The following is a 54,133-nucleotide window of genomic DNA, read 5'->3' as shown; positions in this document are numbered from 1 at the left end:
AGACGACCAGGATGTGGTCGTCGAACTCAATAACCGTTTTGGCCCTGACGCCTTCACCGCCCAGGCCACACGCACCGGCATGCCTGTGCTGTGGGTGGCGCGTGCCAAGCTTGTCGAAGTCCTGACCTTCCTGCGCAACCTGCCCAAGCCGTACGTCATGCTCTATGACCTGCACGGTGTGGATGAGCGTCTGCGCACCAAGCGCCAGGGGCTGCCGAGCGGCGCCGATTTCACCGTGTTCTACCACCTGCTGTCGATCGAACGTAACAGCGACGTGATGATCAAGGTCGCCCTGTCCGAGAGCGACCTGAGCGTGCCGACCGTGACCGGTATCTGGCCGAACGCCAGTTGGTACGAACGCGAAGTCTGGGACATGTTCGGCATCGACTTCCCGGGCCACCCGCACCTGACGCGCATCATGATGCCGCCGACCTGGGAAGGTCACCCGCTACGCAAGGACTTCCCTGCGCGCGCCACCGAATTCGACCCGTTCAGCCTCAACCTCGCCAAGCAACAGCTTGAAGAGGAGGCTGCACGCTTCCGTCCGGAAGACTGGGGCATGAAGCGCTCCGGCACCAACGAGGACTACATGTTCCTCAACCTGGGCCCGAACCACCCTTCGGCCCACGGCGCCTTCCGTATCATCCTGCAACTGGACGGCGAAGAAATCGTCGACTGCGTGCCGGACATCGGCTACCACCACCGTGGTGCCGAGAAAATGGCCGAGCGCCAGTCGTGGCACAGTTTCATCCCGTACACCGACCGTATCGATTACCTCGGCGGCGTGATGAACAACCTGCCGTACGTGCTCTCGGTCGAGAAACTGGCCGGTATCAAGGTACCGGACCGCGTCGACACCATCCGCATCATGATGGCCGAGTTCTTCCGGATCACCAGCCACCTGCTGTTCCTGGGGACCTATATCCAGGACGTCGGCGCCATGACCCCGGTGTTCTTCACCTTCACCGACCGTCAGCGCGCCTACAAGGTCATCGAAGCCATCACCGGTTTCCGCCTGCACCCGGCCTGGTACCGCATCGGCGGCGTGGCCCACGACCTGCCGAACGGCTGGGAACGCCTGGTCAAGGAATTCATCGACTGGATGCCCAAGCGCCTGGACGAGTACCAAAAGGCCGCGCTGGATAACAGCATCCTCAAGGGGCGTACCATCGGCGTCGCGCAGTACAACACCAAGGAAGCCCTGGAATGGGGCGTCACCGGTGCCGGCCTGCGTTCCACCGGCTGCGATTTCGACCTGCGTAAAGCACGTCCGTACTCCGGTTATGAGAATTTCGAATTCGAAGTCCCGCTGGCGGCCAATGGCGATGCCTACGACCGTTGCATCGTGCGCGTCGAAGAAATGCGCCAGAGCCTGAAGATCATCGAGCAGTGCATGCGCAACATGCCGGCCGGCCCGTACAAGGCGGATCACCCGCTGACCACGCCGCCGCCGAAAGAGCGCACGCTGCAGCACATCGAAACCCTGATCACGCACTTCCTGCAGGTTTCGTGGGGCCCGGTCATGCCGGCCAACGAGTCCTTCCAGATGATCGAAGCGACCAAGGGTATCAACAGTTATTACCTGACGAGCGATGGCGGCACCATGAGCTACCGCACCCGGATCCGTACCCCGAGCTTCGCCCACTTGCAGCAGATCCCTTCGGTGATCAAAGGCGAGATGGTCGCGGACTTGATTGCGTACCTGGGTAGTATCGATTTCGTTATGGCCGACGTGGACCGCTAAGCATGAACAGCACGCTTATCCAGACAGACCGTTTCACCTTGAGTGAAACCGAGCGCTCGGCCATCGAGCACGAGCTGCATCACTACGAAGACCCGCGCGCGGCGTCGATCGAAGCCTTGAAGATCGTCCAGAAGGAACGAGGCTGGGTGCCGGACGGCGCCCTCTACGCCATCGGCGAAATCCTCGGCATCCCTGCCAGCGACGTCGAAGGGGTGGCCACGTTCTACAGCCAGATCTTCCGTCAGCCGGTGGGCCGCCACATCATTCGCGTGTGCGACAGCATGGTCTGCTACATCGGCGGCCACGAATCGGTGGTCAGCGAGATCCAGAACAAGCTGGGCATCGGCCTCGGCCAGACCACCCCGGACGGCCGCTTCACGCTGCTGCCGGTGTGCTGCCTGGGCAACTGCGACAAGGCGCCGGCGTTGATGATCGACGACGACACATTCGGTGACGTGCAGCCCGCTGGCGTGACCCAATTGCTCGAGGGCTACCCATGACCCTGACTTCTTTCGGCCCGGCCAACCTGATCAAGCGTTCGCCCGAGACCCACCCGCTGACCTGGCGCCTGCGTGACGATGCCGAACCGGTATGGTTCGACGAGTACCAGGCCAAGAACGGCTACGCGGCTGCGCGCAAAGCCTTCGCGGACATGGCCCAGGACGATATCGTCCAGACCGTGAAAGACGCTGGCCTCAAAGGCCGCGGCGGTGCAGGCTTCCCCACGGGCGTGAAGTGGGGCCTGATGCCCAAGGACGAATCCATCAACATCCGCTACCTGCTGTGCAACGCGGATGAAATGGAGCCGAACACCTGGAAAGACCGCATGCTGATGGAGCAACTGCCCCATCTGCTCATCGAAGGCATGCTGATCAGCGCCCGCGCGCTGAAAACCTACCGGGGCTACATCTTCCTGCGTGGCGAGTACACCACCGCCGCCAAGCACCTCAACCGTGCCGTGGAAGAAGCCAAGGCCGCCGGCCTGTTGGGCAAGAACATCTTGGGTTCGGGTTTTGACTTCGAACTGTTCGTGCACACCGGCGCCGGGCGCTACATCTGCGGTGAAGAAACCGCACTGATCAACTCCCTCGAAGGTCGCCGCGCCAACCCGCGCTCCAAGCCGCCCTTCCCTGCCGCCGTGGGCGTGTGGGGCAAGCCGACCTGCGTGAACAACGTCGAGACCCTGTGCAACGTGCCGGCGATCATCGCCGACGGCGTGGACTGGTACAAATCGTTGGCCCGCGAAGGCAGCGAGGACATGGGCACCAAGCTCATGGGCTTCTCCGGCAAGGTCAAGAACCCTGGCCTGTGGGAGCTGCCGTTCGGCGTGACCGCACGCGAGCTGTTCGAGGACTACGCCGGCGGCATGCGCGACGGCTACACCCTGAAAGCCTGGCAGCCAGGCGGCGCCGGTACCGGTTTCCTGTTGCCCGAGCACCTCGACGCACAAATGTATGCCGGCGGCATCGGCAAGGTGGGCACCCGGATGGGTACCGGCCTGGCGATGGCGGTCGACAACACCGTGAACATGGTGTCCTTGCTGCGCAACATGGAGCAGTTCTTTGCCCGCGAGTCCTGCGGCTTCTGCACCCCATGCCGCGACGGTCTGCCATGGAGCGTGAAGCTGCTGATGGCGCTGGAAAACGGCGAAGGCCGCGAGGGTGATATCGAGACCCTGCTGGGCCTGGTCGGTTTCCTCGGCCCGGGCAAGACCTTCTGTGCTCACGCACCGGGCGCCGTGGAGCCATTGGGCAGCGCAATCAAATACTTCCGCTCGGAGTTCGAAGCCGGCATCGCGCCTACCAGCGCTGCCGTCCCGCCTCTGGCAAGGCCGATCGTAGTCGGCGCGTAACGCTTTAAAAGGCGAAGGGTCCGTGCCCTTCGCTTTCTCATGGGCTGACGCCGTAGAGGCTGTGTTGAGGCCCATGAATAACAAGATTCCATTAGCCACGCCCGCTGACAACGGGCCAACGAAGAACTTTGAACCATGGCCACTATCCACGTAGACGGCAAAGCGCTCGAAGTCGATGGGGCAGACAACCTGTTACAGGCCTGTCTGTCGCTCGGTCTCGATATCCCGTATTTCTGCTGGCACCCCGCGCTTGGTAGCGTCGGGGCCTGCCGCCAGTGTGCGGTCAAGCAGTACACCGACGAGAACGACACCCGTGGTCGTATCGTCATGTCCTGCATGACCCCAGCCACCGACAACACCTGGATCTCCATCGACGATGAAGAATCCAAGGCGTTCCGCGCCAGCGTCGTCGAATGGCTGATGACCAACCACCCCCACGACTGCCCGGTCTGTGAGGAAGGCGGTCACTGCCACCTGCAAGACATGACCGTGATGACCGGCCACAACGAGCGCCGTTATCGCTTCACCAAGCGTACCCACCAGAACCAGGACCTCGGCCCGTTCATTTCCCACGAAATGAACCGTTGCATCGCCTGCTATCGCTGCGTGCGCTTCTATAAGGACTACGCCGGCGGCACCGACCTCGGCGTATTCGGCGCCCACGACAACGTGTACTTCGGTCGTGTTGAAGACGGCGTGCTCGAAAGCGAGTTCTCCGGCAACCTCACCGAGGTATGCCCGACCGGTGTGTTCACCGACAAGACGCACTCCGAGCGCTACAACCGCAAGTGGGACATGCAGTTCGCCCCGAGCATCTGCCATGGCTGCTCCAGCGGTTGCAACATTTCCCCGGGCGAGCGCTACGGCGAATTGCGTCGCATCGAAAACCGCTTCAACGGTTCGGTCAACCAGTACTTCCTGTGCGACCGTGGCCGTTTCGGCTATGGCTACGTCAACCGCGAAGACCGCCCTCGCCAACCACTGCTGGCCGACGGCGCCAAGCTGAGCCTGGACGACGCGCTGGATAAAGCTGCCGACCTGCTGCGCGGCCGCAACATCGTCGGTATCGGTTCGCCCCGCGCCAGCCTCGAAAGCAACTTCGCCTTGCGCGAGCTGGTCGGCGCCGAGCACTTCTACAGCGGTATCGAAGCCGGTGAACTGGAGCGCATCCGCCTGGTCCTGCAGGTGCTGAACGACAGCCCGCTGCCCGTACCGAACATGCGCGACATCGAAGACCACGACGCGATCTTCGTGCTCGGTGAAGACCTGACCCAGACCGCCGCCCGCATCGCCCTGTCGCTGCGCCAGTCGGTCAAGGGCAAGGCCGAAGACATGGCCGACGCCATGCGCGTACAGCCGTGGCTCGACGCCGCAGTGAAGAACATCGGCCAGCACGCGCTGAACCCGCTGTTTATTGCGAGCATTGCTGAAACCAAGCTCGACGACATCGCTGAAGAATGTGTGCACGCAGCACCGGACGACCTGGCCCGCCTCGGTTTCGCCGTGGCCCACGCCCTGGACGCCAGCGCGCCTGCCGTCGAAGGCCTGGACACCGAAGCCGGAGAACTGGCCCAGCGCATCGCCGACGCCCTGCTGGCGGCCAAGCGCCCATTGATCATTGCTGGCACCTCGTTGGGTTCCAAGGCGCTGATCGAAGCCGCTGCCAACATCGCCAAGGCCCTGAAGCTGCGCGACAAGAACGGTTCCATCAGCCTGGTGGTGCCGGAAGCCAACAGCCTCGGCCTGGCCATGCTCGGTGGCGAGTCCCTGGACGCAGCCCTGCAAGCGGTGACCGACGGCAGCGCCGACGCCATCGTGGTACTGGAAAACGACTTGTACACCCGCACCGATGCGGCCAAGGTCGACGCGGCACTGAACGCGGCCAAAGTGCTGATCGTTGCCGATCACCAGAAGACCGCCACCAGCGACCGCGCCCACCTGGTACTGCCGGCCGCCGCCTTCGCCGAAGGCGACGGCACCCTGGTCAGCCAGGAAGGCCGTGCCCAGCGCTTCTTCCAGGTGTTCGATCCGAAGTACATGGACGCCAGCATCCTGGTTCACGAAGGCTGGCGCTGGCTGCATGCCTTGCGCGCCACCCTGCTGAACCAGCCGATCGACTGGACCCAGCTCGACCACGTCACCGCAGCCACCGCTGCCAGCACCCCGCAACTGGCGCGGATTGTCGATGCGGCACCGTCCGCTTCGTTCCGCATCAAGGGCTTGAAACTGGCCCGTGAACCGCTGCGTTATTCCGGTCGTACCGCGATGCGCGCCGACATCAGCGTGCACGAACCGCGTACCCCGCAAGACAACGACACCGCGTTCGCCTTCTCCATGGAAGGCTACTCGGGTTCGGTCGAGCCGCGTCAGCAGGTGCCATTCGCCTGGTCGCCGGGCTGGAACTCGCCGCAGGCCTGGAACAAGTTCCAGGACGAAGTCGGTGGTCACATCCGCGCTGGCGACCCGGGCACCCGCCTGATCGAAAGCACCGGTGACGCACTGAACTGGTTCGCCGCCGTACCGCGTCCGTTCAACCCGGCCCAGGGCACCTGGCAGGTTGTGCCGTTCTTCCACCTGTTCGGCAGCGAAGAGAACTCTTCCAAGGCCGCGCCGGTGCAAAGCCGCATCCCTGAAGCCTACGTATCCCTGGCCAAGTCCGAAGCCGACCGCCTGGGCGTCAACGACGGTGCCCTGCTCAGCCTGAACGTGGCCGGCCAGACCCTGCGTCTGCCGCTGCGCATCAACGATGAGTTGGGTGCAGGCCTGGTTGCACTGCCAAAAGGCCTCGCCGGTATTCCGCCTGCGATCTTTGGCAAAACCGTTGACGGTCTGCAGGAGGCAGCGCAATGACCTGGTTCACCCCTGAAGTGATCGACGTGATCATCTCGGTCGTCAAGGCCATCGTGATCCTGTTGGCCGTGGTCGTCGCGGGCGCCCTGCTCAGCTTCGTCGAACGTCGCCTGCTGGGCTGGTGGCAGGACCGCTACGGTCCGAACCGCGTTGGCCCGTTCGGCATGTTCCAGATCGCCGCCGACATGTTGAAAATGTTCTTCAAGGAAGACTGGACCCCGCCGTTTGCCGACAAGGTGATCTTCACCCTGGCACCGGTCGTGGCCATGAGCGCCTTGCTGATCGCCTTCGCGATCATCCCGATCACCCCGACCTGGGGCGTGGCGGACCTGAACATCGGCTTGCTGTTCTTCTTCGCCATGGCCGGCCTGTCGGTCTACGCAGTACTGTTCGCCGGCTGGTCGAGCAACAACAAGTTCGCCCTGCTGGGCAGCTTGCGGGCCTCGGCCCAGACCGTGTCCTACGAAGTGTTCATGGGCCTGGCGCTGATGGGCATCGTGGTGCAGGTCGGCTCGTTCAACATGCGCGACATCGTCGAGTACCAGGCACAGAACCTGTGGTTCATCATTCCGCAGTTCTTCGGCTTCTGTACCTTCTTCATCGCTGGCGTCGCCGTGACTCACCGTCACCCGTTCGACCAGCCGGAAGCGGAACAGGAACTGGCCGACGGTTACCACATCGAATACGCCGGCATGAAGTGGGGCATGTTCTTCGTCGGTGAATACATCGGCATCATCCTGATCTCGGCCCTGCTGGTCACGCTGTTCTTCGGCGGCTGGCACGGACCGTTCGGCATCCTGCCGCAGTTGGCGTTCTTCTGGTTCTTCCTGAAGACCGCGTTCTTCATCATGTTGTTTATCCTGCTGCGCGCTTCCATTCCGCGTCCACGATATGACCAGGTGATGGATTTCAGCTGGCGCTTCTGCCTGCCGCTGACCCTGATCAATTTGCTGGTGACTGCTGCCGTGGTGCTGATGCACACGCCAGCGGCTGCGGTTCAGTGAGGATTTGACCCATGTTCAAATATATTGGCGACATCGTTAAGGGTACCGGTACCCAGTTGCGAAGCCTGGTGATGGTGTTCGGTCACGGCTTTCGCAAACGCGACACCCTGCAATACCCGGAAGAAGCGGTATACCTGCCGCCGCGCTACCGCGGCCGCATCGTACTGACCCGCGACCCCGATGGCGAAGAGCGTTGCGTAGCCTGCAACCTGTGCGCCGTGGCGTGCCCGGTGGGTTGCATCTCCCTGCAGAAAGCTGAAACCGAAGACGGTCGCTGGTACCCGGACTTCTTCCGCATCAACTTCTCGCGCTGCATTTTCTGCGGCCTCTGCGAGGAAGCTTGCCCGACCACCGCGATCCAGCTCACACCGGATTTCGAGATGGCCGAGTTCAAACGTCAGGACCTGGTGTACGAGAAAGAAGATCTGTTGATCTCTGGTCCCGGTAAAAACCCTGATTACAACTTCTATCGTGTTGCAGGTATGGCCGTTGCCGGTAAGCCGAAAGGCGCCGCACAAAACGAAGCCGAGCCGATCAACGTGAAGAGCTTGCTGCCTTAAGGAAGAAAGATGGAATTCGCTTTCTATTTCGCATCGGGTATCGCGGTTGTGTCCACGCTTCGCGTGATCACCAACACCAACCCCGTGCACGCCCTGCTCTACCTGATCATTTCGCTGATCGCCGTGGCCATGACCTTCTTCAGCCTCGGCGCGCCGTTCGCCGGTGTGCTGGAAGTGATCGCCTATGCCGGCGCCATCATGGTGCTGTTCGTGTTTGTGGTGATGATGCTCAACCTGGGGCCGGCTTCGGTCGCCCAGGAACGCGTCTGGCTCAAGCCCGGCATCTGGCTCGGTCCGGTTGTCCTGGCAGCGCTGCTGCTGGGTGAACTGCTGTATGTGCTGTTCGCTCACCAGAGCGGCCAGGCCATCGGCCACACCACCGTGGATGCAAAAGCCGTGGGCATCAGCCTGTTCGGCCCGTACCTGCTGGTGGTCGAACTGGCGTCGATGCTGCTGCTCGCTGCAGCCGTCACCGCCTTCCACTTGGGCCGCAACGAAGCCAAGGAGCAATGACGATGCCTGCTATCCCTTTGGAGCATGGTCTGGCGGTCGCCGGCATCCTGTTCTGCCTTGGCCTGGTCGGCCTGATGGTCCGCCGTAACATTCTGTTCGTGTTGATGAGCCTGGAAATCATGATGAACGCCGCGGCACTGGCGTTCATCGTTGCGGGTGCACGTTGGGGCCAGCCGGATGGACAAGTCATGTTCATCCTGGTGATCAGCCTGGCAGCCGCCGAGGCCAGCATTGGCCTGGCGATCCTGCTGCAACTGTATCGTCGCTTCCACACGCTTGATATCGACGCTGCCAGTGAGATGCGCGGATGAACATGATCTTTCTGACTTTCGTATTTCCCCTGATCGGTTTCCTGCTGCTGTCGTTCTCCCGTGGACGCTGGTCGGAAAATCTGTCTGCCCTGGTGGGCGTGGGTTCCATTGGCCTGTCGGCGATCGTTGCCGCCTACGTCATCTGGCAATTCAACGTGGCACCGCCGGAAGGCGGTCACTACACCCTGGTGCTGTGGCAGTGGATGTCGGTGGAGGGCTTCAAGCCCAACTTCGCCCTCTACGTCGACGGCCTGTCGATCACCATGCTCGGCGTGGTGGTCGGCGTGGGCTTCCTGATCCACCTGTTCGCGTCCTGGTACATGCGCGGTGAAGCCGGTTACTCGCGCTTCTTCTCGTACACCAACCTGTTTATCGCCAGCATGCTGTTCCTGGTGCTCGGCGATAACCTGTTGTTCCTGTACTTCGGCTGGGAAGGCGTGGGCCTGTGCTCGTACCTGTTGATCGGTTTCTACTACAGCAACCGCAACAACGGTAACGCAGCACTCAAGGCCTTTATCGTCACCCGCATCGGCGACGTGTTCATGGCCATCGGCCTGTTCATCCTGTTCCAGCAAGTGGGCACGCTGAACATCCAGGAACTGCTGGTGCTGGCACCGCAGAAATTCCAGGTTGGCGACTTCTGGATCACCCTGGCCACCCTGATGCTGCTCGGCGGCGCCGTGGGTAAATCCGCGCAACTGCCACTGCAAACCTGGCTGGCGGACGCGATGGCCGGCCCTACTCCGGTTTCCGCACTGATCCACGCTGCCACCATGGTAACCGCCGGTGTCTACCTGATCGCCCGTACCCACGGCCTGTTCACCCTGGCGCCGGACATCCTGCACCTGGTCGGCATCGTTGGTGGCGTGACCCTGGTCCTGGCTGGCTTTGCTGCCCTGGTACAGACCGACATCAAGCGCATCCTTGCCTACTCGACCATGAGCCAGATCGGCTACATGTTCCTGGCCCTGGGCGTTGGCGCCTGGGACGCGGCGATCTTCCACCTGATGACCCACGCCTTCTTCAAGGCCTTGCTGTTCCTCGCTTCCGGTGCGGTGATCGTGGCCTGCCACCACGAGCAGAACATCTTCAAGATGGGCGGCCTGTGGAAGAAACTGCCACTGGCCTATGCCAGCTTCATCGTCGGTGGTGCCGCCCTGGCCGCCCTGCCGCTGGTGACCGCCGGTTTCTACTCGAAGGATGAAATCCTCTGGGAAGCCTTCGCCAGCGGCAACCAGAACCTGCTGTACGCAGGCCTGGTGGGTGCGTTCATGACCTCGCTGTACACCTTCCGCCTGATCTTCATCACCTTCCACGGTGAAGCCAAGACCGAAGCTCACGCAGGCCACGGCATCTCGCACTGGTTGCCGTTGTCGGTACTGATCATCCTGTCGACCTTCGTCGGCGCCATGATCACCCCGCCTCTGCACGGTGTACTGCCGCAAAGCGTCGGCCATGCCGGTGGCGAAGCCCAGCACAGCCTGGAAATCGCCTCGGGCGCCATCGCCATTGCCGGTATCCTGCTGGCGGCCCTGCTGTTCCTCGGCAAGCGTCGCTTCGTGACGGCCGTCGCCAACAGTGGCATCGGCCGCTTCCTGTCGGCCTGGTGGTTCGCCGCCTGGGGCTTCGACTGGATCTACGACAAACTGTTCGTCAAGCCTTACCTCGCCATCAGCCACATTCTGCGCAAGGACCCGCTCGACCAGACCATCGGTCTGATCCCGCGTGCCGCCAAGGCCGGTCACACCGCCCTGAGCCGCAGCGAGACTGGCCAACTGCGCTGGTATGCAGCCTCCATGGCGGCCGGTGCCGTGCTGGTAATCGGCGCCATCGTCGTGGTAGCGATATGACTATGAACATTGCGATCTTTGCGAACTTGCGAAAGGAAACGAGCCTGTCATGATTCTGCCCTGGCTAATCCTGATCCCCTTCATCGGCGGCCTGCTCTGCTGGATGGGTGAACGCTTCGGCGCCACCCTCCCCCGCTGGATTGCGTTGCTGACCATGTCCCTGGAACTCGCGCTCGGCCTCTGGCTGTGGGCCCATGGCGACTATTCATTTGCTCCGGCACCGGGTGTCGATCCGACCTTCGCGCTTGAATTCAAGCACGTGTGGATCCAGCGCTTCGGCATCAACGTGCACCTGGCCCTCGACGGCCTGTCGCTGTTGATGATCCTGCTGACCGGCCTGCTGGGTATCCTCTCGGTACTCTGCTCCTGGAAAGAGATCCAGCGTCACGTGGGTTTCTTCCACCTGAACCTGATGTGGATCCTGGGCGGTGTCGTCGGCGTGTTCCTCGCCCTCGACCTGTTCATGTTCTTCTTCTTCTGGGAAATGATGCTGGTGCCGATGTACTTCCTCATCGCGCTCTGGGGTCACAGTTCTTCGGACGGCAAGAAAACCCGGATCTACGCGGCGACCAAGTTCTTCATCTTCACCCAGGCTTCCGGCCTGATCATGTTGGTGGCGATCCTGGGCCTGGTACTGGTCAACTTCAATAACACCGGCGTGATTACCTTCAACTACGCCGACCTGTTGAAGACCAAGATGTCCCTGACCACCGAGTACATCCTGATGCTGGGCTTCTTCATCGCCTTCGCGGTGAAGCTGCCGGTGGTGCCGTTCCACTCCTGGCTGCCTGATGCGCACGCCCAGGCGCCGACTGCCGGTTCCGTGGACCTGGCCGGTATCCTGCTGAAGACTGCGGCCTACGGCCTGCTGCGTTTCGCCCTGCCGCTGTTCCCGAATGCCTCGGCCGAGTTCGCGCCGATCGCCATGACCCTGGGTCTGATCGGGATCTTCTACGGTGCGTTCCTGGCGTTCGCGCAAACCGACATCAAGCGTCTGATTGCCTTCTCGTCCGTTTCCCACATGGGCTTCGTACTGATCGGTATCTACTCCGGCAGCCAACTGGCGCTGCAGGGCGCGGTGATCCAGATGCTGGCCCACGGTGTCTCGGCCGCTGCCCTGTTTATCCTGAGTGGCCAGCTGTACGAGCGCCTGCACACCCGTGACATGCGTGAAATGGGTGGCGTGTGGTCGCGCATCGCCTACCTGCCGGCGATCAGCCTGTTCTTCGCCGCCGCGTCCCTGGGCTTGCCGGGCACCGGTAACTTCATCGGCGAGTTCCTGATCCTGATGGGTGCCTTCGTGCAAACGCCGTGGATCAGTGCGATTGCTACCTCCGGCCTGGTGTTCGGTTCGGTCTACTCGCTGATCATGATCCACCGCGCCTACTTCGGCCCGGCCAAGTCCGACACCGTCCTGCAAGGGATGGATGCTCGCGAACTGATCATGGTGCTCGGCCTTGCGGTACTGCTGATCTATATCGGCGTGTATCCGCAACCGTTCCTGGACACTTCTGCCGCAACGATGCATGGCGTGCAGCAGTGGTTCGGCACCGCCTTCTCTCAACTCGCTTCGGCCCGGTAAGAGCGCTATGGAATTCACGATCCAACACTTTATCGCGCTTGCGCCGCTGCTGATCACCAGCCTCACCATCGTGGTGGTGATGCTGGCAATCGCCTGGCGCCGCAATCACTCGCAAACGTTCCTGCTGTCCTGTGCCGGTCTGAACCTGGCCCTGCTGTCGATCATCCCGGCCCTCAAGGTCGCGCCATTGGCGGTCACGCCTTTGATGATGGTGGATGACTTCGCCCTGCTGTATATCGCGCTGATCCTGGTCGCGACCCTGGCCTGCGTCACCCTCGCCCACGCCTACATGGGCGAAGGCGGCACCGGTTACCCAGGCAACAAGGAAGAGCTGTACCTGCTGATCCTGCTGGCCGCGGCCGGTGGCATCGTGCTGGTCAGCGCACAGCACCTGGCCGGCCTGTTCATCGGCCTGGAACTGCTGTCGATCCCGACCTACGGCCTGGTGGCCTACGCGTTCTTCAACAAGCGCTCCCTGGAAGCCGGCATCAAGTACATGGTGCTGTCCGCCGCCGGTTCCGCGTTCCTGTTGTTCGGCATGGCCCTGCTCTACGCCGAAGCCGGCAGCCTGAGCTTCACCGGTATCGGCCACGCCCTGGCCACCACCAGCCTGCCTGCGCCGATTGCCCAACTGGGCCTGGCCATGATGCTGATCGGCCTGGCGTTCAAGCTGTCGCTGGTGCCGTTCCACCTGTGGACCCCGGACGTGTACGAAGGCGCCCCGGCGCCGGTGGCCGCTTTCCTGGCGACCGCGTCGAAGGTTGCGGTGTTTGCGGTGATGGTGCGTCTGTTCCAGATCTCGCCTGCTGCCAACACTGGCGTGCTGAGTAACGTGCTGACCGTGATCGCCATCGCGTCGATCCTGTTCGGTAACCTGCTGGCCCTGACCCAGAACAACCTCAAGCGTCTGCTGGGTTACTCGTCCATCGCTCACTTCGGCTACCTGCTGATCGCCCTGGTGGCGAGCAAAGGCCTGGCCGTGGAAGCCATGGGTGTGTACCTGGTCACCTACGTGATCACCAGCCTCGGCGCGTTCGGCGTAATCACCCTGATGTCCTCGCCGTTCAAAGGCCGTGACGCCGACGCCCTGTACGAGTACCGCGGCCTGTTCTGGCGCCGTCCGTACCTGACCGCCGTACTGACCGTGATGATGCTGTCCCTGGCTGGTATTCCGCTCACGGCGGGCTTCATCGGCAAGTTCTACATCGTCGCCACCGGCGTCGAAGCGCACGAGTGGTGGTTGGTTGCCTCCCTGGTACTGGGCAGCGCCATCGGCGTGTTCTACTACCTGCGCGTGATGGTCACCCTGTACCTGATCGAGCCAAACCTGCGCCGTGTGGATGCCGAACTGCACTGGGAACAGAAGGCAGGCGGTGTAATGCTGCTGGCCATTGCCCTGCTCGCGTTCTTCCTGGGCGTGTACCCACAACCGCTGCTCACCCTGGTGCAGCACGCGGTGTTGGGCGTTTGATCGCTTAGCGGTATGCAGTCAACAAAACGGCGCCTTCGGGCGCCGTTTTGCATTCTGGGCAATGGGGTTCAAACACCCTTTTCAACTCACGGAAATTTCCTCTTCCACTCGCCTACTCATCTGGCATATGCACGCCGAAGCCCGCCGTATGGTGTTTGAGTTTTAGGAAAGTTCCCACAGCCAGGTCACTTGACCATAAGCAGGTGGGCCACCAAACTCTACGCAGTCTACGTACAGAACATGGATGCTCTATTTATCGAACTGCCGCCCTTCGAGCGGCATCGCAAGGACTATCTGAGTGACGAGCTTTTCCAGGGTTTTCAACAAGAGTTGATGAAGAACCCGGAAGCAGGAGATGTGATCGAGGGAACAGGCGGACTGCGCAAGGTTCGCTTCATCGACGAGCGACGCAACAAAGGCAAGCGCGGTGGCCTGCGGGTCATTTACTACTGGTGGTCGGGCGGCACGCAATTCTGGCTGTTCACCCTGTACGGCAAGCACGAACAGGATGACCTGACACCACAGCACAAAAAAGCCCTAAAACACATGCTGGACAGGGAAATCAAAGCGAGAACACATCATGAAACGTGAAATCTTTTCCGAACTGGTCGAAGGCTTCGACGCCCTGGCAAACGAACGCCAGGGCAAAGTCACCCTGCGAACCCATAAGGTTCATCTCAATCAACTGGAGCCGCTTACCGCCGAGGAGGTGGTGGCCGTGCGTCAACAACTCAACCTCTCCCGGTCGGTGTTCGCCATGTACCTGCGCACCAACACCCGCACCCTGGAAAACTGGGAACAAGGTCGGGCCAAGCCAAATGCCCAGGCCGCCACCCTGATTCGCCTGGTGGCACGTTTCCCGGAAACCGTAGCGCAACTCGCTGCATTGGGTTGATCAACAAAGCCCCGACAGGTTCGGGGCTTTTTCATTCAGCACTATGGGCCGCCGAGCATGTTATGCGCAGCCACTCCCAGTCCTGGCGGTCCACTAGCGTTCGCGCAGGTGATACAGGGTGCGGTTCTGCGAGCGGATGGGAGTGGCCACGCCCAACGCGCCGAGGTGAAAATTGCCCAGGCCAGGGTCTGGTAGGCGATGCGGGGCATGGCCACCCTCTCTTCTCAGGATATGGAAAGCAGGTTCCACACTAAGGCAGCGACGCGACTGCGTTGAGGGTTTTGGCGGACACAAAGGGGGGCTGGCGGGGACAGTTGAACGTGGGCGTTGGCCGCCCACGTCCGGGCGATGCACTTAGAACGCGATACCGACCTTGAACCCGTACTCATCTCGCTTGAGTTTGGTGTTGTCAGCCACTTCGGAGTTACCGTCGAGTTTGTACTCGGTGCGGGTGTAGTACAAGCCCGCGACCACCGGCAGGTCACCCTTCTGATTCATCAACAGGCTGACTTCGGCGTAGGGGTTGGTGCGGTCCTTGAGGTCCACGGTGTCGCTGCCGAAATCTTCCACCTTGAGCTTGGTACGACCGTCGATGGTGCGACGGGCGCCAGCTTCAAGACGCAGGGTCATGTCATCGAACTGGTGGTTATAGCCCAGGGCCGCCTTGGCGAACGGCGATTTGTTGGTGAGCTTCACGTCGAGGTCGTTGATCTCTGGCTCGTAGCGGGTCCAGCTGTAGCCACCGCCAACGATCACGTCGACAAAGTTGCGCGCATCCAGCGCGGCGCGCCAGCCGAGATCCAGGTCTGCCTGGCCTTCCTTGAGTTTGTTATCGCTCTTTTCGCCGTATTTGGCTTCGATACCGGCCTGGTAGATAAAGCCGGATTCGGCGGTGAGCTTGTTGCCGAAGTTGTAGAACAGGCCCGCCTCAGGCATGTGGCTCTTGTCGCTCTGGCTGCCGCCTTCGAATTTGAAGTCGTTGTAGCTGCCCAGGATCCCGAAGGTGGAGATCGGGTCGGTGGACGGTGCGGCGAACACCACGGCAGGCGCAGCGACCAGCGCCAGCAGCGAGGAACCCTTGAAGAGTTTTCCGAATAGCTTGGACATCGTTTTACATCTCCTTGTCTGGTGAGCAAATTATTCAGGAAACGGTTCGAACCCCGGCATGCGCCAAAGGTTCGAATTAATTTGCGTGGATTTGGAGGTAAAACGGTTCAGCGAGGCTCTAGCTCACTATTCCCGGGAGGCAGCCAGGACCAGGCCATCCAGGGTTTGCCGAAGTGTTGCCGTGTCCGGCACGCGAATCCTGAAGGTTTCAGTCAGCATCTGCACCACCTCATCGGCACTGCCAAGCGTGCGTTTTTCGCTCGGCCGGTCCAGGGAGTGGATCGCATAGTGGGTGTTGTTCAGGGTATGGCGCTTGCCCGGTGCCAGGCGTGCGACTTTCAGTTGGCCCACAAATACCGAATCCGGGTGGGTGGAGACGTACCAGTTGCCGATTTCGTAATCGATATCCGCCTGTACTTGCAGGTCGAACACATACAGGCCACGCCACTCCTCGGCCACTTGTGCCCACAAGGTGTAACTGCCCTGCCCGTCGAAAGTCAGGCGATACGGTTCATGGGCCGTGGCCTGCACCGCTTCGGTGTCCAGTTGCAACGGGCTGCTGGGCACCATGCCGCCAAAGCCGACATCGGTGATGTAGCGCACGCCGTCCAGGGTCACCAGGCTCAAACGATGGGTACGCGCCGTGCGTGCATCCGGCGCCCCGCCCATCACCACCCGGCCGGTGATGCCACGCGCCTCGAAGCCGAGTTCCTGCAGCAAGGCCAGGAACATCTGGTTCAGCTCATAGCAATAGCCGCCCCGCCCGTCCAACAGCACTTTTTGTTCGACACTGGGCAGGTCGATCGGCACCGGCAGGCGTATCAGGCTCGACAGGTTCTCGAAGGCAAAGCTGCACACGTGGCGCAGTTGCAGGGCCTGCAAGGTGTGCAGGGTGGGCGCCGGCGGCGTGTCATAACCCAGGCGTTGCAGGTAGAGACGGCTATGGGTCAGCAGAGACATGGCGCGATCCTTGGGCGCAGGAAGAAGGCATCACTATGCCGCGCCAACCTGCAGATTGTCATTTTGAATGAACCTTTTTGAACGCCGCCCTATCCATCTATAACAACACAGGGAGGCAACATGAGTACCGCAAAAATCTACACGATCAATTATCAGCTGCACGGTCAACCGAAAACCTTTGTGGTGCGTGCTGAAGTGATGAACAACGCCGAGGCCTGGCACTGGGCGGCGGTGGATGCCGATATTGCCCATGTGAGTCGCGTGGGGCGCGTGGGGCATGAGCAGGTCAAGAAAACCACCCGGCCCTGGGCGGAGAAGTTTGGGATTACGGATGTCACGTGGATCGCACCCAAGTAAGTGCATAGCCCCATCGTACAAGGTGGGGCTTTTAACACCCTCTGCAGTTGACCATTTGCCCATCATGAACAGGGCTAACGCTTCAGTGAAATCAATTCAATTTCACTCGACCCATGCGCTGCCTAAACTACATCCTAATTATTGATTCTAGAAATCAATCTGGCACCTGAACAACCCATCAGGTGTATTCCGGAAATCAGGATGTCAGGCCACAATGAACAGCGAGTTTGCCTTTACCCTCAAAACCCTGCGTTTCGACGAACATTATCAGCCCTCGAAAAACACGCGCATCACCACCAACTTTGCCAACTTGGCCAGGGGTAAAAGTCGCCAGGAGAATCTGCGCAACACATTGAGGATGATCAACAATCGTTTCAATGCATTGGCGCAGTGGGATAACCCCAAGGGTGATCGCTACAGAGTGGAACTTGATATCGTCTCGGTTGAAATGGACATTGCCCCTGAACAGCGTGGCAATGCGATCCCGCTGATTGAAATATTGAAAACGACGATAGTCGATCAACACACCCATGAACGCAGTGAGGGTATTGTCGGCAACAACTTTTCCTCCTACGTTCGCGATTACGATTTCAGCGTTGCCTTGTCAGCGCACAACAAGAATCAGACCGAGTTCAGCACACCCGAGAACTTTGGCGACTTGCATGGAAAACTGTTCAAGCACTTCGTCAACTCAAACACGTACAAAGAAAACTTCAAGAAGCCGCCGGTGATCTGCCTGAGCGTTTCGAACACCAGGACCTATCATCGGACAGAAAACCAGCATCCTGTACTGGGCTTTGAATACCAACAGGACGCCTACTCCTTGACGGATGAGTACTTCAGTAAAATGGGCTTGAAGGTTCGCTACTTCATGCCTTCAAACAGTGTTGCGCCGCTGGCCTTTTATTTTTCCGGTGACTTGCTGGCGGATTACAGCAATCTTGAACTCATCAGCACCATCAGCACCATGGACACTTTCCAGAAGATTTACCGGCCCGAGATTTACAATGCCAATTCTGCCGCCGGCAAATTCTACCGACCCAGCTTGAAGCACCAGGATTACTCACTGACGTTGATTGTCTACGATCGAGAAGAACGCAGCCGCCTGGCGATTGAACAGGGAAAATTTGTTGAAGAGCACTTTATCAAACCCTACCAGGCTGTTCTTCAACAGTGGTCCGCCCACTGCGCGCTTTGACGCATTAATACTACAAGGTCATCCCTGATGAAAAAGTTGTTACCTACTTCGACCGCCGGCAGTTTGCCTAAACCTTCCTGGCTGGCTCAACCTGAAACACTGTGGTCGCCCTGGAAACTGCAGGATGAGGCATTGACCGAGGGCAAACACGACGCCTTGCGCCTGTCCCTGCAGGAACAACAGCACGCGGGCATTGATATCGTCAGTGATGGTGAACAGACGCGCCAACACTTTGTGACGACGTTTATTGAACACCTCAGCGGTGTTGATTTCGAGAAACGCGAGACCGTGCGAATCCGTGATCGTTATGACGCAAGCGTGCCAACGGTCGTAGGGGCTGTTTCCCGCCAGAAACCCGTGTTTGTCGAAGACGCCAAGTTCTTGCGCCAGCAAACCAGTCAACCCATCAAGTGGGCGCTGCCTGGCCCCATGACGATGATCGACACGCTGTATGACAACCATTACAAGAGTCGTGAAAAGCTCGCCTGGGAATTCGCCAAAATCCTCAACCAGGAAGCCCTTGAATTAGAAGCCGCCGGGGTGGATATCATCCAATTCGACGAGCCCGCCTTCAACGTGTTCTTTGATGAGGTGAACGACTGGGGCGTGGCCACCCTGGAAAGGGCCATTGAAGGCCTCAAATGCGAAACCGCCGTGCATATTTGCTACGGCTACGGCATCAAAGCCAATACTGACTGGAAAAAGACGCTGGGATCAGAGTGGCGTCAATATGAAGAAGCCTTCCCCAAGCTGCAGCAATCCAGTATCGATATCGTCTCGCTGGAGTGTCACAACTCCCATGTGCCCATGGAGCTGATTGAACTTATCCGCGGCAAAAAAGTGATGGTCGGCGCCATCGACGTGGCCAGCCACACCATTGAAACACCCGAGGAAGTCGCCAACACCTTGAGAAAAGCACTGCAGTTTGTCGATGCCGACAAGCTCTACCCTTGCACGAACTGTGGCATGGCGCCGCTGCCTCGTCACATCGCCAGGGGCAAGCTGAATGCGTTGAGTGCCGGCGCAGCGATTGTCCGAAGCGAACTCTCGAACCCGTACTGAGAATGCGCAAGGCCTGACGATGTCAGGCCTTGCCTGGCGCATTCGCACGTCACCCCATTCAGGACCGCCCATGTCACCTCCCATCGAGCCCTCGCGCTTTCGAGAAGCCCTCGGGCACTACGCGTCCGGTATCACAGTGATTACCTCCCACGTTGACGGCGAGCCGATCGGCTTCACTTGCCAGTCGTTCTACAGCGTGTCGATGAGCCCGCCGCTGGTGTCATTCAGCGTCATGTCCAATTCAGCCAGCTATCCGAGGATGCGCCAGGTCGGCCGGTTTGCCGTCAATATCCTGTCCGGCGAGCAGGTCAGGATTTCCAACCAGTTCGCTCGGCGAGGCACAGACAAGTGGCACGGCGTGGAGTGGCAGGGATCACCACTGGGCAATCCGCTCATTGCCGGCAGCCTGTACTGGCTGGATTGCGAAATTCACGCCGAACACGCCGCGGGTGATCACCTGATCGTGATCGGCGAAGTGAAAGCCATGAACCTGCCTGAAGCGACTGCTTCGCAGCCATTGCTGTACTTCAAAGGACAGTATCGCGACCTCGCCACGCACGATGCGTGTCGGCAAGACTGAGCGGCAAGGACTGTGTCCGGATCAAGTCTTCAAATCTCCCAGCGGATCGTAGGGTGGTTTCCGCTCGTCCTTGTCGGTGTTTTTCTTATCCAACGGCGCGATAGCCGGGCCAATGGGGTCTACCTGCGGATCCGATACATCCGGTGAATCCGGATCAAACCCCAGTTCATCCTGAACACTGGAATGCTCGCCCGAAGCCGGGCCTTTCGATGTGTCACTCACGGCGTTCTCCTCATTTAAAGTGGGCGAGCCTTGTCATGGAGGCTTTCAAGGTCTTCCTCGACGCGCTCCACGTCGTCTTCCTGGCGCTCCGCCGGGTCGTTGGGGCGCAACGCATCGTTGTCGCGCTCTTCCTCTCCGGGTGTGCGGTCAGGGTTCGGGGTACCGGGCGGTGGTTGCTTGTATTCGGGCATGATGGCTCACCTCAAAGGGTCTACATCAATTTAGAGAAACCGCCGTGCAGCATCGTTCAACTTGTTTGCCCAAGCGTGAGATGATGCCGGCCCCTTCTGGAGAAATGCCCCGGATGTTCGAGCTCAAACCCTGCGACCCTGTCACCTTCCGTCAACAGACCCGGCGCAGCACGCTGATCGTGGCCGTGTTGTTCGTCGCCCTGGCGATGCTGCTGTCGAGCCTGGCGGTGATGCTGTTTGGTGAGCCCGGCGGTGACAATTTCCGCTTCAATGTCGGCGGTGTGTTCGCCGGGGTGCTGATTACCATGGCCCTGATCCGTGGCCCGTTCTGGACCCAGGGGTGGCTCGCGCCGGCGGTGTATGGCTGGCAGCTCAAGCGCAGCCTGATGAGCGTGACCAATGTGATGCACAAGGTCATCGAGCGGGTGCAGGCCAATGACCCGGCGGCGATCAAGGTACTGCGCTTCTACCACTTGGGCTTGACGCAGATGCATGAGCTGGAGGCCAACTCCAGCGCCCAGGTGCAGTTGGTGGCTGAGGTCGAGGCGCACAAGGCCAGGATGCAGGCGCTGGGGATCGACACCGAACAAACCCGTCTCGACCCCGCCTGGCTGGCAGCCTTGAAAACCGCTTAAGGCAACTCGCCGATGCGCTGCTCGTCGGGCCAGAACAGCGCCGCCTGGCCGCACGGCTGGCCGGCGTCATCGAGCAAGGTCCATACCACCCCGGCATGAATCATGAACGGCTGGTTGTGCGCATCCACCCGCCAACCGCTGTAGCCCTCGGCGATGCCGTTGGCGGTGACTTGCTCCAGCAGCAGCTGACGCGCATCGCGGTCGAGGGCCGAAGCGCTGAAGCGTGAGGGCATGCCGATAAAGCTCTCGCGCGGGTATTTGAAGCACTGCAGGGCGCATTCATTCACATACGTAAATCGCGGATCTGCGCCGCCGTCATGGGCCAGCAGGCTGTAGGGTGCGTCGCGGTGCAGCCAGGCCAGGCGCTGTTGTGCGTCCAGGTGTGCCGGGGCCGGCAGTCCCTGGCCGGTCCAGTGTCGATAGGCCTTGTCCAGCACGTCTACGAAGCTTTCTTGAGAGGACACGTACAACCTCACATCATCAGTTGGAATTTTTTGCCCGCCAGCAGAACACCGCACTGACGGCGATGGCTGCACCGGCCAGGCCAAACACCCACGGCGCCGAGGCGATCGGCAGCAGCAGGCCGGCGAGCAAGGGGCCGAGGCCGGCGCCGATATCGCGCCACACGGCATTCGAGGCCAGGGCCGACACGCGCATCGACCCGGGATTGCGCTCCGCCACCAGGGTAGTCACCAGCGGCAGTTGCAGTGCGCGCAACACCAGTACCGCCGCCGCGCCGACAATCACCCAGTAACTGCCGAACGCCGTCAGGGCCAGGGCACTCAGGAACGAAAACAGCAACAGCATCGAGGTGGCGCCAAACCGCTGGGCCGCTCGACCGCCCAAAGGGCTCAGGAGCATTTCCGAGACATAACGCAACGCCATCAGGCCGCCGGCGATCAGCACCGCATCCCCGCCCAGCAGCTTCTGCGCCTGGATCGACAGGCCGAAGATAAACAACCCGTCCAGCGCCACGCCCTCGATAAACGACCACACTGCCACACTGTCCGGCCATTTGAAGCGTCGGCCCGGGGTGCTGTGCAAATCATGCCCGACCGTAGGCAAACCGCGCGCCATCCACAAGCCCACCAGGCAACACCCGGCCAGAATCAGAAAGATCGGACGCGGCCCGGCCCACAGCGTCAGCCAGCCGCCCAGGGGCAGCGCCAGCATCGGCCCCAGGGCGATCAACGCCCGTGAGCGCCCGGCGCGGCGTGCGGCGCCGGCAGGTTCCGACGTGGCCAGCACTTGGGTCGACAGGTTCAACGCTGCAAAGCACAAGCCCCACACCAGGCGCAGGCAGAGCAATGCGGCAAACCCGGACAACATTGAGTTGCCCACCGCACACAACGCTGCGGCGCCGGCGGCGATCATGCAGGTCAGGCGGTCGCCGTTGCGTGCGTAGAAATTGAGCACATGCCGGTAGCCGAAAATCCGCACCAGACGGTTGGCGGCCAGCAACACCCCGGCCTGGGCCAGGGTGATGCCGAACGCCTGGGATTCCATGGGCAGCAACAGGTAGAGCAACACGTCACTGGGCAGGCATAAAGCCAGGGTCAAAGCGGCGCGGCGGGAGTGGGTATCAGCGGTGCGGAGGGCCAGGCTGGACATAAATCTGAAACATCCCGAAATATTCAGGTCGCCACGGTAGCGTTAATCAGCCCTTTTTCCCATAGGGCAACAAACGCAGACCACTGGCCACCGCTCCCACCAGTGCAAACCCGCAGCCCAGCCACAGCGCATAATGCGGGCCGCTGCCCACGGACAGGTGGAAACACAACGCTACCAGCGATGCGCCCAGCGTCTGGCCCAGCAGGCGTGAAATCGCCACGATGCCGCTCGCCCCGCCACTGCGCGCCAGCGGTGCGCTGGTCATCAACGCCTTGAGGTTGGGTGACTGGAAAAAACCGAACCCGGCCCCGCACAGCGCCATGCGCCAGCCGATATCAAATGCCGAGGCGCCGCTGCCCAGGGTGGCCAACGCAGCCATCCCCACGCTGAGCATCAACAAGCCGATGCCGCACAGCACGCCCAGGGACACACGGTCCGCCAGACGCCCCGCAACCAGCGCCATCACCGCCACCACCGCCGGCCATGGCGTCATCAGGAAACCGGTTTCCACCTGGCTATGGCCGAGCACCGCCTGCAACAAAAACGGCAGGGACACAAAGGCCAGGCCCTGGGCGCTGAAGGCACACACAGCCGTCAAGGAAGACAAGGCAAACACCGGGCGCTTGAACAGGTCGAGCGCCAGCATCGGTGCCGGGTGCCCGGCCTGGCGCCGCAACAGCAGCACGCCGCAGACCAGTGCCACAGCAATCACACCCAGCGTCAGCGCACCCTGGGCACCGTGCACCGCCGTGCCCAGGCCCAGCACCAGCAGGGCGAACAGCCCGGCGCACAGTACGGCGGCAAGACGGTCGAACGCATGCCCGGTCATCGGCAGGGTCGGCAACGAGCGCACGCCCAACCCCAAGGCCAATAACCCCAGCGGCACGTTGATCAGATACAACCAATGCCAGGTCGCCACCGACAGAATCGCCGACGCAGCCGTCGGCCCAAGGGTAAAGGCCAACCCCACCACCAACGAGTTATAGCCCAGCCCGCGCCCGAGCATTTTTGACGGGTAGATATGCCGCAGCAACGCCGTGTTCACGCTCATGATCGCCGCCGCCCCAAGCCCTTGCGCCACTCGCGCGGCAGTCAGGGTGAGCAGCGAGCCGGCCAACCCGCAAAACAGCGACGACACAATAAACAGCAACAACCCGCCGAGGTACACCCGGCGATGCCCCAGCACATCGCTGAGCGAAGCAAACGGCAACACCGTGGCGATGATCGCCAACTGGTAGGCATTGACCACCCAGATCACCGAAGCGGAATCGGTGCCGATCCCTTCGGCCAGGGTCGGCAACGCCGTGTTGACGATGGCCGTGTCCAGGGTCGCCATGCCGATCCCCAGGGAGATCGCGATCACGGCCGGCAGGCGTTTATCGAGGGGCAACCCATCGGCAACAGAAGACATGAACAATCCGCGCAGGTGACTAAGGCGGTTAGATTAATGGCAGCCGCGAATTTATTCAGTGGCCGATTGGCTAACTGTCCGTATTTTCATGTTCGCCAGTGCCCGGTTTTAGCCATCACTCCTACCGCCTCGGCAAAACCCGCCTGGGGCAACGTGTTGAGCGTGACCAGCCCCACGCAGCGTGTCGGTTTCAGGGTCGCCGTGTGCGTCGCCACGCGTGCGGCCTGTTCCACACCGGCCAGCACCGCCTCGGGGATATGCAGCGCGTTCATCAGTTCCAGCACATCCTGGCCGAGCGCCACGTCATCGGCCTCGCGCAGGTACGGTACGATCACCCGGAAACCCTGCGCCGCCAGCGGCCCGCTGACCGCCGCAAACACCTGCACATCCGCCGCCAGCAAGATGATCGCGCGGCCGTCCTCCGGCCCGAACTGCTCATAACGCACCTCCCCCTCATCCGTGCTCACCTGTTGCAGCGCAAACGCCGGGGCGGTGATCACCACCGTCGCCAGCAATAAAAAACCACGACGGTCAAACATCTCTCACCCCCACGATCAATTCACTGCCCAGCCAAGCGGCCAGGTATTCACCTGCCTGCATCACGCCCGCGTCCTCCCCCAGGCGTTGCACAAGGAACTCACATAGCCCGGCGAAACTGCCGTCAGCCTGTACCTGCTGCACCGCCTGAAGTTCCAGCGCATCCACCTGACGCAGCCGCGAGGTGAATTGCCGCCGCCACACCAGCAAACCGCCCGCCTGTTCCAGCATCACCGCTTCCGGCGCGCACGTTTCCTGCCACAGCGCCGACCAGATGGCCTCGGCATTGGTGGTCAAGTCGTGGCAACGCAACGACGGTGTGAGCTGCAATACCGCCGTGTCCCAGTCCAGCTCGGCCAGCGCTTCCAGGGTCAGCGGTTGCGCGTCAGCGGCGACAAAGGCCTCATTCAGGGCCGACTCGATCCAGGCCAGCTCATGCACATCCGGATTCTGTGGAAACACATCCTTCAAGGTGGCGTGGAACCCCTCGGGGTACGCATCCAGGGTCCAGGCATAGGGCGGATGGTTGTCGATATGGGTAATGCTCGCGGCCAGAAACGCTTGCTCTCCAAGCCAACGGCGCAGGTTGGGGAACGCCTGTTCGAGGCAGCCCACCAACTGGGCGCGGTAGTTGTTCTGGTACACCGCCAAACCGACGTGATTGCTGCCCAGCAACTGCGCGGATTCATCCGACGCGTTCACCAGCCAGCGGCGAAAAGCCTGCTGAAGTTGCGCCAGGTTCATAGCGCCGCCCCCAACGTCCGGGCCATCGACAGTTCCTGAAGCAGCTCGGCGAGCGGCGGGATCTCATCATCACGCTCGATCATGGTCACCACCGGCCCCAGCCGTTGCATGGCCCGTGCGTACAGTTCCCAGACGCCGGTGCACACCGGGCTGTCATGGCTGTCGATCAAGATGTCACGGCCCTGGCTGTGGCCGGCCAGGTGCACCTGGCGTACTCGCTCGGCGGGGATGCCGTCGAGAAACGCCAGGGCGTCGAAACCGTGATTGCTCGCACTGACAAACACATTGTTGACGTCCAGCAGCAGTTCACAGCCGGTGCGCCGGGCCATGGCCGTGATGAACTCCCACTCGGTCATGCAGGCCCCCTCGAACGCCAGGTAACTCGACGGGTTCTCGAACAGCATCGTACGGCCCAGCACGTCCTGGGCCTGGTGGATATTGGCGCAGACCCGGTCCAGCGCTTCGTCGGTGTAGGGCACCGGCAACAAGTCATGGGCATTGAAACCGCCACTGCGCGACCAGCTCAGGTGGTCGGAGACAAACAGCGGTTCAATTTCATCCACCAGCGACTTGAGGCGCCGCAGGTAGTCGGTGTCCAGCCCTTCGGCGGTGCCGATGGACATGGACACGCCATGCAGTGCCACCGGGTAGCGCTCGCGCACCTGGCGCAGGATGTGCCGGGGCTGGCCGCCCGCGACCATGAAGTTTTCGGAGATCACTTCGACAAAATCCACGGGCACCGAAGTCTCCAGGAAGTCGCAGTAATGCTCCTTGCGCAGCCCCAGGCCGTAGCCTGAAAAGTGAGGGTTGGATGTCGACATGACGGATCTCCGCAACGAATAAGTGGCGAGCCCACACAGGGCCCGCCGGGTGGATTACTTCGGTTCGGTCAAGGTGCCACCGGCCTTGAGGCACTCGGACGGGGTCTTGACGATCACGCCTTCGCCCTTGCAGCTGTTGAGACCCTTGCAGTCGTTCTTGGCGGTGGCACACAGGCTGGTGCCTTTACAGGTGTTGACGCCGTAGCAGCGGCCGGGTTTTTCCTGTTGGTCGGCGGCGCTGGCGGCGCTGGCGGCGCTGGCGAATGAGGCCGAGGCCATGGCGATAAGGGCGGCAGCGGCAGCGAGGCTCAGGCGGGATTTGAGTGCAGTGTTCATGGGTGTTTCTCCAGGGTTGGGGTGAATTACTTGATAACGGAAGCAGCGTCTTCGATGACCTTCGCCACAGCCTCGGGCTGGGAGATGTACACCGAGTGGCTGGCCTTGATTTCGGTGACCTTGGAACCGGCACGCTTGTACATCCAGCGCTGCAGGTCGGGGCTCAGGGCTCGGTCTTCGGTGGAGACCACCGCGTAGGTCGGCTTTTTGTGCCAGGCCGCGGCCCACACGGTGCCGCCGAACAGGGCAGTGGTCGCGGGCACCTGGGACGCGGCCATGAAGTCGGTGCGGTTGGTGGTCAGGTCGGCGGCAAAGTCGGCGTTGAACCTGGCACGGTCGAAGAACAGGTGACCGTCGCGGCTCTGCTTGATGTCATCGCTGGGCGCCGGCATGGAGCCGATCAACTGGGCCATGTTCTCGCCCACTTCCGGTTGCAGCGCCGACACGTAGACCAGCGACTTGACCTTGTCGCGGTCGCCGGCAATCGAGATCACCCCGCCACCGGAACTGTGACCCACCAGCACCACCGGGCCGACTTGCTGCTCCAGCACTTCGCGCGCCTCGGCCACGTCGGCGGCCAGGTTCTCGTGGCCCTGGTGCACCACCGTGACCTTGTAGCCCTTGTGAATCAGGATGTCGTGCACCACACGCCAGCCGGAGCCGTCGACAAACGAACCGGGCACGATCACCACGCTTTTACCGGTGCCGGGCTGCGGGGCATCCGCGGCCTGGGCCAGCATCGGAACGGTCAAGGCCATAGCAATGGCCAGGGAAGAAAGCATACGCATGGGAAATCTCCATCAAAGTTAAGAACGTTTGCCCAGCATCAGGCGGTCCAGCGACCAGGCCCCACCGCCATAAGCCAGCAGCGGCAACAACAGCCCCGCCCAGGTCAGGTGCACCGGCCAGGCATCGGGGTACACAAACACCTCGATCACCAGGGTCATGCCCAGTAGCGCGGCGGCGGCCGGACGGGTCAGCAAGCCCAGCACCAGCAACAGCGGGAACAGGTGCTCGGCGTAGGTCGCCAGGTGCGCCGCCCACTCCGGCGGAATCAGCGGCAAGGCGTACTCCGAGCGGAACAGCGTGTAGGTCGACGGCTTGAGTTCAATCAACCCGGTGACCTTGGTGCGTCCCGACAGAAAGAACACCGCCGCGATCGCCACCCGCGCCACCAGCAACAGCAGGGCTTCGGGCAGCAGGCGCTGGATCACGGTTGCTCCGTGAGGCTGCCGAAGCCTTTAGGGGTCTTGATCTGGGTGCAGGTGCCTTTGTCCACCAGCACCCAGGCGTTGCCCTGATAGTCGGTGGTGGCGGTGCCGGCACACGAGGTGCCTTTGCCGGCGGCGCAATCGTTGGCACCGGCGAGGGACACGCCAAAGCATTTTTCCTGGGGCTTGGGCTCGTCGGCGTGAGCCACGGCCGCGAAGGCGCTGAGGGACAGCGCAAGGGTTGCCGCGAGGGCTGCGTAAGGACGCTTCATAAGATGAGTCTCCTGGCTTGACTGAGGGTGGCCAGGGCGCTTGGGGTCGGTGACCGCCTGCGCCAGCTGGTGAGCAGAGTTAAAGCCAGGCGTGTATCCGCTCTGTGTCGCGAACGCGACAGAACGTCATGCAGGTGTATCAGGATGGTGCAGGGATACAGTTCGATACACAGTCAATAAAACAGTGCCAAAACCCCGGCGCTTTATTCGGCATCCCGAACGACACAATTAGAAATATTCGCCTTTCCGAACGAAGGCCCTCCCCTGTCGTCGACGACCGCAAAAATCACCATAAATTTCATGCGGTTGTTGTCATGTTTGATACATGCCAACTGGCATACATTCTGCTTTATCAGTATTTCTAGTAATAAAATGTTTCAGCTCTGAGACAGTCTCATCCCCTGAAACAGGCTCCGTGACGTCACCATAAAAACGACCACGCCCCAAAGGAGGGCAGCCTTTAACACGGTTGATCGACATCATTTTTCCAAGACTGCTGCTGCACATCTGTACCCCAAAAAGGGCGAATGGCCTGATCGCCAATAACAAGCCTGACTATAAAAAGGACGATTTGATGAGCTCGAGCAAGAACCACGCAGTGTCCTTCCTGGACGCAGACCATCCCGCGCCGGCCGCCCCTGACAGCACCCTGGGCTTTGGCCCCTATCTATTACTGGCCAAGCAGCATGTGTTGTTGCGCAACGGCGTGCCGGTCACCCTGGGCAGTCGCGCGCTCTACCTGTTGATTGCCCTGGTGACCCGTGCGGGAGAATTGCTGGAGAAGGCCGAACTGATCGCCTTCGCCTGGCCCAAGGTGGTGGTGGAAGAATGCAACCTGCGCGCACAGATCGTCGCGCTGCGCCGCGCGCTGGGTGACGATGGCAACTGCAGTTATATCGTCACCGTGCCGGGCCGCGGCTATCGCTTTGTCGCCCCCGTCACCGTACAGGCGGCCAGTGAAGAGCACCTGCCCGCGCCCTATGTGCGTGTGGATGAGCCCAACCTGCCGACGCCGACGGCTGAGGTGATCGGCCGCGACGCCTTGATCGCCAGCCTGGCCGACCAGGTCATGAGCCAGCGCTTCGTGACCCTCACCGGCCCCGGCGGAATCGGCAAGACCACCGTGGCCATGGCGGTGGCGCAGCGCCTGGCCGGTGAACTCAATCTGGGCACGTGCTTCGTCGACCTGGCCCCCGCCACTGGCGGGCAATGGGTGGCCGGCATGCTCGCCAGTGCATTGGGTATCCAGACCGTCAGCGCAGACCCGCTGCACTGTGTGGTCGCCAGCCTGGCCAACCGCCGCTTGCTGCTGGTGCTCGACAATTGCGAACACGTACTGCCGGCCACCGCCGACGTGGTCGAAATCCTGCTGCGCAGCGCCCCGCAATGCTGTGTGCTTACCACCAGCCGCGAACCGCTGCGTGCACACGGCGAACGGGTGCATGACCTGGCGCCGCTGGAGGTGCCCGACGCACACGCCCACCTCAGCGCCCAGCAAGCCCTGGCATGGTCCGGCGTGCGTCTGTTTGTGGAACGCGTACGCGCCCTCGACCCGGGTTTTGTGTTCACCGACGCCGACGTCGCGGCCGTCAGTGCGATCTGCCGCAAACTCGACAGCAACGCGCTGGCGATCGAGATCGCCGCCGCCCGCGTGCGCACCTTTGGCATCCAGGACCTGGTGGGCCTGCTCGACGGCAGCTTCCGCCTGCAAATGACTGGCCGGCGTACCGCCCTCGCCCGGCACCGTTCCCTGAGCGCGACCCTGGACTGGACCTACGCCATGCTCAGCGACGACGAACAGGCCATGCTGCGCCAGCTCGCGGTGTTCACTGGTTCCTTCACCCTGGAGGCGGTCAAGACGATGACAGCCTCCAGCCGCCTGGCCCCACGCAACGCCCTGCCCTTGCTCGAAAGCCTGATGGACAAGTCGCTGCTGATCGCCAGCGAATCCACCGTGCCCAAGCACTACCGCCTGCTGGAAACCACCCGCGCCTACGCCCTGGAAAAACTCGACGAACAAGGCGAAACCCGTACCACTTGCCAGCGTCATGCGCGCTATGCGCTCGGCGTGCTGCAGGAAGCCGGGCGAACCCTGGATGGCTTGTCGCCGGGCACCTGGCTGGCCCTCTACGCTGCGCAAATCAATACCATCCGGGCAGCCCTCGACTGGGCCTACTCGCCCACCGGCGACCTGTCCCTGGGCATCGAATTGACCCTGGGCGGCGTGCCGTTGTGGCTGCGGGTGTCCTTGATCAGCGAGTGCCGCAGTTGGGTCGACAAAGGCCTGGCCAGCGACGCCCTCATCCCGCTGCCCTTGCGCCAGCGCATGTTGTTGCATACGGCCCTGGCCAGCGTGCTGATGCTCACCTACGGCACCGGCGGCCCGATGCGCGACGCCTGGCGCCAGGTATGCGAAGACGCCCGCGACCTCGGCGATGCCGAGCACAAGTTGCGTGCCCTGTGGGGCCTGTGGACCGACCGCTGCGGCTGCAACCAGTACACCGAAGCCCTGGAACTGGCCGAGCGCTACATCGCGCTGAACAGCAGCGGCAGCCAACAATTGCTCGGCAAGCGCATGCGTGCCGTGGCGCTGTTCCATATGGGTGACCTGACGGGGGCACGGCAGAACATCGATGAAGCCCTGGGCTCGCCGTCGGCACCGCGTTCGCACATCATCGACCTGCAATTCGACCAACGCATCGCCGCCCGCTGCCTCAAGGCCAAGGTGCAGTTGCTTGAAGGCGATGTCGACCCGGCGCTGCGCCTGATCGGCAGTTGCGTCGAGGAAGCCATCTCCCTCGAACACCCTGCGACCCTCTGGTACACCCTGTGCCTGGGTGCCATACCCCTGGCACTGTTGGCATCCAACCTGCCGAAAGTGCGCTATTACCTGGGCCTGCTGCAAGACAGCACCACCGGCCAGGACCTGCATATCTGGCGGCAATTTCGCCTGTGTTTCGAAAACATCCTGCTGATCCGCGAAGGCGCCCCGGAAACCGGCGTGCCGCAACTGGGCGAAGCCTTGCACCACTTGCAAGGCCAGGGCGACAGCCAGCTCTACAGCCTGCTGCGCTGTGAGTACGCCCTGGGCCTGGCGCGCCTGGGCCTGGAAAAACTCGCCCTGGAAGTGCTCGAAGACACCCTGCAATTGGCCCTCGGCCGCCATGAACGTTGGTTCGTGCCGCAAATACTGCGGATCAAGGCGCAACTGATCCTGCGCCAGGCGCACTACGGCTCGGTGGACAAGGCCACCGTGCTGCTGCGCCAGGCCTGGGTGGACGCGCAGTTGGCGGGCGCGCATTTTTGGCGGGCGCAGATCGCGACCGACCTGGCGCGGTTGCAGGAACCCAAGTTGCGCATCGCCTCGTTGCCGCGGCTCCAGCACCGGTAGTGATTGAACATGGGATGAATCGCACAAGCTTTTACAGCGGTGAAATGACCCTGTCAGGCAGACCAGGATAAGTACTCGCTCAAACCGTCGGAGTGGACCAACGACAACCACGATGTAGGAATTGATTGAACCCAGCAGTAAGAAATGGAACTGATGGAGGCGCTCAGGACACTCATGATCGGCTTCCGTCCCGGCCAATGAAGGACCCTACCTATGTTTCCATTTCTTGCTGCAATCATTCCCGCCTTGATTGGCGCTGGCAAAGCAATCGCTGTCGGTGCCGTCACCGGTGTGGCCACTGCCGGCGCCACCTACGGCACAGGTAAAGCGATTAAAGCCATAGCAGGTGAAAAGACAGCTAAACCAGCACCCGACAAGGAACCAGCCGCCGCGCCCCCCAAAAAACCGCCAGTATCGCTTGAGCCGTCCTGGAAAGCCTTGAAAAACGAGGTCCCCGAACATCTGCGCCTCCCGGAAAAACCTGCCGTGAAAGAGGCGACCTCTGTCGATTCACCTGGACCGGCAGTCGATACCGCCCTCGAAAAGGCGCCAACAGTCGTAGGCGCAGCCAATCCGGTTGCGCCTGTCTTACCCGTTGTGGCGGCGGCCCCAACCTCTGGAGCCATGCGCGTCTGATCTGAAGTAAAGGCGATGACACCGCCTTTACTTCAGATCAGACGGGCTGCCACCAACCAGTCCGCTACTGCCTGGAATGCGGCATCAGGTACCGGGTCGCCAGCCACCGCCTTTTTTGCGATGTCCGCTGCCAGGGTTTTGTCCGGCGCATGGGGAATCCCCAGGTCATACGCCTCCTGCAGCATCAACAACGCCTCCTCCGGGGAGGCCCGGCACACGATCACCGGCACCGGCGTTTCCCCGCGCACATAACGCACGCCAACCACCCAACCGTCGGTGGTGCCGATCATCAAGGACGCACGGCCCAAACCCAACTTGGTCGCCAGAGCCTGCATCTCGTTGCGCTGGCGGCGGCGTTCGCTTTTGATCAGCGGGTCGCCGTCGATGTCCTTGCGTTCGCGCTTGGTCTCGCTGCGGGTCATCTTCATGTCGCGGCCGAACAGCCAGCGTTGCATCATCACGTCCACCCCGCCCACCAGGATGAATGCGCACAGCACGGTAAACACCAGCGGCTTGAGCACCAGGAAGAATGTCGACTGCATGCACTCGGCACCGCAGCGCGACGACTCCATCAGCGCCTGCAATGCATGCTTGCCCACCACGTAGAACGCGATTGCCAGCACCTGCACCTTGATCAGGCCCTTGATGAACTCCACCAGGTTGCGCAGCGCAAAGATCTTCTTCATACCCTCCGCCGGGTTGATGCGTTTGAACTCGGGTTTGATCGGGTCCGTGGAGAACACAAACCCGCGCATGGTGATGATATTGGTCAGGATCACCACGCCGGTGGTCACCGCCATCACCGGCAACGTGATGCCGATCACCAGTTGCTCGGCATGGTCGAGCACCCGTGGCCACACCGTGGCGAACGGTTCGACGTAGATCAGCGCGGTGAGGTCGATCAGCGCCGTGACCTGGGCCTTGGCCCGTGGCGCCAGAACGGAAATGCACAGTGTGCAGAACAGGATGACCATGCCCGACACCAGGTCCTGGCTCTTGGCAACCTGGCCCTTTTTGCGTGCGTCCTGGAGCTTCTTGTCCGTGGCCGGCTGGGATTTTTCTTCGCTGGTATCGGCCATGGGCTACTCCATGCCGACCAGGGTCTTGAGCAGTTCGACCGTGCCGCGAAACTCCGCCAGTTGGTCGAGCATCAGCGGGATCAGGAAGCCGATGTAGACCACCATCAGGATCGTGAAAAACAGGTTTTTCACCGGCAGCGACAGGTCGAAGATATGCAGGTTCGGCGCCATGCGCGACAGGTAGGCGAGCATCAGGTCGGTCACCAGCAGTGCGATCAGCAACGGCGAGACCATCAGCACGCCGACGCGCATGATCTGGTCAAGGATCGACAACACCGCCAGCAGCGCCGAGCTGGCGAACACCGGCGTGAACGCGGTGACCGGCCAGAGCTGATAGCTGTGGTAATAGCCGTCGACCATCAGGATGAACCCGCCGGACATGAAGAACAGCGTGATCAGCATCACCGTGAGCAGGGTCGCCATCACGCTGGATTCCCCGGACGACAGCGGGTCCACCAGTTGCGCCATGGTCGAGCCGCGTTGCAGGTCGATCAACTCCCCCGCCACCTCGGCGGCCCAGAACGGAATGCCGAACAGCAGGCCGATCAAAATGCCGATCAGGAACTCCTTGATCAGCAATCCGGCGATAAACAGGCTGCCGTGCTCCGGCGTTGATGTCAGCGCGTCGAACACCGGGAAGAACATCGGGATGGAAATCGCCACGGCCACACAGCCGCGAATCATGCCGGTGAGGCCCAAGCGGTTGAACGCCGGGGTGATCACCACCACGCCCATGGCACGGCAAGCGGCAAGCGACGCGGAGCTGATCACCGGGTAGGCGACTTCGAGGAACTGCGCGGTCAGGCTGGCATCCATGGGCGGTCAGCGCGTCCACATCGCAAAGTTGTCCAGCACCTGGCCGCCGAGTTCCGCCACCTGCCCGGCGAGCACCGGCCCCAGGAACACGATGGTCAGCAACACCGCGACCAGCTTCACCACCTGGGGTAATGTCTGGTCCTGGATCTGCGTCAGCGCCTGGAACAGGCCCACGCTCAAGCCCACGATAATCGCCACGCCCAACGCCGGTGCGGAGAGCATCAGCACCGTCATCAGCGCCTGTTTCATCAATGACAGGAATACGTCCTGGCCCATGGGGCGTGCCTCAGCCGTAACTCAGAATCAAACCGTGCATCAAGCGCGACCAGCCGCTCAGGGACACGAATAAAAAAATCTTCAGCGGAATGGAGATCAGGTTCGGCGAGACCATCGACATGCCCATGGCCATCAGCACGTTGGACACCAGCAAGTCCACCACCAGGAACGGGATGTACAGCAGAAAGCCGATCTCGAAGGCGCGGGTCAGTTCCGAGCTGACGAACGCCGGGATCAGCACCACCAGGTCGTCGTCACGCAAATCGGCGCGTGCTTCAGGCGACCAGATGGTCTCGGTGGCCTGCACGAAAAAACCGCGTTCGGACTCATTGGCAAACCGCTTCAGGTGCGCTTGCAACGGTGGACGCAATGCATCGCCCAAATCCTTGAGTTGCTCCACATGCTCGATGTTGAGGTCGCGCCCCTCCACCTGCCGGTACATGTCGCCAATCAACGGCGTGGTCACGTACACCGACAGGATCAACGCAATGCCGTACAGCACCAGGTTCGGCGGCGTCTGTTGCACGCCAAGGGCGTTACGGATCAGGAACAGCACCACCGAGATCTTCATGAACCCGGTGAGTGTCACCACCGCCAGCGGGATCAGCCCGATCGTCGCAACGACCAGGATGATCTCGATCAGGTTCGGCTGATAACCGGTCATGGGGTGGCAAAACTCAGCAGGCGCACACCCAGGCCGTCGCCGATTTTCACCAGTTGGCCCTGGCCGACGCGACGGCCGTTGACCATCAGGTCGACGCTGTCCACACCCGGCGTGTCGAGCTGCAACAGGCTGCCGGCGCCCAGTTCACGCAACTGCGCCAGGGTCAGTTCCAGGCTGCCCACCTGGCACACCAGTTTCAACGGCAGGTCATCCAGCGCAACGGCGGCATCAACATCAGTCATGGGGTTCTCCGGTTCCACAAAGGGGGCTTTCAAGGCTTCCTGCAGGCGCAGGACTTCGCCCTGGTATTGGCAGAGCGCCTGCAGGCGGCCATCGAGGTCGAGCAACAGGCCCGGGCCTTGCTCCAGCATCAGCACATCACCGGGGCGCAGGCTGCGCAGTTCACCGAGGGACAGCCACTGGCGCCCCGCCACCACCGCCAGGGTCTGGCGCAGGCCTGGCAAGGGGTCGGGTTCGACCTCGGCGTATTGCGCCAGCAGTTGCGTGACCAGTACGGCGGCGCTTTCGCTCAGGTCCAACTGGGCGCTCATCGCGGGCTGGTGGCCGAAGGTCAATTCCAGCGCCAGCCGCAGGGCAAACACGCCCTGCTCATCAGCGGCTTCGAGCACCTGCAGCGGGTGACCGAGCAACGGCTCCAGGCTTTCGATCAGGTCGAGCAACGCCAGCTCCAGCAACAACGCGCGCGGCAGCGCAGGCAACGGCTGCACATCGAACGGCAGCGCCAACGGCAGCATCAGTTGCTCCAGCGCCGCAGCGGGCAAACTCAGGCGCATCGCGGCACCGCCAAGCGACAGCGGCACATGACGCGGCGCGTCAAGGCGGCGCGCTGCGGCGGCCCAGCTCACGCGCAAGTCCTGCCCGCCGCAACGGCCCTGCCAGGGACGGCAGCGGCGGTGCAACTGGTTGTGCAGAGCCAGTAACGCCGGGTCGTAGTGGGTCAGCCACGGCGACAGCGAATCGGCAAGGGCTGGAATCATGTGCCGGCGCCTTCATCACGCAGCTCGCCCACCCGGCGCTCGGCGCTTTCACGGCCCTCAAGCAGGCTTTGCCAGGCCTCGGACTGGCGCTGGCGGCTCAGGCGCTCCTGACGGAACACATCGCGCTCGCGCTCCTGGCTTCGCAGCGTGGTGGACACGTGAGCCACATCGTTTTCCAGTTGCTGCTGGTCATCCGACAGGCCGCGCAGGCGATCCTGGGCGGCCTGCCAACTGGCGACCGACAGGCCTTCGGTCAGGGACGCATAAACCTGCCGCGCTTCTTCGGCAATCGCCTCACGGTGCAGGCGCAATTGCTCCTTGGCGTCAGTCAGCACACCGTGGGTCTGCTCGCAGCGTTGCTGCTGCGCGGCCAGTTGGCTGGCGGCCCGCTGTTCACGCAACACCCGCAGGGTTTGCAGGGTGCGTAGTTGTTGGGTTTTCATTGGATTTGCTCCTTGTTCATGCCAGTACCCGGCGCATGTGGGCCAGGGTCTGTTCCAGGTTGCTCGGCTCACCCGCGTTCTGGCGCAGGAAGGCTTCGATAGCGGCGTGGCGGTTGATCGCTTCATCGGCCAAAGGATCGCTGCCGGCGGAGTACTCCCCCACGCGGATCAGCATTTCGATCTCGCCATACCGCGCCATCAATTCACGCATGCGCATCGCCAGCCGCTTGTGCTCTTCACCGGCGACCTGCTCCATCAAACGGCTGCGACTGCGCAACACATCCACCGCCGGAAAGTAGTTGCGCTGGGCCAACTCGGCGCTCAAGACGATGTGACCGTCGAGGATCGAACGGGCCTCTTCGGCCACCGGATCGCTGGCGGCATCACCCTCGGTCAGCACGGTGTACAGCGCGGTAATGCTGCCGGTGGGCCCGGGGCCGGCGCGTTCCAGCAAACGCGGCAAGGCCGAAAAGAACGACGGCGGATAACCGCGCCGGGTTGGCGGCTCGCCCACCGCCAGGCCGATCTCGCGCTGGGCCCGGGCGAAACGCGTGAGGCTGTCCATCAACAGCAATACGTTGCGGCCCTGGTCGCGGTGGTACTCGGCCAGGGTGGTGGCGACAAACGCCGCACGCACCCGCTCGGCCGCCGGGCGATCCGAAGTGGCAACCACCGCCACCGTGCGCGCACGGGCCTGGGCGTCGAGCTGCACATCGAGCAATTCACGCACTTCCCGGCCCCGCTCGCCGATCAGGCCGATCACGATCACATCGGCTTCGCTGTTGCGGATGATGCTGGCGAGCAGCGACGACTTGCCCACACCGGGCTCACCGAAGATGCCCATGCGTTGGCCCTGGGCCAGGGTCAGCAGGCCATCGATGGAGCGAATGCCCAGGGCCATGGAACGCACGATCAACTGTCGCGAAAACGCTGCCGGGGGTTCAGCGTGCAGCGGGTAGTGCTGCAAGGCCACGGTCGGCGGCATGCCGTCGCCGTCGAGGAAATCGCCCATGGGGCTGATGACCCGGCCGAGCTGCGCATCCCCGACGGCCACGCCCAGGGTCTCGCCGGTGGCGGTGATTTGGGTGCGCGTGGACAGGCCTTCCATGGAGCCGATGGGCGACAGGATGGCCTCGTCACCGTCAAAACCGATCACCTCGGCGCTCAGGCTGCGGGCGCTGCCGGGGTCGCGCAGCTGGCACAGCTCACCGATGCTCGCCCCGGCCACACTGGCGCGCAGCAATACACCGCGAATGCTCAGCACGGTGCCGTGCATGGGCCGCGGGCGCGCCTGGGCCAGGCGCTCGCAGAGGCGTGGCAGCAGCTGTTCCAGGTTCATGCCAGGCCCTCTTCGGCAAAGGGCAACAGGCTGCGACGCAGGTTCTGCAATTGGGCTTCGAGGCCCAGCTCCACGGAGCCGGCCGGGCTGTTCAGGCGAGCCTGTCCGGCGCTCAGCTGTTCATCCGCATCCACCGCGATTGCCAATCCCTCCAGCTTGAGGCGTTGGCGCAGGGCGTCCACGTCCGCCGGCGGCACCCACAAGGTCAGGGCCTGGTCCTGGCGAAACGCACTCAACGCCTGGCGGGTACTGCGCACCACACGCTCGGCGTTGTCCAACTCCCCCAGCACTTCGTGCACGATACCCAGGGCCAGGTCGACCAGGGACGTTTCCAGACTGCTCAAGTAATGCTGCACCTGGGCTTGGGTAGCGAGCAGCAGTTGCGCCACCTGTTCAGCGCCGGCTTGCCGAGCACTTTCAAAGCCCTCTGCGCGGGCACTGCTCAGCCATTGCTCGCTGTCGGCGCGGATCTGCTCGGCCTGCGCCTTGGCCGCTTGCAGGAAGGCAAAGCCATCGCTCCACAACGCGGCGTCTTCGGCGCGCAGGATGCGGGCGGTGGGACGGCTTGGCAGTTCACTCATGGCGTGATCTCCTCGGCCAGCAGGCACGCAGCGGCGGCCTGGACGATTTCCAGGTCGCGCGGTACACGGGCGCCGTGGCCCTGGGGAAAGGCAAAGCGCAAACGCAGCCAGCCCTGCCAGTCGGCGTGCTGGGCGTGCAGCCAGGCCGCGACACAGCCTTGGCCATCGCGGTCGACGGCGTCGACCAACTCGACCGGCTCGCGCAGCAGATCCGCCGCACCACCGAGTTGGCGCAAGGCCAGGGCGCTCACGAAGACCTCAGCGCCCAGGGCTTCGCGCAATTCGTTGACCACCTCGCGACGGATCTCGCGGCTCAGGGTCGGGGCGTGCCAGATGGCGCCGCACAACCTCGGCAAGCGGGCAAACTGTGCCGGCGACAACAACAGCACCGCCAAGTCCGCCGCCATCGGCGTGGTCAATTGCGCCATGGGTGCCAGTTGATAATGACTGACCAACAACTGCTCCAGGCGCTGGCGAAAGCGTGGCTGGCCCTGCATCGCCTGCAGCACGGCGTCTGGCAATTCATCGGCAACACATGCACCCAGGCTCGGCCCGCGCACAAACCGCAGCGGCTCGGCAATCAGCCCCTGCCAGCGTTCGAACAAACTCATTCACCCTCCTTGAGCACATACAACGCCTGGGACTGACGACGTGCCCACTGCTGACGGGCGAGCACACCCACCGCACCGAGTGCGATCAGCGACAAGGCCCCGAACATCAGCCGCGCCTGGGCCAGGTTGTCTTCCAGCAGCCACAGGCCCATGAAGCGCGCCAGGCGCGGTTGCGCCGGGTTCTGGCTGATGGCGACGGCGGCCTTGATCGCCGTCACCGAAACGCCGTCGTAACTCAGCCCGGAGATACCGTTGGCGACCAGGGTCTTGATCTGCGGGATCAGCGTATTGATGTCGGTGCCCGGGTCGTAACGCACCAGTACCGAGGCCGATGACGGCGAGATCACGCGCTTGAGCAGGTCGTTGTCCGGCAGCACCACGTGCACGCGGGCAGCGACGATGCCGTCGATCTGCGACACCGAATGCGAAAGCTCTTCGCTGAGCGCATAGATCATCTGCGCCCGCTCCTGCACCGGCGACGACACCAGGCCATTGCCCTTGAACACCTCGCCCATGTTGGAAAAACTCTGCTGCGGCAGGCCGGCGTTGTCGAGCAGGGTCATGGCTTCGGCAAAGCGTGACTCATCGACCACCACCTTGAGCTGGCCGTTGTCCTGGGCCTTGCGCTCGGCCGGGACGCCACCGCGCAGCAGTACCGCGACCATGGCGTTGGCGTCGCGCTCGCTGAGGTTGGTGTAGAGGTCGGTGTTGCACGCCTGCAACAGGCTGGCGAGCAGGCCGATCAGCAACAGGCGCAGCGCACGGTTTGGGCTTGGCATGATGTTATTGCCCCTTGAGCAGCGTGTTGGCGGAGCCGGAAATCTGTGTCGCACCGCGCACCACCATCTGGGTTTCGATGGAGTAATCGAACATCTTGCCCAGGGAGTGGACGATCTGGTCGACCTGTTGCTCGCCGACTTTTTTCCCGGGTTCACCCTGGGGCGAAGCACTGGCGGTGCGGATTTCTGCCTGGGCCGGCGGCGGTGCCGAAGGATTGTTGGTGAGCAAGTCGGCGCGCTCGGAAAACGCCCGCGTACGGTCGATGAAACTGTTCATGCGCTCCATCAGGCCCGAGCCGATCTGGTGCGGGCTGGCGCCTTCGGGCATGCCCTTGGCGGTGTTGGCCATGTGCTCGAACAGGTTCTGCGAGGCCCCGGCGGGCCCCGCGCCGGCAGACGGCGGCAACGCCGAAGCGCCGGCGGCGAGACTGATAGTCATAGGGGCTTCCTACTCTTCGTCGTCATCGGACATGGCGTCGTTCAGCAGTTCCTGCATCTTCGGCATGATGATGAACTGGCCGCCGTAAGTGACCGCCTGGGTGATGAACGAATCGGTGAGTTCGGCGTCGGTGGGCTCGGCGGGCTTATCGGCGGCCTTGGCGTTATCCACCGCCGCGTTGAACCTGGCTTCAGGGCTGGCGCCACCAGGGGCGAGATTGCTGTCTACGGCCGTTACGGACATGGTGCTGCTCCTTTACTGGGTTGGGGTTTCGGTACTGACTTGGGCGCCACGGAATACCCGCACACCGCGCTCGCGCGCCACCGGGGCGGCGGCGACCTTGGGTTGCAGGTGATCGACATGCTGCTGCACCAGCGCCAGGTACGGCGGTGGCCCGGAAACGAACACTTCATCGCCCTCGGGGCCGTTGCGCATGGACAACTGCTGGCCGAACACATCGAGGTTGCCGAGGTAGGCCTGCAACTGGTCGAGGTCCAGGGCACTGGCCTTGAAGAGCCTGGTGCTGATTTCATCGCTGGCGTTGAGGTACAAGAGGTTGCCGTCGAAGTACCAGGTGAGGCCGTTGGTGCTGCACAGGGTTTGCAGGAACTCCCCGGCGGTGGCCGCGCGAATCGTGCTGCGGGCCTTGCCGCGGACCTTGTCGGAGAGCACCAGCGGCACATCGAGGTTGTGCCCGAACTCTTCCAGGGCACTGCGCACGTCCTGGTCCACCAGCACGTAGGCGTAGGGTTGGGAGAACCAGTCAGGCTCTTCGGCAGCGTGGGCGAAACTGGCGCTGAACAGGCATAGGACAGCCATCAAAAATATGCTTACATGGCCTCCGCCTTCGCCAGACGAGTTGTGACGATGACCCCTAGATTTCTGCTCGCCAGTACCCTGCTGCTGACCGCCTGCGCCCACCCACCTGCGACCGATGCCGACAAGTCCCTGCAACTGGCCAATGACCTGAGCCAGCGCGGCGACTACGCCAGTGCGGCAGCGCTGTACGAGCGGGCGGCGCAGCAACCCGGCGCAGGTATCGAGCTGTGGCTCAAGCTCGGCCAGGCCAGGCTCGACGCCAAGGATGCGGCGGGCGCCGAGCGGGCCTTCCAGCAGGCCCTGGGGTTCGACGCCCGCAATGCCGAAGCCCTGCTCGGCCTGGGCACCGCGCAATTGCAAGTGGGCAAGACTCAGCGTGCCGTCACCGCCCTGGGCCAGGCGGCCGGGATCAGCGGCTTGCCGGTTGCGTACACCCGCCTGGGTGTCGCGCAGATCCTCAATGGCCAGGCCGCGGCGGCGCAAACCGCGTTCGCCAAGAGCCTGAGCCTCAAGCCCGACGACCTCGACAACCGCTGCAACCTGGCCCTGGCGTATGCGCTGGGCGGGCAGTCGCAGCAGGCGTTGGACACCATCGCCCCGGTCGCCCAGTCGCCCCGCGCATTGGCGCGGCATCAGCGCAATGCGTTGTTGGTGATGGTGTTGACAGGACATGAAGACCGCGTCGCTGCGCTGCCGTTGGACGATATTCCCGCAGCCGAACGGGCGCGGTTGGTGGATGAAGCCAAGCGGATCAAGGCGATCAGTGATCCGCTGGCCCAGGCACGAGAGCTGGGGTTGGTTGATTCGCGTTGAATCTGTTGTAGGTGAGCGTTCTGTGGTGAGCAGGGTTGTTGTACAAGCAACACAGGTCATTGCTTGCCCCCCGCCGCATCGGCCTTGGCTTCTTGCTGATCCTTGCGCCGCTGCAATTGCTCGCGGTCAAACCCTTCGATGTACACCTGGGCAGCGCGGCCCACTGGCGCGGCCATCGCCGGCCCTGTAGGGCGGCCTTGGGTCAAGTCCTGCTTGCGCTCGACCATCTGCATCAGGTTCAAATTGTTCGCACAGCCGAGCGCCAACGTCGGCTTGAAATCCTCGCCCAGCCCAATGGTGTCCGTCGCCGGGGGTTGCTGGCATTGGGTCGGCAAGCCATCGGCGCGGTATTCGGATGAGTAGTACGTCGGCGCCAGGTGGGTCTGGCAACCCATCAGCGCCAGGGGCAACAGCAGCAACACACGTAAAACATTCATGGCAGGCCCCCTGATCAATTCATGTAGAAACCGAACGCCCCGCCGCTGCGCGGTCCGGTGGCCGCTGCGGTAGCCGGTGGTGCGTCGAGGGGCGTGGCGAGGGTGCGACCGCGCACCGGCTCCACCAGGTACGGCGTAATCAGGATCACCAACTCGGTTTCATTACGCTGGAAGCGCTTGGAGCGGAACAAGTTGCCGAGGATCGGCAGGTCACCCAGCAGCGGCAGTTTCTCGATGTCCTGGCTGCTTTCCCGCTGGAACAGCCCGGCGATGGCGAAGGTCTGCCCGCTGCCGACTTCCACCCGCGTATCGGCGCGGCGCACGCTGAAGGACGGCACATGAAAGTTGCCGAAATCCACGGTGCCGCCACTGACCACGCTGCTGACTTCCGGGCGCACCTGCAGGGCGATGCGGCCGTTGGGCAGCAGGGTCGGGTTGAACAACAGCGACACGCCGAACGACTTGTATTCGATGCCCACCAGGTCGCGGTTGACCGGCACCGGGATCGCCACTTCGCCACCGGCGAGGAAGCTGGCGGTCTGGCCGGTCATGGCGGTGATGTTCGGCTCGGCGAGAATCTGCAGCACACCGTTGGCCTGCAAGGCGTCGAGCATGCCGTCGATATTCACATTGCCTGAGCCTGCGCCCGCTGCGGCCAAGCCACCCGCCGAGGCTGCGGCCAATGGCCCGCCGGTGATCAGGCCGAACGAGAACGTGCCGTTGTTGAACATCGCGTTCCAGTTCACGCCGTAGTGCAGCAACTCCGAACGCGACACTTCGGCAAAGCGCACCCGCAAGTTCACTTGGGCGGCCCCTGCGTACTCGGTGGTGTTGATCGCGCTCTGGAAACCCTGCCCCTGGGGATTGAGCAGCGCGTTCAAGTCCGTGGCTTCCGCTACCGATCCCACGGTGCCTTTGGCGATCAGACGGTTACCCGCGCCGCTGATCTGCGCAGCGTTGCCGGGATGCAATGCCTGCATCGGCGCCGTCACCGCCTGGCTGGCGCTGCTGACGGCCAGGCTCAGGCTCGCCAGTTGCTGACCGTCACTGCCGAGGGCGATCAGGCTGGTATTGCCCGGCGCCTTGCCGAAGATGTAGAGGGTGCCCGGTGACACCACCTGCAAGTCGGCCACATTCGGCTCGGCCACCAACACCGTGTCCACGGGGGCGACAAAATGCAGGATGCGCCCTTCGCCGGAGGCCAGGGCGATAGAACCTCCGGCACCGGCGGCGATTTCCTGAGCCTGGCTCACACACGAAAACACAGTCAGCAACAACGCACAAAAACGCATCATGAGGCAGACGCCAGGGGAGTGACGGAAGCCGCGGCAGGCCCGCGGCGATTGGAAATCTCGGTCAGGCTGATGGTCACCAGCGCTTGCAGGTTGTACTCGGTGGCCAGCTCGCGGAACGACAGCACCGCCAGTTCCAGCTCGCCGCGCACCACCAGGCGGCGCAGGCTGCGGCGCAGTTCCGGGTGCACCAGCAACACCGCGCTGTTGACCTCGCGGGTGTGCTCGCACGCCTGGCGCAGTTGGGCGAGCAAGGCGCGGCTGACGTCCTCGGGGATCAACTCGCGCTGCGGTTCCTGGCGACGCAGGGAGCCGCGCAACTGGTCTTCCAGGCCCGGCGCCAGCACCAGCGCACCGATCACCCGGTTGCGGTCGGCGTACTGATGGCTGATCTGCCGTGCCAACGCGGCGCGCAGGTGCTCGGCCAGGCGCCCGGCATCGGTTTCACGGGCGCCCCACTCCACCATGGCTTCGAGCAGGGCGCGCTGGTTGCGGATCGACACGCCTTCGCCCACCAGCAAACGCAGGGTCTCGGCCACCCGCTGCAACGGCACCAGGCGCAGGGCTTCCTTGACCAGTTCGCCGTAGGTGGCCTCGGTGCGCTCCAGCAGCAGACGGGTTTCCTGGATGCCGAGAAAGTCGGCGGCATAGCGGCGCAGGCTGCGTTCCAGCACACCGCGCAACACCTCGTCGGGCAGCAGGAAACCGATGCCGGCGTTGCGCAACGTGTCTTCGTGCTGGCGCTCGACCCAGTGGGCGTTGCGGCCCGTGAGCGGCGAATCGGCCTGCACCGTGGCGAGGTCGAGCAACTGCACATGCACCGGATCGTCCTGCACCAGCAGGCAGTTGGTCGGCAACTCGCCTTCGCTTACCGGCACCCCTTCCAGGGACACGCGGAAACTGCCAGGCGTGGCCTTGGCTTCCATGTAGATGCCCGGTACCGGTATATCCACGCCGAGTTCGGTGCGCAGGTCGTGGCACAGCGCTTCGACGCGTTGGCGCAGCAGTTGGCGCGGTGCGCTTTGGGACACGCCGCTGCCGAGGGTCAGCAGCACGCGGGTATCGGGCAACAGGTTGTCATCCCGTTCGGCCTGGACTTCGACCACCGGCTCCGGCGTCTCGACCAGCACTTCAAGTTCCGGCTGGCGGTGATGCCGGCGATACATCATGAATGCCGCGCCACCGAACACCAGGGACAAGCCGAGGAACACCCAGGTCGGAAACCCCGGCAGCAGGCTCACGCCGATCATGATCAACGCGGTCAACCCCAGAGCGCGGTAGCTGGCGCCCAGTTGCTTGATGATCTCGCTGCCCAGGTCCCCCGCTTCGCCGTCGCTGTTGACGCGGGTGACCACGGTGCCCGCCGCCACCGAAATCAGCAGCGCCGGGATCTGTGCAATCAGGCCGTCACCCACGGTGAGCAACGAGTAGGTGTGCACCGCCACGCCGAACGGCATGTCGCGCTCGATCATGCCGATCAGCATGCCGCCCAGCAGGTTGACCGCCAGGATCACCAGGCCGGCGATGGCATCGCCCTTCACGAACTTCATGGCGCCGTCCATCGCGCCGAACATCTGGCTTTCACGCTCCAATCGCGAGCGGCGACGACGGGCTTCGGCCTGGTCGATATCACCATTGCGCAGGTCGTTGTCGATGCTCATCTGCTTGCCGGGCATCGCATCCAGGGTGAAGCGCGCGGCCACTTCCGCCACGCGCTCGGCACCCTTGGTGATCACCACGAACTGCGCCACGGTGATGATCAGGAACACCACCATGCCCACCACCACTTGCCCAGCGATCACGAAGTCGCCGAAGGCTTTGACGATATGCCCGGCGTCGCCGTGCAGCAGGATCAAACGGGTGGTGGTGATCGACAGCGACAGGCGAAACAGCGTGCTGAGCAGGATCAGCGGCGGCAGCGCGGAGAACTCTACCGAGTGGCCAATGTAGAAGGCCACGATCAGGATCAGGATGCTCAGGGCGATATTGAGACCGATCAGCGCGTCCACCAGGTAGGTGGGCAGCGGGATGATCATCATCACAATCGCCATCAGCATGAATGCGACGATGATCACGTCGGTGCGCTGGGCAGCCAGGCGCGCCAGGTTGTTCAGGCGGTTGAGCGCACTCATGCGCCGGCCCTGCGTGCAGCCAGATAGCGTTTGAAGCACTGGCGCGCGTCGTCCTTGCGCTCGCCGTACCACAAGGCGCGGGCGCGCAACAGCAACAGGCTGGCGGACTCGCCTTCCAGCGCCACCAGACGGTCCAGGGCGCCGAGGGCGCGGGACGCGTCGCCGCTGTCGGTGAAAGCCAGCACCAGCGAGCGCAGCAACACGCCGTCATCGGGGGCGACGTTGACCGCGATCAGCAGCATAACCAGGGCGCGCTGGGACTGGCCATTGCGCCGGTACAGCTCGCCGATGCCCTTGAGCAGTTGCACGGCGTCGTCGTTATCGCGGGCCATCAGGCATGTACCTCCGAGCGTTGCTGTGCGAGGGTGCGGCGCATCTCGATCTCTTCGCCGATCAGCTCGACGGCCAGTGCCTTGATGTGTGGCTCGGCGTCCAGGCTTGGCAGGATGTGTTCCATCACATGCTCCAGCAGTTCCAGGGAGCGAGCACTGCCGAACAACAGCGAGTCGACGCCAGCGGCGCCGGTGAGTTCTTCGAGGTCGCTGCGCAGGGAGCGACGGGTGTGGGTCTTGCGGGTCTTGAGCACCGCTTCGAAGGCGGTGGCCTGGCGCGAATTGACCGGGCGCACAGCTTCGACCGGCGCACTGCGTACGTCACTGGGGATCAACGGGCGGGGTTCGACTTTCATCCCAGGGCCTTAGCTTAAAAGCATGGTCACAACGTGAAGGTGAAGCGCTCCTCACCACGGGCGAGGATCACTTGGTTGTTTTCGATACGTTCCAGCACCCAGTTGTCCGCCAGCGCCGCGCCGGGGTACAGGCGCTTGCCACTGTCATTGATCACGTACGGATGAGGCCCGAACCACACGGCCTGCAAGCGCACGCGCGGCGCCGCTGCATCGGCCCGCACGGCGACGCGCGGGTTGAGCACGATCTGCTGGCCGTAACGCTGGTCGAAGGCTTGCTGCACCGCCAGCCACTGCGGTTTTTGCGACTGTTCGAAGGTGCCCGTGGCGCTGAGCTGGCCGTTGCTGTTGCTGACCTTCACGGTATCCAGTCGGGCGGCTTGCAACTGCTGCTCCAGCCAGGCCTTGGCCTGTTCGCGGGAAGGTGTTTTCAGCGGTGCAACGGCGGTAACGGCGGTTGTCGGCTGCGGTGGTGCTTCACTGCGAAACGCCAGCGCTCCAGCACAGATAAACAGCAGCGCGGTCGCGACGATCCAGGGGGTCAATGTGCGTGACGCGGGCACTGGTTTTTCAGCACCGCCAGGCATTGCCAGGCTCACCCCCGCCGTGCCGATGCGCAGCTGCACCGGCAGCCGCGCGCGATGACCGTTGCCTTGGGGAATGCGCACATTGCCGGCGATCAATACGTCACCGCCCAAGGCTTCGACCGCCACCTGGCCGCCTTCAAAACGCAGGCGCAGGTGCAGGCCGGCAACGCCGGGATCGCTGAGCACCAAATCAGCCGCCAGATCGGCGCCGAGGGTGTAGACAGGCTGGTCGAGCACCAGGGAACTGCCCTGATGCAAACCGTCCGTCACCGTCAGGGTCGGTGCGCCAGTTGCGGCGACCGGGCCCAGGGAAATCAGGGCTGTCATAGTCGGGTTTGCCCCTTTGAGCCTGTGCAACGGGGTCAAGAATCAGGATAAAAACGGGAATTGAGAGGTAAACGGGCAGCGCCGGCGCCGCCCGTTTGGCGAATCAGTTCTGCGGACGCTGTTTGGTGGCGTCCAGCTCGGCTTTTTTCGCGGTGCTGATTTCGGTGATCTTGGCCGACTTCTCGATAGCCATGTTGAAGGTCGCTTCCATCTTCGCGATAGCGTCGTCGGCGCCGCCTGCTTTTACTGGTGGGACATCAGCCATGTTCATCTCCTTGCATCGATAGGGAAGTTATTCAGTTGCGCAACAGCACGCTGAAAGTATGCAAACCGATGAAGGCCCAAAACGTCAGACAATGCGCCTTCGAACCGTTGTTGGTTTGCATGGGCCCCATACTACTCACGATCAAAACGCCTTCGCTGTGAAAGCTTGTGAAACGTTTCAGATACAGGTTGTGAAAGGTCTGGCTCAACCTGGCGTTGAAAAAAATTCATCGCCTGAGTGACATGGAACTTTCAGAGAAAAACAAAAACACGCTCAAGACCAATGTTTACGGGCACTCCGCTAATACCCACTGAACAATGCTGAACAATAAACCTCTTTTGAAACGCGCCACCTAGCGACACCCGGCATTTATTTTCGCGATTACTTCACATTTTTCGCTAATAGCCTTTTGCCCAACTTTCCAGACATTTTGATTTGTAACAGAAGCGACTTAATCATCGCGTTTGATAACTCGTCCCAAGCAACCCAATTGCTTGGCGAGCAACTTCCCTCCGCGCCTGCTAGTGCAACTGCACTAATAACCAAAGGACTCGCTTTCAGGCCGGCTATATATAAATCTTTCAGGTGATCTATGACCGACATGAATTATTCACCCACCACTCTCCTCAAAGACGACGGTTGCGTTGAGATTCACTTCGGCCCTTATCGACTGCTGCCCAAGCGCCACCAACTGCTCAGGCATGACCAGCCGGTAAACCTTGGCAACCGCGCCCTGACCCTGCTGATCGCCCTTGCCTCGCGGCCCGGCGAATTGCTGCAGAAAACCGAACTGCTCGACATTGCCTGGCCGAAACGGGTGGTCGAGGAATGCAACCTGCGCACACAGATCAAGACTCTGCGCCGCACGCTGGGCGATGACGATGACGATGTGCCGTACATCGCCACGGCATCGGGCATGGGCTATCGTTTTGTCGCGCCCACCTGGTTCGAGCAGGCGGCGCACCCGCGGGCGATGAGACCGTCGGGCGGCGGCGGTGAACGTGTGGCCTGCGGCGTGCTTTAGCCCAGGGCGCTCAGGTCCAGGTGGCCATCCTTGATCGGCGGGCACCAGTAGTAGCCACCGGTCAAGGGGGTGCTGATGCGGTACAGGCCATCGACAATCCCGTCCTCCAGACCGCTCATGCGGCGCAGTTGCGCTTCGAACGCATCAAAGGAATGACCGAACGCCAGGAACATCAGGCCCGCCTGACCATTCTCGGCCCAGGGCATGGAGCGACGCACCACGAAGGCTTCCGGGGTGAAGCTTTCCTGGGCGGTGCGCTTGGTGTGGGCGGACTCGGGGGCGTCGTCGAGTTCTTCGTTGTCGCCATGGCGGCGGCCGATGATGTGGTCGCGCTCCTGAGCCGGCAGCGCAGCGAAGCCATCGAGGTCATGCTGCCATTGCTGGATCGCGGCGAAGCTGGCGCCGCTGTCGGTCAGGGCGGCGTCGACCGCGGCGTCGTCGTGGGGGTTTTCGGTACCATCTTCGTAGTCGGTGAGGTCGAAGCCGGTCTTGTAGCGGAAACCTTCGGTCATCTGCACCAGGCGAAATGCCGGAGCCAGGGCCTTTTCAAATGCACGGCTGCGCAACAGCAGTTCACCGCGATCCACGCCATGCAGCCACACCCACAGCGCCTGCTGTGTGGACGGGTTATGCGCGCCCGGCCCGCTGATGGCCGGAAAACTGCGCAAGCCTTCAACGCGTGCGCCCAGTGCGGCAACCAGCGGCTCGCCAAGACCGACCACTGCCGCCGAATCGGTCAGTTGCACCAGTGCGTCCAACGCAGCGGGTACGGCTGCCAGAGCCTCCACGGCAAAAAACAGATGGCGTGCCTGCAACGGCACCGGTGCGGCAAGAATGCCCGGCTGGTACTGACTCATGTGAACTCCTTCTGAAAAGCCGCGCAGTTTAACCGCCGGGCACAGCCCTGCGTACAAGAAAGCGCGCAAGCCTTGCCATAGAGCCTGTTGTTGGGTGACTCTCTAGTCATGTTTTGCAACTATTCCAGGGGTAGCGCCATGACCACCAGCAACCTGCTCGCCCAGCTGTTTCCCGCCTCCGCCGCCGCAGTTCCCGAGCAGTTCCAGCTCGGAGCGCCCATTGAACAGCGTGATTACCTGGTCGACGGCCAGTTGCAGGTATGGAACGGCCCCTTGGCCAAGGTGCAAAGCCCGGTGCAGTTTGGCGACGAGCGCGCGCATATCGGCAGCACGCCGTTGCTGGACGCCGAGACCGCCCTTACCGCCCTGGACGCCGCCGTGCGTGCCTATGACCGCGGCCAGGGCGAATGGCCGACAATGCGCGTGGCCGAGCGCATCCAGCATGTCGAAGCGTTCCTGCGGCGCATGCGTGAACAGCGCGACGCGGTGGTCAAGCTGCTGATGTGGGAGATCGGCAAGAACCTCAAGGACTCGCAGAAAGAATTCGACCGCACCTGCGACTACATCACCGATACCATCAACGCGCTCAAAGAACTGGACCGCCGTTCCAGCCGCTTCGAGCTGGAACAGGACACCCTCGGCCAGATTCGCCGCGTACCGCTGGGCGTGGCCTTGTGCATGGGCCCCTACAATTACCCGCTGAACGAAACCTTCACCACGCTGATCCCGGCGCTGATCATGGGCAACACCGTGGTGTTCAAGCCGGCCAAGCTCGGCGTGCTGCTGATCCGTCCGTTGCTGGAGGCGTTCCGCGACAGCTTCCCGGCCGGGGTGATCAACGTGATCTACGGCAGCGGCCGTGAAACCGTCAGTGCGCTGATGGCCAGCGGCAAGATCGATATCTTTGCGTTTATCGGCACCAACAAGGCCGCCAGCGACCTGAAAAAACTACACCCGAAACCACACCGCCTGCGCGCGGCATTGGGCCTGGATGCGAAAAACCCCGGCATCGTGCTGCCCGAGGTGGACCTGGACAATGCGGTCAGCGAAGCCGTTACCGGCTCACTGTCGTTCAACGGCCAACGCTGCACCGCGTTGAAAATCCTCTTCGTGCATGAAGATGTCGTCGACAGTTTTATCGAGAAATTCAACCAGAAACTGGCCACGCTCAAGCCCGGCATGCCGTGGGAAGACAGCGTGGCGCTGACGCCATTGCCCGAAGTGGGCAAGGTGGATTACCTCACCAGCCTGGTAGCCGATGCCGCGCAACATGGCGCCAAGGTGGTGAATGAGCATGGCGGTGAAAGTCGCGGTTCGTTCTTCTACCCGGCGGTGCTGTACCCGGTGAACCCGCAGATGCGCGTGTACCACGAAGAGCAGTTCGGCCCGGTGGTGCCGATCGTGCCTTACCGCGACCTGGAGACCGTGATCGAGTACGTGCTCGACTCCGATTTCGGTCAGCAACTGAGCCTCTTCGGCACCAACGCCGTGGAAGTCGGGCGCCTGGTGGACGCCTTCGCCAATCAGGTCGGCCGTATCAACATCAACGCCCAGTGCCAGCGCGGCCCGGACACCTTCCCGTTCAACGGGCGCAAGAACTCGGCCGAGGGTACGCTGTCGGTACATGACGCGTTGCGCGTGTTCTCGATCCGCACCCTGGTGGCGACCAAGTTCCAGGAGAGCAACAAGGCGCTGGTCAGCGACATATTGCGTAACCGCGATTCAAGCTTCCTGACTACCGACTACATCTTCTGAAAACGCTACAGACCCAAATGTGGGAGGGGGCTTGCCCCCGATAGCAGTCGCTCAGGAACAGACCGGTTGACTGATCCACCGTTATCGGGGGCAAGCCCCCTCCCACACTTGGACCGTGTACCCCCTGAATTTCGAGGCCACTTTACTACCGATGAACCTGCCCTTCTTCGCCCGGCGCCTGTTGCGCCCCCTGCTCGACCCGTACCGCCGCTACCGCCATGCCAAGCTGATTCACGCCGTGCGCGTGTCCATCGGCTTGCTGGCGACAATCCTGCTGACCACCGGCATCAACCTGCCCCACGGTGAGTGGGCGTCGGTGACCATGCTGATCGTGATCGGTGGTCTGCAGCACCACGGCAATATCGGCAAGAAAGCGGTGGAGCGTGCCTATGGCACCTTGATCGGCGCCAGCGTCGGCTTGGTGGTGGTGGTGCAGCAGGCCTACTTCGGCCTGCCCTTCTTGACCTACCTGTTGATGTCGGCGGTGTGCGGGTTCTTTTCCTATCACGCCATCGGCAAGGGCGGCTACATCGCCCTGTTGTCAGCGATCACCGTGTTTATCGTCGCCGGCCACGGGGACAACCCGATCTCCGATGGGCTATGGCGCACCGTCGATATCTTGATCGGCATTGTGCTGGCCTTGGCGTTTTCGTTCGCCCTGCCGCTGTACGCCATGTATTCGTGGCGCTACAACCTGGCCAGTGCGCTGCGCGATTGTGCGGCGATCTACAGCCGGATCATCAATGGCCAGTCAGTCACCGATGATGAGCACGTCAAGCTGCTCAACCGCTTGAATGCGTCGATGGTGCAACTGCGTTCGCTGATGCCGTCGGTGTCGAAGGAAGTGCGGATTTCCATGACCGAACTCGACGCGATCCAGCGGCATTTGCGCATGTGCATCAGCACCCTGGAGATTCTTGGCAATACCCGGCCCGATCCACGGGATGAACAGGCGATGGCGCGGATGCAGGTGATGTTGAGGACCGAACATCGGCAGATTCGAGTGCAGTTGGTGGGGATGGCGCGGGCGTTGAAGTCGGGGGTGACGGAACGGTTGCAGCGGCCCAGCCCTATCACAGGCACCGAGCCAGCACTGGATACGCCGGTCTACAGCGCGCTGGATGGCTATCGGTTGTTGACGGTACAACTGGCAGCAAACGTGGATGCGATGCGCCAACGCCTGGCCAAAACTGCCGGACGCTGGAAGATCTAGAGAGGTGGCCTGTTGCCGCATTTACCAGCGTCAACACTTTCACACTTTCTCTTACATATTTTTCACGTTTTATTCACATCCCGAAACGTAGGGTGAAACCTCATCCGTTACAAACGTTGCATATCAAGCCCGCCGCCCCAGCGGGCTTTTTTTTGTATCGGATTTGACCTAGCGTGAAGCCTTGGCAGCGGGAGCTGCCGCTTGTTCGCGAATGGACCGCTGGGTGTCCAGCACTTTGGCCAATGCAGTTTCCGCTTCCGGGCTCTGCTGCGGCACGCGAATCGCCGCCGAGACCAGGGTGATCAGCTTGGCCATCACCTCGGCATCCGTCGCCGGGCGGCCCAGGCTCATGGAGTTCATCAGCAGCCGCAGTTCGGTACCCGCCATCACCCCGGAAATCGCCTTGAGGGCAAATTGCAGGCGCACCCCCAGCTCATTGCGCGGCAGGTCCGGCAGGGCCAGGGCAAAGGCTTCGAAGAAACGCTGGAACACCGGCTGGTAATGCACCTTGAGGTATTCCTGGATAAACGGCGAGGTGTCGCTGTAGACCCGGCCCAGGAAGCGGATGAACGAACGCCCTTCCCCATTGGCACTGGCCGGGTCGCTGCGCTCCAGGCCCATGGCCGGGGCAAACAGCACGCCGAGCAAGGTGTCGCAGTCCAGCGGGCCGTCGGACTCGGCCTCGCACCGCGCCAACAGTTCCAGGCGCTGCTCGTTGAGCGGCTCCAGGCGCTGCTTGAGCAGGGTTTGCATCAGGGAATCCTTGTCCCCGAAGTGGTAGTTCACCGCCGCCAGGTTGACCTGGGCACGCTCGGTAATCTGCCGTAACAAAACCGCGTCATATCCGTACTTGATGAAGAGAGCCTCTGTCGCATCCAGCAATCGAGTCTTGGTAATGTTTGGAGCGCTGACTTTCTTCGCGACCATAGAAGTTCCACGTGGGAAATATTGTTTTAAAAAATAATTTGATTTTTTATACCGGGGCCGCCGCCTGAAAGCAAGTAGTGACACTGCGCCATATGATCAAAAGCCTGCGCCCACGGGCTCTTTGAGACTGCTGGAATGAATTTTGAGCGGCCTGGAGGCCCCTGGAGGAAATCGTTTCAAAGGATGAAACCGCTCTATATCCATGGCTGGCGAAGCAGCGGGAACACGGTTAGTATTCAAACAATATTTTAAAAACAAGAAATAAAACCAGTCCGTGACGCATGCCAGGCAGCTCCCGAACTTGTAACAATGCTTTTCCGGGGGCAGCACGGCATCGTCGAGACTGCAGGCGTAGTCATGATGACAGATACCCCCGCGCACCCAGGCTTGATCTCCCTGCAAGGCATCGGCAAAAGCTATCAGCTGGCCGGGCAACACCTGGCCATTCTCAATGATGTGTGCCTGTCCATCGCCAGTGGCGACAGCTGCGGCATCCTTGGCGCCTCCGGTTCGGGCAAAAGTACCCTGCTGAATATCCTCGGCCTGCTGGACCTGCCCAATTGCGGCCAGTACCACTTCGCCGGCCACGATATTTTCAACGCCACACCGGACCAGTTGGCGGCTATCCGCAACCAGCAGATCGGCTTCGTGTTCCAGAGTTTCAACCTGCTGCCGCGCCTCAGCGCCCTGGACAACGTCGCCCTGCCCTTGAGTTATCGCGGCGTGTCGCGGCATGAGTCGGTGGAACAGGCCTTGCGCATGCTGGATCAGGTCGGCCTGTCCGAGCGCGCCCACCATCGCCCCGCCGACCTCTCCGGCGGCCAGCGCCAACGGGTCGCCATCGCGCGGGCACTGGTGGGCAACCCGTCGGTGATCCTGGCCGACGAACCCACCGGTAACCTCGACAGCACCACCGCACAGGAGATCATGGACCTGCTGCTGGCGTTGAACCGCGAACAGCAAGTCACGCTGATCATCGTCACCCACGACCCGCATATCGCCGAGCGCCTGGAGCGCAAGATCCTGGTGCGCAATGGCGTGGTGCAAGAGGCCGGGAGCCT

General features: G+C 62.3%; 61 protein-coding genes (2 of these 61 only partly in view). 25 read left to right on the top strand and 36 right to left on the bottom strand.

What is annotated here, in order from left to right:
• From nuoC to K5K89_RS12905, 13 genes are all read left to right on the top strand, one after another.
• On the top strand, positions 1–1,744 hold the 3' portion of the coding sequence (nuoC, locus tag K5K89_RS12965) for an NADH-quinone oxidoreductase subunit C/D (protein ID WP_025858969.1). The gene continues 41 nt to the left of window position 1, outside the view; the window shows 1,744 of its 1,785 coding nt (coding positions 42–1,785); its start codon lies off the left edge, out of view; the stop codon is at positions 1,742–1,744.
• Positions 1,745–1,746: 2 nt separating this feature from the next.
• Positions 1,747–2,244, top strand: a complete 498-nt coding sequence (gene nuoE / locus K5K89_RS12960) for an NADH-quinone oxidoreductase subunit NuoE (RefSeq protein WP_003174721.1) — start codon at positions 1,747–1,749, stop codon at positions 2,242–2,244.
• A complete protein-coding gene (gene nuoF / locus K5K89_RS12955) occupies positions 2,241–3,596 on the top strand; it encodes an NADH-quinone oxidoreductase subunit NuoF (RefSeq protein WP_025858970.1) in 1,356 nt (451 codons plus the stop codon). Before nuoE ends, nuoF begins: the two co-directional genes overlap by 4 nt.
• Before the next feature lie 135 nt (positions 3,597–3,731).
• The gene (nuoG, locus tag K5K89_RS12950; protein WP_222541557.1) at positions 3,732–6,446 is read left to right on the top strand and encodes an NADH-quinone oxidoreductase subunit NuoG; all 2,715 of its coding nucleotides are present in this window, start codon (positions 3,732–3,734) and stop codon (positions 6,444–6,446) included.
• Entirely contained in the window at positions 6,443–7,450 is a 1,008-nt protein-coding gene (gene nuoH / locus K5K89_RS12945; RefSeq protein WP_071491905.1) for an NADH-quinone oxidoreductase subunit NuoH, read from the top strand. Before nuoG ends, nuoH begins: the two co-directional genes overlap by 4 nt.
• Positions 7,451–7,461: 11 nt before the next feature.
• Positions 7,462–8,010, top strand: a complete 549-nt coding sequence (gene nuoI / locus K5K89_RS12940; protein ID WP_003174725.1) for an NADH-quinone oxidoreductase subunit NuoI — start codon at positions 7,462–7,464, stop codon at positions 8,008–8,010.
• Between the two features lie 9 nt (positions 8,011–8,019).
• The gene (nuoJ, locus tag K5K89_RS12935) at positions 8,020–8,523 is read left to right on the top strand and encodes an NADH-quinone oxidoreductase subunit J (RefSeq protein ID WP_016974048.1); all 504 of its coding nucleotides are present in this window, start codon (positions 8,020–8,022) and stop codon (positions 8,521–8,523) included.
• Between the two features lie 2 nt (positions 8,524–8,525).
• The gene (gene nuoK / locus K5K89_RS12930) at positions 8,526–8,834 is read left to right on the top strand and encodes an NADH-quinone oxidoreductase subunit NuoK (RefSeq protein ID WP_003174727.1); all 309 of its coding nucleotides are present in this window, start codon (positions 8,526–8,528) and stop codon (positions 8,832–8,834) included.
• A complete protein-coding gene (gene nuoL / locus K5K89_RS12925) occupies positions 8,831–10,684 on the top strand; it encodes an NADH-quinone oxidoreductase subunit L (protein WP_071491906.1) in 1,854 nt (617 codons plus the stop codon). Before nuoK ends, nuoL begins: the two co-directional genes overlap by 4 nt.
• 49 nt (positions 10,685–10,733) lie before the next feature.
• Positions 10,734–12,266, top strand: coding sequence for an NADH-quinone oxidoreductase subunit M (gene nuoM / locus K5K89_RS12920; protein ID WP_010209575.1), 1,533 nt, complete (start codon positions 10,734–10,736; stop codon positions 12,264–12,266).
• A gap of 7 nt (positions 12,267–12,273) precedes the next feature.
• On the top strand, positions 12,274–13,737 hold the full coding sequence (gene nuoN, locus K5K89_RS12915; protein WP_058425023.1) for an NADH-quinone oxidoreductase subunit NuoN: 1,464 nt from the start codon (positions 12,274–12,276) through the stop codon (positions 13,735–13,737).
• Between the two features lie 240 nt (positions 13,738–13,977).
• Positions 13,978–14,328, top strand: a complete 351-nt coding sequence (locus K5K89_RS12910; protein WP_093513166.1) for a toxin — start codon at positions 13,978–13,980, stop codon at positions 14,326–14,328.
• Positions 14,318–14,632, top strand: coding sequence for a helix-turn-helix domain-containing protein (locus K5K89_RS12905; RefSeq protein WP_071491908.1), 315 nt, complete (start codon positions 14,318–14,320; stop codon positions 14,630–14,632). The genes K5K89_RS12910 and K5K89_RS12905 overlap by 11 nt, the downstream gene beginning before the upstream one ends.
• A 354-nt stretch (positions 14,633–14,986) precedes the next feature.
• Here the strand turns inward: K5K89_RS12905 and K5K89_RS12900 are convergent, their stop codons facing one another.
• Both K5K89_RS12900 and K5K89_RS12895 read right to left on the bottom strand, forming a co-directional pair.
• Complete coding sequence (locus K5K89_RS12900) at positions 14,987–15,739, bottom strand: outer membrane beta-barrel protein (RefSeq protein WP_093123849.1); 753 nt, start codon at positions 15,737–15,739, stop codon at positions 14,987–14,989.
• A gap of 126 nt (positions 15,740–15,865) precedes the next feature.
• Positions 15,866–16,699, bottom strand: a complete 834-nt coding sequence (locus K5K89_RS12895) for an arylamine N-acetyltransferase family protein (protein ID WP_071491910.1) — start codon at positions 16,697–16,699, stop codon at positions 15,866–15,868.
• Positions 16,700–16,819: 120 nt separating this feature from the next.
• On the opposite strand from K5K89_RS12895, the gene K5K89_RS12890 reads away from it, so the two are divergent.
• The 4 genes from K5K89_RS12890 to K5K89_RS12875 all read left to right on the top strand — a co-directional run bounded on the left by K5K89_RS12890 (position 16,820) and on the right by K5K89_RS12875 (position 19,896).
• Positions 16,820–17,056: a DUF6555 family protein gene (locus K5K89_RS12890; RefSeq protein WP_058425027.1), complete on the top strand. Its 237-nt coding sequence runs from the start codon at positions 16,820–16,822 to the stop codon at positions 17,054–17,056.
• 214 nt (positions 17,057–17,270) lie between these two features.
• A complete protein-coding gene (locus tag K5K89_RS12885; RefSeq protein WP_222541556.1) occupies positions 17,271–18,254 on the top strand; it encodes a DUF1852 domain-containing protein in 984 nt (327 codons plus the stop codon).
• Between the two features lie 27 nt (positions 18,255–18,281).
• Positions 18,282–19,316, top strand: a complete 1,035-nt coding sequence (locus K5K89_RS12880; RefSeq protein WP_071491912.1) for a methionine synthase — start codon at positions 18,282–18,284, stop codon at positions 19,314–19,316.
• A 70-nt stretch (positions 19,317–19,386) separates the two neighbouring features.
• Positions 19,387–19,896: a flavin reductase family protein gene (locus K5K89_RS12875; protein ID WP_222541555.1), complete on the top strand. Its 510-nt coding sequence runs from the start codon at positions 19,387–19,389 to the stop codon at positions 19,894–19,896.
• A gap of 21 nt (positions 19,897–19,917) precedes the next feature.
• On the opposite strand, the gene K5K89_RS12870 is transcribed toward K5K89_RS12875, so the two are convergent.
• Both K5K89_RS12870 and K5K89_RS12865 read right to left on the bottom strand, forming a co-directional pair.
• Positions 19,918–20,118, bottom strand: coding sequence for a DUF6021 family protein (locus K5K89_RS12870; protein ID WP_083351478.1), 201 nt, complete (start codon positions 20,116–20,118; stop codon positions 19,918–19,920).
• 14 nt (positions 20,119–20,132) lie between these two features.
• Positions 20,133–20,309 carry a hypothetical protein gene (locus tag K5K89_RS12865; RefSeq protein ID WP_222541554.1) on the bottom strand — a complete coding sequence of 59 codons (177 nt, stop codon included), beginning with the start codon at positions 20,307–20,309 and terminating at the stop codon, positions 20,133–20,135.
• 113 nt (positions 20,310–20,422) lie between these two features.
• Between K5K89_RS12865 and K5K89_RS12860 the strand changes: the two genes are divergently transcribed.
• Positions 20,423–20,944, top strand: a complete 522-nt coding sequence (locus K5K89_RS12860) for a DUF3087 family protein (RefSeq protein WP_093512786.1) — start codon at positions 20,423–20,425, stop codon at positions 20,942–20,944.
• Here the strand turns inward: K5K89_RS12860 and K5K89_RS12855 are convergent.
• The 10 genes from K5K89_RS12855 to K5K89_RS12810 form a co-directional block, all read right to left on the bottom strand.
• Positions 20,941–21,408 carry an MEKHLA domain-containing protein gene (locus tag K5K89_RS12855; protein ID WP_261401102.1) on the bottom strand — a complete coding sequence of 156 codons (468 nt, stop codon included), beginning with the start codon at positions 21,406–21,408 and terminating at the stop codon, positions 20,941–20,943. The two genes, K5K89_RS12860 and K5K89_RS12855, sit on opposite strands and share 4 nt — an antisense overlap.
• A gap of 16 nt (positions 21,409–21,424) precedes the next feature.
• Entirely contained in the window at positions 21,425–22,555 is a 1,131-nt protein-coding gene (locus K5K89_RS12850) for an MFS transporter (RefSeq protein WP_092245028.1), read from the bottom strand.
• 46 nt (positions 22,556–22,601) lie between these two features.
• Positions 22,602–23,966: an MFS transporter gene (locus K5K89_RS12845; protein WP_222541553.1), complete on the bottom strand. Its 1,365-nt coding sequence runs from the start codon at positions 23,964–23,966 to the stop codon at positions 22,602–22,604.
• 86 nt (positions 23,967–24,052) lie between these two features.
• A complete protein-coding gene (locus tag K5K89_RS12840) occupies positions 24,053–24,505 on the bottom strand; it encodes an alpha/beta fold hydrolase (RefSeq protein ID WP_222541552.1) in 453 nt (150 codons plus the stop codon).
• The gene (locus K5K89_RS12835) at positions 24,498–25,247 is read right to left on the bottom strand and encodes a DNA-binding domain-containing protein (protein WP_222541551.1); all 750 of its coding nucleotides are present in this window, start codon (positions 25,245–25,247) and stop codon (positions 24,498–24,500) included. The genes K5K89_RS12840 and K5K89_RS12835 overlap by 8 nt, the downstream gene beginning before the upstream one ends.
• Complete coding sequence (locus tag K5K89_RS12830) at positions 25,244–26,068, bottom strand: DUF692 domain-containing protein (RefSeq protein ID WP_222541550.1); 825 nt, start codon at positions 26,066–26,068, stop codon at positions 25,244–25,246. Before K5K89_RS12830 ends, K5K89_RS12835 begins: the two co-directional genes overlap by 4 nt.
• A 54-nt stretch (positions 26,069–26,122) precedes the next feature.
• The gene (locus tag K5K89_RS12825) at positions 26,123–26,404 is read right to left on the bottom strand and encodes a hypothetical protein (protein ID WP_092245013.1); all 282 of its coding nucleotides are present in this window, start codon (positions 26,402–26,404) and stop codon (positions 26,123–26,125) included.
• Positions 26,405–26,430: 26 nt separating this feature from the next.
• A complete protein-coding gene (locus tag K5K89_RS12820) occupies positions 26,431–27,192 on the bottom strand; it encodes an alpha/beta fold hydrolase (protein WP_071491921.1) in 762 nt (253 codons plus the stop codon).
• A gap of 18 nt (positions 27,193–27,210) precedes the next feature.
• Entirely contained in the window at positions 27,211–27,618 is a 408-nt protein-coding gene (locus tag K5K89_RS12815; RefSeq protein WP_092245010.1) for a DoxX family protein, read from the bottom strand.
• Entirely contained in the window at positions 27,615–27,887 is a 273-nt protein-coding gene (locus K5K89_RS12810; protein ID WP_049712652.1) for a DUF2282 domain-containing protein, read from the bottom strand. Before K5K89_RS12810 ends, K5K89_RS12815 begins: the two co-directional genes overlap by 4 nt.
• A 574-nt stretch (positions 27,888–28,461) precedes the next feature.
• Between K5K89_RS12810 and K5K89_RS12805 the strand changes: the two genes are divergently transcribed.
• Together K5K89_RS12805 and K5K89_RS12800 are read left to right on the top strand one after the other, a co-directional pair.
• On the top strand, positions 28,462–31,278 hold the full coding sequence (locus K5K89_RS12805) for an ATP-binding protein (RefSeq protein ID WP_222541549.1): 2,817 nt from the start codon (positions 28,462–28,464) through the stop codon (positions 31,276–31,278).
• A gap of 213 nt (positions 31,279–31,491) precedes the next feature.
• Positions 31,492–31,914: a hypothetical protein gene (locus tag K5K89_RS12800; protein WP_222541548.1), complete on the top strand. Its 423-nt coding sequence runs from the start codon at positions 31,492–31,494 to the stop codon at positions 31,912–31,914.
• 32 nt (positions 31,915–31,946) lie between these two features.
• On the opposite strand, the gene K5K89_RS12795 is transcribed toward K5K89_RS12800, so the two are convergent.
• The 13 genes from K5K89_RS12795 to K5K89_RS12735 are packed head-to-tail and all read right to left on the bottom strand — an operon-like array spanning position 31,947 to position 40,758.
• Complete coding sequence (locus K5K89_RS12795) at positions 31,947–32,993, bottom strand: EscU/YscU/HrcU family type III secretion system export apparatus switch protein (RefSeq protein ID WP_071491924.1); 1,047 nt, start codon at positions 32,991–32,993, stop codon at positions 31,947–31,949.
• A 3-nt stretch (positions 32,994–32,996) separates the two neighbouring features.
• Positions 32,997–33,809: a type III secretion system export apparatus subunit SctT gene (gene sctT, locus K5K89_RS12790; protein WP_222541547.1), complete on the bottom strand. Its 813-nt coding sequence runs from the start codon at positions 33,807–33,809 to the stop codon at positions 32,997–32,999.
• 6 nt (positions 33,810–33,815) lie between these two features.
• On the bottom strand, positions 33,816–34,085 hold the full coding sequence (locus K5K89_RS12785; protein ID WP_071491926.1) for an EscS/YscS/HrcS family type III secretion system export apparatus protein: 270 nt from the start codon (positions 34,083–34,085) through the stop codon (positions 33,816–33,818).
• A gap of 10 nt (positions 34,086–34,095) precedes the next feature.
• Positions 34,096–34,749 carry a type III secretion system export apparatus subunit SctR gene (gene sctR, locus K5K89_RS12780; RefSeq protein WP_017137580.1) on the bottom strand — a complete coding sequence of 218 codons (654 nt, stop codon included), beginning with the start codon at positions 34,747–34,749 and terminating at the stop codon, positions 34,096–34,098.
• Positions 34,746–35,747: a type III secretion system cytoplasmic ring protein SctQ gene (gene sctQ, locus K5K89_RS12775; protein ID WP_222541546.1), complete on the bottom strand. Its 1,002-nt coding sequence runs from the start codon at positions 35,745–35,747 to the stop codon at positions 34,746–34,748. The genes sctR and sctQ overlap by 4 nt, the downstream gene beginning before the upstream one ends.
• Positions 35,744–36,190, bottom strand: coding sequence for a hypothetical protein (locus tag K5K89_RS12770; RefSeq protein ID WP_071491928.1), 447 nt, complete (start codon positions 36,188–36,190; stop codon positions 35,744–35,746). Before K5K89_RS12770 ends, sctQ begins: the two co-directional genes overlap by 4 nt.
• A 16-nt stretch (positions 36,191–36,206) precedes the next feature.
• The gene (locus K5K89_RS12765; protein ID WP_071491929.1) at positions 36,207–37,529 is read right to left on the bottom strand and encodes a FliI/YscN family ATPase; all 1,323 of its coding nucleotides are present in this window, start codon (positions 37,527–37,529) and stop codon (positions 36,207–36,209) included.
• The gene (sctL, locus tag K5K89_RS12760; RefSeq protein WP_071491930.1) at positions 37,526–38,110 is read right to left on the bottom strand and encodes a type III secretion system stator protein SctL; all 585 of its coding nucleotides are present in this window, start codon (positions 38,108–38,110) and stop codon (positions 37,526–37,528) included. The genes K5K89_RS12765 and sctL overlap by 4 nt, the downstream gene beginning before the upstream one ends.
• Positions 38,107–38,721, bottom strand: coding sequence for a type III secretion protein (locus tag K5K89_RS12755; RefSeq protein ID WP_222541545.1), 615 nt, complete (start codon positions 38,719–38,721; stop codon positions 38,107–38,109). The genes sctL and K5K89_RS12755 overlap by 4 nt, the downstream gene beginning before the upstream one ends.
• The gene (sctJ, locus tag K5K89_RS12750; protein WP_222541544.1) at positions 38,718–39,500 is read right to left on the bottom strand and encodes a type III secretion system inner membrane ring lipoprotein SctJ; all 783 of its coding nucleotides are present in this window, start codon (positions 39,498–39,500) and stop codon (positions 38,718–38,720) included. The genes K5K89_RS12755 and sctJ overlap by 4 nt, the downstream gene beginning before the upstream one ends.
• Before the next feature lie 4 nt (positions 39,501–39,504).
• Positions 39,505–39,939, bottom strand: coding sequence for a hypothetical protein (locus tag K5K89_RS12745; RefSeq protein ID WP_058425050.1), 435 nt, complete (start codon positions 39,937–39,939; stop codon positions 39,505–39,507).
• 9 nt (positions 39,940–39,948) lie between these two features.
• Entirely contained in the window at positions 39,949–40,182 is a 234-nt protein-coding gene (locus K5K89_RS12740; RefSeq protein WP_092244980.1) for a hypothetical protein, read from the bottom strand.
• A 12-nt stretch (positions 40,183–40,194) separates the two neighbouring features.
• Positions 40,195–40,758, bottom strand: a complete 564-nt coding sequence (locus K5K89_RS12735) for a type III secretion protein (RefSeq protein WP_222541543.1) — start codon at positions 40,756–40,758, stop codon at positions 40,195–40,197.
• A gap of 48 nt (positions 40,759–40,806) precedes the next feature.
• Between K5K89_RS12735 and K5K89_RS12730 the strand changes: the two genes are divergently transcribed.
• Positions 40,807–41,571: a tetratricopeptide repeat protein gene (locus tag K5K89_RS12730; RefSeq protein ID WP_222541542.1), complete on the top strand. Its 765-nt coding sequence runs from the start codon at positions 40,807–40,809 to the stop codon at positions 41,569–41,571.
• 56 nt (positions 41,572–41,627) lie between these two features.
• Here K5K89_RS12730 and K5K89_RS12725 read toward each other — a convergent pair whose 3' ends face one another.
• The 7 genes from K5K89_RS12725 to K5K89_RS12695 form a co-directional block, all read right to left on the bottom strand.
• Positions 41,628–42,008, bottom strand: coding sequence for a hypothetical protein (locus K5K89_RS12725; protein ID WP_071491936.1), 381 nt, complete (start codon positions 42,006–42,008; stop codon positions 41,628–41,630).
• A gap of 14 nt (positions 42,009–42,022) precedes the next feature.
• Positions 42,023–43,303, bottom strand: a complete 1,281-nt coding sequence (locus K5K89_RS12720) for a type II and III secretion system protein family protein (protein WP_071491937.1) — start codon at positions 43,301–43,303, stop codon at positions 42,023–42,025.
• The gene (gene sctV / locus K5K89_RS12715) at positions 43,300–45,432 is read right to left on the bottom strand and encodes a type III secretion system export apparatus subunit SctV (protein WP_092244961.1); all 2,133 of its coding nucleotides are present in this window, start codon (positions 45,430–45,432) and stop codon (positions 43,300–43,302) included. The genes K5K89_RS12720 and sctV overlap by 4 nt, the downstream gene beginning before the upstream one ends.
• On the bottom strand, positions 45,429–45,764 hold the full coding sequence (locus K5K89_RS12710; protein WP_071491939.1) for a tetratricopeptide repeat protein: 336 nt from the start codon (positions 45,762–45,764) through the stop codon (positions 45,429–45,431). The genes sctV and K5K89_RS12710 overlap by 4 nt, the downstream gene beginning before the upstream one ends.
• A complete protein-coding gene (locus K5K89_RS12705; RefSeq protein ID WP_071491940.1) occupies positions 45,764–46,120 on the bottom strand; it encodes a hypothetical protein in 357 nt (118 codons plus the stop codon). Before K5K89_RS12705 ends, K5K89_RS12710 begins: the two co-directional genes overlap by 1 nt.
• Positions 46,121–46,146: 26 nt before the next feature.
• Positions 46,147–47,031 carry an FHA domain-containing protein gene (locus K5K89_RS12700; RefSeq protein ID WP_222541541.1) on the bottom strand — a complete coding sequence of 295 codons (885 nt, stop codon included), beginning with the start codon at positions 47,029–47,031 and terminating at the stop codon, positions 46,147–46,149.
• A gap of 103 nt (positions 47,032–47,134) precedes the next feature.
• A complete protein-coding gene (locus K5K89_RS12695) occupies positions 47,135–47,296 on the bottom strand; it encodes a hypothetical protein (protein WP_016969018.1) in 162 nt (53 codons plus the stop codon).
• A gap of 601 nt (positions 47,297–47,897) precedes the next feature.
• Between K5K89_RS12695 and K5K89_RS12690 the strand changes: the two genes are divergently transcribed.
• A complete protein-coding gene (locus K5K89_RS12690; RefSeq protein ID WP_371322061.1) occupies positions 47,898–48,320 on the top strand; it encodes a transcriptional regulator in 423 nt (140 codons plus the stop codon).
• Here K5K89_RS12690 and K5K89_RS12685 read toward each other — a convergent pair.
• Positions 48,317–49,177, bottom strand: coding sequence for a Dyp-type peroxidase (locus K5K89_RS12685; RefSeq protein WP_071491942.1), 861 nt, complete (start codon positions 49,175–49,177; stop codon positions 48,317–48,319). The two genes, K5K89_RS12690 and K5K89_RS12685, sit on opposite strands and share 4 nt — an antisense overlap.
• 138 nt (positions 49,178–49,315) lie before the next feature.
• Here K5K89_RS12685 and K5K89_RS12680 point away from each other — a divergent pair, with 138 nt between their 5' ends.
• Positions 49,316–50,932, top strand: coding sequence for an NADP-dependent glyceraldehyde-3-phosphate dehydrogenase (locus tag K5K89_RS12680; RefSeq protein WP_071491943.1), 1,617 nt, complete (start codon positions 49,316–49,318; stop codon positions 50,930–50,932).
• A 151-nt stretch (positions 50,933–51,083) separates the two neighbouring features.
• A complete protein-coding gene (locus tag K5K89_RS12675; protein WP_222541539.1) occupies positions 51,084–52,145 on the top strand; it encodes an FUSC family protein in 1,062 nt (353 codons plus the stop codon).
• A gap of 168 nt (positions 52,146–52,313) precedes the next feature.
• On the opposite strand, the gene K5K89_RS12670 is transcribed toward K5K89_RS12675, so the two are convergent.
• Positions 52,314–53,072, bottom strand: coding sequence for a TetR/AcrR family transcriptional regulator (locus tag K5K89_RS12670; protein ID WP_222541538.1), 759 nt, complete (start codon positions 53,070–53,072; stop codon positions 52,314–52,316).
• 357 nt (positions 53,073–53,429) lie between these two features.
• Here K5K89_RS12670 and K5K89_RS12665 point away from each other — a divergent pair, with 357 nt between their 5' ends.
• Positions 53,430–54,133 carry the 5' portion of an ABC transporter ATP-binding protein gene (locus tag K5K89_RS12665; RefSeq protein WP_071491946.1) on the top strand. The gene runs 4 nt beyond the window's last position, so only the first 704 of its 708 coding nucleotides appear in the window; it begins with the start codon at positions 53,430–53,432; the stop codon falls past the right edge of the window.

It is taken from the genome of Pseudomonas sp. DR208 (genome assembly GCF_019823005.1).
Classification (GTDB): domain Bacteria; phylum Pseudomonadota; class Gammaproteobacteria; order Pseudomonadales; family Pseudomonadaceae; genus Aquipseudomonas; species Aquipseudomonas extremorientalis.
The sequence above is the reverse complement of the archived record's forward strand: the minus strand, read 5'-3'. Positions and strand labels throughout refer to the sequence as shown.

Excerpts from the sequence above, each read along its gene's own strand:
- K5K89_RS12710 (WP_071491939.1), bottom strand. The coding sequence starts at position 45,764 with ATGGCCCGCGATAACGACGACGCCGTGCAACTGCTCAAGGGCATCGGC.
- sctQ (WP_222541546.1), bottom strand. The coding sequence starts at position 35,747 with ATGATTCCAGCCCTTGCCGATTCGCTGTCGCCGTGGCTGACCCACTAC.
- K5K89_RS12875 (WP_222541555.1), top strand. The coding sequence starts at position 19,387 with ATGTCACCTCCCATCGAGCCCTCGCGCTTTCGAGAAGCCCTCGGGCAC.
- nuoF (WP_025858970.1), top strand. The coding sequence starts at position 2,241 with ATGACCCTGACTTCTTTCGGCCCGGCCAACCTGATCAAGCGTTCGCCC.
- K5K89_RS12730 (WP_222541542.1), top strand. The coding sequence starts at position 40,807 with ATGACCCCTAGATTTCTGCTCGCCAGTACCCTGCTGCTGACCGCCTGC.
- K5K89_RS12695 (WP_016969018.1), bottom strand. The coding sequence starts at position 47,296 with ATGGCTGATGTCCCACCAGTAAAAGCAGGCGGCGCCGACGACGCTATC.
- K5K89_RS12800 (WP_222541548.1), top strand. The coding sequence starts at position 31,492 with ATGTTTCCATTTCTTGCTGCAATCATTCCCGCCTTGATTGGCGCTGGC.
- K5K89_RS12685 (WP_071491942.1), bottom strand. The coding sequence starts at position 49,177 with ATGAGTCAGTACCAGCCGGGCATTCTTGCCGCACCGGTGCCGTTGCAG.
- K5K89_RS12895 (WP_071491910.1), bottom strand. The coding sequence starts at position 16,699 with ATGTCTCTGCTGACCCATAGCCGTCTCTACCTGCAACGCCTGGGTTAT.
- K5K89_RS12770 (WP_071491928.1), bottom strand. The coding sequence starts at position 36,190 with ATGAAAACCCAACAACTACGCACCCTGCAAACCCTGCGGGTGTTGCGT.
- K5K89_RS12670 (WP_222541538.1), bottom strand. The coding sequence starts at position 53,072 with ATGGTCGCGAAGAAAGTCAGCGCTCCAAACATTACCAAGACTCGATTG.
- K5K89_RS12830 (WP_222541550.1), bottom strand. The coding sequence starts at position 26,068 with ATGTCGACATCCAACCCTCACTTTTCAGGCTACGGCCTGGGGCTGCGC.
- nuoI (WP_003174725.1), top strand. The coding sequence starts at position 7,462 with ATGTTCAAATATATTGGCGACATCGTTAAGGGTACCGGTACCCAGTTG.
- K5K89_RS12720 (WP_071491937.1), bottom strand. The coding sequence starts at position 43,303 with ATGATGCGTTTTTGTGCGTTGTTGCTGACTGTGTTTTCGTGTGTGAGC.
- K5K89_RS12700 (WP_222541541.1), bottom strand. The coding sequence starts at position 47,031 with ATGACAGCCCTGATTTCCCTGGGCCCGGTCGCCGCAACTGGCGCACCG.
- K5K89_RS12755 (WP_222541545.1), bottom strand. The coding sequence starts at position 38,721 with ATGAGTTTGTTCGAACGCTGGCAGGGGCTGATTGCCGAGCCGCTGCGG.
- K5K89_RS12825 (WP_092245013.1), bottom strand. The coding sequence starts at position 26,404 with ATGAACACTGCACTCAAATCCCGCCTGAGCCTCGCTGCCGCTGCCGCC.
- nuoG (WP_222541557.1), top strand. The coding sequence starts at position 3,732 with ATGGCCACTATCCACGTAGACGGCAAAGCGCTCGAAGTCGATGGGGCA.
- K5K89_RS12860 (WP_093512786.1), top strand. The coding sequence starts at position 20,423 with ATGTTCGAGCTCAAACCCTGCGACCCTGTCACCTTCCGTCAACAGACC.
- K5K89_RS12725 (WP_071491936.1), bottom strand. The coding sequence starts at position 42,008 with ATGAATGTTTTACGTGTGTTGCTGCTGTTGCCCCTGGCGCTGATGGGT.
- K5K89_RS12745 (WP_058425050.1), bottom strand. The coding sequence starts at position 39,939 with ATGACTATCAGTCTCGCCGCCGGCGCTTCGGCGTTGCCGCCGTCTGCC.
- K5K89_RS12680 (WP_071491943.1), top strand. The coding sequence starts at position 49,316 with ATGACCACCAGCAACCTGCTCGCCCAGCTGTTTCCCGCCTCCGCCGCC.
- nuoK (WP_003174727.1), top strand. The coding sequence starts at position 8,526 with ATGCCTGCTATCCCTTTGGAGCATGGTCTGGCGGTCGCCGGCATCCTG.
- K5K89_RS12885 (WP_222541556.1), top strand. The coding sequence starts at position 17,271 with ATGAACAGCGAGTTTGCCTTTACCCTCAAAACCCTGCGTTTCGACGAA.
- sctJ (WP_222541544.1), bottom strand. The coding sequence starts at position 39,500 with ATGCCAAGCCCAAACCGTGCGCTGCGCCTGTTGCTGATCGGCCTGCTC.
- K5K89_RS12880 (WP_071491912.1), top strand. The coding sequence starts at position 18,282 with ATGAAAAAGTTGTTACCTACTTCGACCGCCGGCAGTTTGCCTAAACCT.
- nuoH (WP_071491905.1), top strand. The coding sequence starts at position 6,443 with ATGACCTGGTTCACCCCTGAAGTGATCGACGTGATCATCTCGGTCGTC.
- sctV (WP_092244961.1), bottom strand. The coding sequence starts at position 45,432 with ATGAGTGCGCTCAACCGCCTGAACAACCTGGCGCGCCTGGCTGCCCAG.
- K5K89_RS12890 (WP_058425027.1), top strand. The coding sequence starts at position 16,820 with ATGAGTACCGCAAAAATCTACACGATCAATTATCAGCTGCACGGTCAA.
- nuoN (WP_058425023.1), top strand. The coding sequence starts at position 12,274 with ATGGAATTCACGATCCAACACTTTATCGCGCTTGCGCCGCTGCTGATC.
- nuoE (WP_003174721.1), top strand. The coding sequence starts at position 1,747 with ATGAACAGCACGCTTATCCAGACAGACCGTTTCACCTTGAGTGAAACC.
- nuoJ (WP_016974048.1), top strand. The coding sequence starts at position 8,020 with ATGGAATTCGCTTTCTATTTCGCATCGGGTATCGCGGTTGTGTCCACG.
- K5K89_RS12805 (WP_222541549.1), top strand. The coding sequence starts at position 28,462 with ATGAGCTCGAGCAAGAACCACGCAGTGTCCTTCCTGGACGCAGACCAT.
- nuoM (WP_010209575.1), top strand. The coding sequence starts at position 10,734 with ATGATTCTGCCCTGGCTAATCCTGATCCCCTTCATCGGCGGCCTGCTC.
- sctT (WP_222541547.1), bottom strand. The coding sequence starts at position 33,809 with ATGGATGCCAGCCTGACCGCGCAGTTCCTCGAAGTCGCCTACCCGGTG.
- K5K89_RS12735 (WP_222541543.1), bottom strand. The coding sequence starts at position 40,758 with ATGGCTGTCCTATGCCTGTTCAGCGCCAGTTTCGCCCACGCTGCCGAA.
- nuoL (WP_071491906.1), top strand. The coding sequence starts at position 8,831 with ATGAACATGATCTTTCTGACTTTCGTATTTCCCCTGATCGGTTTCCTG.
- K5K89_RS12810 (WP_049712652.1), bottom strand. The coding sequence starts at position 27,887 with ATGAAGCGTCCTTACGCAGCCCTCGCGGCAACCCTTGCGCTGTCCCTC.
- K5K89_RS12835 (WP_222541551.1), bottom strand. The coding sequence starts at position 25,247 with ATGAACCTGGCGCAACTTCAGCAGGCTTTTCGCCGCTGGCTGGTGAAC.
- sctR (WP_017137580.1), bottom strand. The coding sequence starts at position 34,749 with ATGACCGGTTATCAGCCGAACCTGATCGAGATCATCCTGGTCGTTGCG.
- K5K89_RS12905 (WP_071491908.1), top strand. The coding sequence starts at position 14,318 with ATGAAACGTGAAATCTTTTCCGAACTGGTCGAAGGCTTCGACGCCCTG.
- K5K89_RS12785 (WP_071491926.1), bottom strand. The coding sequence starts at position 34,085 with ATGGGCCAGGACGTATTCCTGTCATTGATGAAACAGGCGCTGATGACG.
- K5K89_RS12740 (WP_092244980.1), bottom strand. The coding sequence starts at position 40,182 with ATGTCCGTAACGGCCGTAGACAGCAATCTCGCCCCTGGTGGCGCCAGC.
- K5K89_RS12865 (WP_222541554.1), bottom strand. The coding sequence starts at position 20,309 with ATGCCCGAATACAAGCAACCACCGCCCGGTACCCCGAACCCTGACCGC.
- K5K89_RS12900 (WP_093123849.1), bottom strand. The coding sequence starts at position 15,739 with ATGTCCAAGCTATTCGGAAAACTCTTCAAGGGTTCCTCGCTGCTGGCG.
- K5K89_RS12850 (WP_092245028.1), bottom strand. The coding sequence starts at position 22,555 with ATGTCCAGCCTGGCCCTCCGCACCGCTGATACCCACTCCCGCCGCGCC.
- K5K89_RS12675 (WP_222541539.1), top strand. The coding sequence starts at position 51,084 with ATGAACCTGCCCTTCTTCGCCCGGCGCCTGTTGCGCCCCCTGCTCGAC.
- K5K89_RS12910 (WP_093513166.1), top strand. The coding sequence starts at position 13,978 with ATGGATGCTCTATTTATCGAACTGCCGCCCTTCGAGCGGCATCGCAAG.
- K5K89_RS12765 (WP_071491929.1), bottom strand. The coding sequence starts at position 37,529 with ATGAACCTGGAACAGCTGCTGCCACGCCTCTGCGAGCGCCTGGCCCAG.
- K5K89_RS12840 (WP_222541552.1), bottom strand. The coding sequence starts at position 24,505 with ATGTTTGACCGTCGTGGTTTTTTATTGCTGGCGACGGTGGTGATCACC.
- K5K89_RS12690 (WP_371322061.1), top strand. The coding sequence starts at position 47,898 with ATGAATTATTCACCCACCACTCTCCTCAAAGACGACGGTTGCGTTGAG.
- K5K89_RS12845 (WP_222541553.1), bottom strand. The coding sequence starts at position 23,966 with ATGTCTTCTGTTGCCGATGGGTTGCCCCTCGATAAACGCCTGCCGGCC.
- sctL (WP_071491930.1), bottom strand. The coding sequence starts at position 38,110 with ATGAGTGAACTGCCAAGCCGTCCCACCGCCCGCATCCTGCGCGCCGAA.
- K5K89_RS12705 (WP_071491940.1), bottom strand. The coding sequence starts at position 46,120 with ATGAAAGTCGAACCCCGCCCGTTGATCCCCAGTGACGTACGCAGTGCG.
- K5K89_RS12795 (WP_071491924.1), bottom strand. The coding sequence starts at position 32,993 with ATGGCCGATACCAGCGAAGAAAAATCCCAGCCGGCCACGGACAAGAAG.
- K5K89_RS12820 (WP_071491921.1), bottom strand. The coding sequence starts at position 27,192 with ATGCGTATGCTTTCTTCCCTGGCCATTGCTATGGCCTTGACCGTTCCG.